At 67.7% G+C, this 57,671-nt stretch carries 48 protein-coding genes and 1 pseudogene (1 of these 49 running past the window's edge); 29 read left to right on the top strand and 20 right to left on the bottom strand.

What is annotated here, in order from left to right; translation table 11 throughout:
* The 3 genes and pseudogenes from DL991_RS41275 to DL991_RS41285 form a co-directional block, all read right to left on the bottom strand.
* Positions 1-226, bottom strand: a pseudogene (locus DL991_RS41275) (HNH endonuclease); the annotation flags it as partial.
* A 178-nt stretch (positions 227-404) separates the two neighbouring features.
* Positions 405-1,154, bottom strand: coding sequence for an SDR family NAD(P)-dependent oxidoreductase (locus DL991_RS41280; RefSeq protein WP_125789788.1), 750 nt, complete (start codon positions 1,152-1,154; stop codon positions 405-407).
* Complete coding sequence (locus DL991_RS41285; protein ID WP_125789789.1) at positions 1,142-2,317, bottom strand: glycosyltransferase 87 family protein; 1,176 nt, start codon at positions 2,315-2,317, stop codon at positions 1,142-1,144. Before DL991_RS41285 ends, DL991_RS41280 begins: the two co-directional genes overlap by 13 nt.
* Before the next feature lie 134 nt (positions 2,318-2,451).
* On the opposite strand from DL991_RS41285, the gene DL991_RS41290 reads away from it, so the two are divergent.
* The 4 genes from DL991_RS41290 to DL991_RS41305 all read left to right on the top strand — a co-directional run bounded on the left by DL991_RS41290 (position 2,452) and on the right by DL991_RS41305 (position 6,906).
* Positions 2,452-3,357, top strand: coding sequence for an AraC family transcriptional regulator (locus DL991_RS41290; RefSeq protein ID WP_125789790.1), 906 nt, complete (start codon positions 2,452-2,454; stop codon positions 3,355-3,357).
* Between the two features lie 78 nt (positions 3,358-3,435).
* Positions 3,436-4,281, top strand: coding sequence for a carbohydrate-binding protein (locus DL991_RS41295; protein WP_125789791.1), 846 nt, complete (start codon positions 3,436-3,438; stop codon positions 4,279-4,281).
* Positions 4,282-4,474: 193 nt separating this feature from the next.
* A complete protein-coding gene (locus DL991_RS41300) occupies positions 4,475-5,815 on the top strand; it encodes an erythromycin esterase family protein (protein ID WP_125789792.1) in 1,341 nt (446 codons plus the stop codon).
* Between the two features lie 119 nt (positions 5,816-5,934).
* On the top strand, positions 5,935-6,906 hold the full coding sequence (locus tag DL991_RS41305) for a sporulation protein (RefSeq protein WP_125789793.1): 972 nt from the start codon (positions 5,935-5,937) through the stop codon (positions 6,904-6,906).
* Between the two features lie 41 nt (positions 6,907-6,947).
* Here DL991_RS41305 and DL991_RS41310 read toward each other — a convergent pair whose 3' ends face one another.
* On the bottom strand, positions 6,948-7,493 hold the full coding sequence (locus DL991_RS41310; RefSeq protein ID WP_199754307.1) for a TetR/AcrR family transcriptional regulator: 546 nt from the start codon (positions 7,491-7,493) through the stop codon (positions 6,948-6,950).
* A 132-nt stretch (positions 7,494-7,625) separates the two neighbouring features.
* On the opposite strand from DL991_RS41310, the gene DL991_RS41315 reads away from it, so the two are divergent.
* Positions 7,626-8,162 (top strand): dihydrofolate reductase family protein, encoded by a 537-nt coding sequence (locus DL991_RS41315; protein ID WP_125789795.1) that lies wholly within the window; start codon positions 7,626-7,628, stop codon positions 8,160-8,162.
* A gap of 16 nt (positions 8,163-8,178) precedes the next feature.
* On the opposite strand, the gene DL991_RS41320 is transcribed toward DL991_RS41315, so the two are convergent.
* On the bottom strand, positions 8,179-9,384 hold the full coding sequence (locus tag DL991_RS41320) for an acyl-CoA dehydrogenase family protein (RefSeq protein ID WP_125789796.1): 1,206 nt from the start codon (positions 9,382-9,384) through the stop codon (positions 8,179-8,181).
* Between the two features lie 197 nt (positions 9,385-9,581).
* Complete coding sequence (locus DL991_RS41325; protein ID WP_125789797.1) at positions 9,582-10,769, bottom strand: GNAT family N-acetyltransferase; 1,188 nt, start codon at positions 10,767-10,769, stop codon at positions 9,582-9,584.
* Positions 10,770-10,998: 229 nt separating this feature from the next.
* Between DL991_RS41325 and DL991_RS41330 the strand changes: the two genes are divergently transcribed.
* The 4 genes from DL991_RS41330 to fxsT all read left to right on the top strand — a co-directional run bounded on the left by DL991_RS41330 (position 10,999) and on the right by fxsT (position 19,134).
* Complete coding sequence (locus DL991_RS41330) at positions 10,999-11,715, top strand: trypsin-like serine protease (protein ID WP_125789798.1); 717 nt, start codon at positions 10,999-11,001, stop codon at positions 11,713-11,715.
* 163 nt (positions 11,716-11,878) lie between these two features.
* A complete protein-coding gene (locus tag DL991_RS41335) occupies positions 11,879-13,645 on the top strand; it encodes a hypothetical protein (protein ID WP_125789799.1) in 1,767 nt (588 codons plus the stop codon).
* A 13-nt stretch (positions 13,646-13,658) separates the two neighbouring features.
* Positions 13,659-14,741: a MoxR family ATPase gene (locus DL991_RS41340; RefSeq protein ID WP_125789800.1), complete on the top strand. Its 1,083-nt coding sequence runs from the start codon at positions 13,659-13,661 to the stop codon at positions 14,739-14,741.
* Between the two features lies 1 nt (position 14,742).
* Complete coding sequence (gene fxsT, locus DL991_RS41345) at positions 14,743-19,134, top strand: FxSxx-COOH system tetratricopeptide repeat protein (RefSeq protein WP_125789801.1); 4,392 nt, start codon at positions 14,743-14,745, stop codon at positions 19,132-19,134.
* Between the two features lies 1 nt (position 19,135).
* Here fxsT and DL991_RS41350 read toward each other — a convergent pair whose 3' ends face one another.
* The 3 genes from DL991_RS41350 to DL991_RS41360 form a co-directional block, all read right to left on the bottom strand.
* Positions 19,136-20,914, bottom strand: coding sequence for an HEXXH motif domain-containing protein (locus tag DL991_RS41350; RefSeq protein ID WP_233599310.1), 1,779 nt, complete (start codon positions 20,912-20,914; stop codon positions 19,136-19,138).
* A 38-nt stretch (positions 20,915-20,952) separates the two neighbouring features.
* Positions 20,953-21,150, bottom strand: coding sequence for a hypothetical protein (locus tag DL991_RS41355; RefSeq protein ID WP_199754309.1), 198 nt, complete (start codon positions 21,148-21,150; stop codon positions 20,953-20,955).
* Positions 21,151-21,227: 77 nt separating this feature from the next.
* Complete coding sequence (locus tag DL991_RS41360) at positions 21,228-21,941, bottom strand: Crp/Fnr family transcriptional regulator (RefSeq protein ID WP_125789804.1); 714 nt, start codon at positions 21,939-21,941, stop codon at positions 21,228-21,230.
* A 200-nt stretch (positions 21,942-22,141) separates the two neighbouring features.
* On the opposite strand from DL991_RS41360, the gene DL991_RS41365 reads away from it, so the two are divergent.
* From DL991_RS41365 to DL991_RS41380, 4 genes are all read left to right on the top strand, one after another.
* A complete protein-coding gene (locus DL991_RS41365) occupies positions 22,142-22,555 on the top strand; it encodes a hypothetical protein (RefSeq protein WP_125789805.1) in 414 nt (137 codons plus the stop codon).
* A gap of 411 nt (positions 22,556-22,966) precedes the next feature.
* Positions 22,967-25,498: a phosphocholine-specific phospholipase C gene (locus DL991_RS41370; protein ID WP_125789806.1), complete on the top strand. Its 2,532-nt coding sequence runs from the start codon at positions 22,967-22,969 to the stop codon at positions 25,496-25,498.
* Between the two features lie 101 nt (positions 25,499-25,599).
* Entirely contained in the window at positions 25,600-26,316 is a 717-nt protein-coding gene (locus DL991_RS41375) for a hypothetical protein (protein WP_125789807.1), read from the top strand.
* A complete protein-coding gene (locus DL991_RS41380) occupies positions 26,307-26,681 on the top strand; it encodes a GntR family transcriptional regulator (protein ID WP_125789808.1) in 375 nt (124 codons plus the stop codon). The genes DL991_RS41375 and DL991_RS41380 overlap by 10 nt, the downstream gene beginning before the upstream one ends.
* Here the strand turns inward: DL991_RS41380 and DL991_RS41385 are convergent.
* Positions 26,670-27,176 (bottom strand): MarR family winged helix-turn-helix transcriptional regulator, encoded by a 507-nt coding sequence (locus DL991_RS41385; RefSeq protein WP_125789809.1) that lies wholly within the window; start codon positions 27,174-27,176, stop codon positions 26,670-26,672. The genes DL991_RS41380 and DL991_RS41385 overlap by 12 nt on opposite strands.
* 94 nt (positions 27,177-27,270) lie before the next feature.
* Between DL991_RS41385 and DL991_RS41390 the strand changes: the two genes are divergently transcribed.
* The gene (locus DL991_RS41390) at positions 27,271-28,161 is read left to right on the top strand and encodes an EamA family transporter (protein ID WP_125789810.1); all 891 of its coding nucleotides are present in this window, start codon (positions 27,271-27,273) and stop codon (positions 28,159-28,161) included.
* Here DL991_RS41390 and DL991_RS41395 read toward each other — a convergent pair.
* Positions 28,145-29,362 (bottom strand): cytochrome P450, encoded by a 1,218-nt coding sequence (locus tag DL991_RS41395; protein ID WP_125789811.1) that lies wholly within the window; start codon positions 29,360-29,362, stop codon positions 28,145-28,147. The genes DL991_RS41390 and DL991_RS41395 overlap by 17 nt on opposite strands.
* 133 nt (positions 29,363-29,495) lie before the next feature.
* Here DL991_RS41395 and DL991_RS41400 point away from each other — a divergent pair, with 133 nt between their 5' ends.
* Both DL991_RS41400 and DL991_RS41405 read left to right on the top strand, forming a co-directional pair.
* Positions 29,496-30,428 carry an ATP-binding cassette domain-containing protein gene (locus DL991_RS41400; RefSeq protein ID WP_125789812.1) on the top strand — a complete coding sequence of 311 codons (933 nt, stop codon included), beginning with the start codon at positions 29,496-29,498 and terminating at the stop codon, positions 30,426-30,428.
* A gap of 17 nt (positions 30,429-30,445) precedes the next feature.
* Positions 30,446-31,168, top strand: coding sequence for an ABC transporter permease (locus DL991_RS41405; protein ID WP_370309522.1), 723 nt, complete (start codon positions 30,446-30,448; stop codon positions 31,166-31,168).
* Here DL991_RS41405 and DL991_RS41410 read toward each other — a convergent pair.
* From DL991_RS41410 to DL991_RS41420, 3 genes are all read right to left on the bottom strand, one after another.
* Positions 31,152-34,277, bottom strand: coding sequence for a BTAD domain-containing putative transcriptional regulator (locus tag DL991_RS41410; protein WP_125789814.1), 3,126 nt, complete (start codon positions 34,275-34,277; stop codon positions 31,152-31,154). The genes DL991_RS41405 and DL991_RS41410 overlap by 17 nt on opposite strands.
* 32 nt (positions 34,278-34,309) lie before the next feature.
* Complete coding sequence (locus DL991_RS41415) at positions 34,310-34,897, bottom strand: YbhB/YbcL family Raf kinase inhibitor-like protein (RefSeq protein ID WP_233599312.1); 588 nt, start codon at positions 34,895-34,897, stop codon at positions 34,310-34,312.
* Positions 34,898-35,304: 407 nt separating this feature from the next.
* Entirely contained in the window at positions 35,305-36,072 is a 768-nt protein-coding gene (locus DL991_RS41420) for an NBR1-Ig-like domain-containing protein (RefSeq protein WP_233599314.1), read from the bottom strand.
* Positions 36,073-36,328: 256 nt separating this feature from the next.
* On the opposite strand from DL991_RS41420, the gene DL991_RS41425 reads away from it, so the two are divergent.
* Positions 36,329-37,147 (top strand): peptidoglycan-binding protein, encoded by an 819-nt coding sequence (locus tag DL991_RS41425; protein ID WP_125789816.1) that lies wholly within the window; start codon positions 36,329-36,331, stop codon positions 37,145-37,147.
* Positions 37,148-37,391: 244 nt separating this feature from the next.
* Here DL991_RS41425 and DL991_RS41435 read toward each other — a convergent pair whose 3' ends face one another.
* Positions 37,392-37,613 (bottom strand): hypothetical protein, encoded by a 222-nt coding sequence (locus tag DL991_RS41435; RefSeq protein ID WP_125789817.1) that lies wholly within the window; start codon positions 37,611-37,613, stop codon positions 37,392-37,394.
* A gap of 62 nt (positions 37,614-37,675) precedes the next feature.
* Positions 37,676-38,293 (bottom strand): TetR/AcrR family transcriptional regulator, encoded by a 618-nt coding sequence (locus tag DL991_RS41440; RefSeq protein WP_125789818.1) that lies wholly within the window; start codon positions 38,291-38,293, stop codon positions 37,676-37,678.
* A gap of 67 nt (positions 38,294-38,360) precedes the next feature.
* Here DL991_RS41440 and DL991_RS41445 point away from each other — a divergent pair, with 67 nt between their 5' ends.
* From DL991_RS41445 to DL991_RS41455, 3 genes are all read left to right on the top strand, one after another.
* Positions 38,361-39,002 carry an MSMEG_1061 family FMN-dependent PPOX-type flavoprotein gene (locus DL991_RS41445; RefSeq protein ID WP_125789819.1) on the top strand — a complete coding sequence of 214 codons (642 nt, stop codon included), beginning with the start codon at positions 38,361-38,363 and terminating at the stop codon, positions 39,000-39,002.
* Between the two features lie 13 nt (positions 39,003-39,015).
* Positions 39,016-39,912, top strand: a complete 897-nt coding sequence (locus tag DL991_RS41450) for a PDR/VanB family oxidoreductase (RefSeq protein WP_125789820.1) — start codon at positions 39,016-39,018, stop codon at positions 39,910-39,912.
* A 98-nt stretch (positions 39,913-40,010) separates the two neighbouring features.
* Positions 40,011-40,307, top strand: a complete 297-nt coding sequence (locus DL991_RS41455) for a DUF1540 domain-containing protein (protein ID WP_037310991.1) — start codon at positions 40,011-40,013, stop codon at positions 40,305-40,307.
* A gap of 75 nt (positions 40,308-40,382) precedes the next feature.
* On the opposite strand, the gene DL991_RS41460 is transcribed toward DL991_RS41455, so the two are convergent.
* The 3 genes from DL991_RS41460 to DL991_RS41470 all read right to left on the bottom strand — a co-directional run bounded on the left by DL991_RS41460 (position 40,383) and on the right by DL991_RS41470 (position 44,446).
* Entirely contained in the window at positions 40,383-41,072 is a 690-nt protein-coding gene (locus DL991_RS41460) for a VCBS repeat-containing protein (protein ID WP_125789821.1), read from the bottom strand.
* Between the two features lie 151 nt (positions 41,073-41,223).
* Complete coding sequence (locus tag DL991_RS41465) at positions 41,224-43,404, bottom strand: RICIN domain-containing protein (protein ID WP_125789822.1); 2,181 nt, start codon at positions 43,402-43,404, stop codon at positions 41,224-41,226.
* A gap of 157 nt (positions 43,405-43,561) precedes the next feature.
* Positions 43,562-44,446, bottom strand: coding sequence for an AraC family transcriptional regulator (locus DL991_RS41470; protein WP_125789823.1), 885 nt, complete (start codon positions 44,444-44,446; stop codon positions 43,562-43,564).
* A 172-nt stretch (positions 44,447-44,618) separates the two neighbouring features.
* Between DL991_RS41470 and DL991_RS41475 the strand changes: the two genes are divergently transcribed.
* Positions 44,619-45,971 carry a hypothetical protein gene (locus tag DL991_RS41475; protein WP_125789824.1) on the top strand — a complete coding sequence of 451 codons (1,353 nt, stop codon included), beginning with the start codon at positions 44,619-44,621 and terminating at the stop codon, positions 45,969-45,971.
* A 389-nt stretch (positions 45,972-46,360) separates the two neighbouring features.
* Here the strand turns inward: DL991_RS41475 and DL991_RS41480 are convergent, their stop codons facing one another.
* Positions 46,361-46,987 (bottom strand): TetR/AcrR family transcriptional regulator, encoded by a 627-nt coding sequence (locus DL991_RS41480; protein ID WP_233599316.1) that lies wholly within the window; start codon positions 46,985-46,987, stop codon positions 46,361-46,363.
* Positions 46,988-47,060: 73 nt separating this feature from the next.
* On the opposite strand from DL991_RS41480, the gene DL991_RS41485 reads away from it, so the two are divergent.
* The 8 genes from DL991_RS41485 to DL991_RS41520 all read left to right on the top strand — a co-directional run.
* Positions 47,061-47,798: an alpha/beta fold hydrolase gene (locus DL991_RS41485; protein ID WP_233599317.1), complete on the top strand. Its 738-nt coding sequence runs from the start codon at positions 47,061-47,063 to the stop codon at positions 47,796-47,798.
* A gap of 121 nt (positions 47,799-47,919) precedes the next feature.
* The gene (gene vanH / locus DL991_RS41490; RefSeq protein WP_125789826.1) at positions 47,920-48,948 is read left to right on the top strand and encodes a VanH-AOV family D-lactate dehydrogenase; all 1,029 of its coding nucleotides are present in this window, start codon (positions 47,920-47,922) and stop codon (positions 48,946-48,948) included.
* A gap of 1 nt (position 48,949) precedes the next feature.
* Positions 48,950-49,990: a D-alanine--(R)-lactate ligase VanA-Ao2 gene (gene vanA-Ao2 / locus DL991_RS41495; protein ID WP_125789827.1), complete on the top strand. Its 1,041-nt coding sequence runs from the start codon at positions 48,950-48,952 to the stop codon at positions 49,988-49,990.
* On the top strand, positions 49,987-50,595 hold the full coding sequence (vanX, locus tag DL991_RS41500) for a D-Ala-D-Ala dipeptidase VanX (protein WP_125789828.1): 609 nt from the start codon (positions 49,987-49,989) through the stop codon (positions 50,593-50,595). The genes vanA-Ao2 and vanX overlap by 4 nt, the downstream gene beginning before the upstream one ends.
* Positions 50,596-51,594: 999 nt before the next feature.
* On the top strand, positions 51,595-52,560 hold the full coding sequence (locus DL991_RS41505) for a ParB/RepB/Spo0J family partition protein (RefSeq protein WP_125789829.1): 966 nt from the start codon (positions 51,595-51,597) through the stop codon (positions 52,558-52,560).
* Positions 52,561-52,742: 182 nt separating this feature from the next.
* On the top strand, positions 52,743-53,585 hold the full coding sequence (locus tag DL991_RS41510) for a prephenate dehydrogenase (RefSeq protein ID WP_125789830.1): 843 nt from the start codon (positions 52,743-52,745) through the stop codon (positions 53,583-53,585).
* 130 nt (positions 53,586-53,715) lie between these two features.
* Complete coding sequence (locus DL991_RS41515) at positions 53,716-55,668, top strand: ABC transporter ATP-binding protein (protein WP_125789831.1); 1,953 nt, start codon at positions 53,716-53,718, stop codon at positions 55,666-55,668.
* A 2-nt stretch (positions 55,669-55,670) separates the two neighbouring features.
* Positions 55,671-57,671: the 5' end (the start) of a non-ribosomal peptide synthetase gene (locus tag DL991_RS41520; protein WP_158634511.1), read on the top strand. 4,227 nt of this gene lie beyond the right edge of the window; 2,001 of the gene's 6,228 nt are visible here — the first part of the coding sequence; the start codon lies at positions 55,671-55,673; its stop codon lies beyond the right edge, outside the window.

Here is a 57,671-nt window from a genome sequence, read left to right on the forward strand (position 1 = left end):
CTTCCTTGTCCGTCACGTGGAAGTCCTCGAAGATCAGCGCCGCCAACGTCGAATGACCGCTGCATCCGCGCACGCCGCGGGAATTGATTTCCGCCAGGATCGCGTTCTGTTCCGCATCCGCCTGTCGTTTGATGATTTCGAGTTCTTGTTTGCGGGCGTGCAGCGTCGCGGTGTCGACGCGCCACCACTCGGTGGGCGTCGTCGGGGTTGCGTCGTTGCTGGCCACGACCCCAACACTACACCTAGTCGAACAGACGTGCGAGCCCTAATGGCCTAGCGTGGAAAGAATCCGAAATGCGCGTGCAGAGAAAGCAGCGAAGCGGCTTAAGAATGCGAAGGCGCTTAAGCGCGCTTCGGAGAGAGTGGGAAGCGGGAATAGCGGCGAGCCGTACTCGGCCCCCGAATCACCACGTCGGCCGAGCCGACACGCCCCCGTCGACAGTCAGGTTGTGCCCCGTGACCCACGCCGCGAGCGGCGAGGCGAGGAACAGGCAGGCGTTCGCGACGTCGTCGGGGGTGCCGAGCCTGGCCAGCGGCGCGGCCTGGTGCCAGCGTCGGACGCCGTCCGGCCAGGCGTCGCCGAGTCCGGGGCGGTCGATCAGGCCGGGGGAGACGGCGTTGACGCGGATGCCTCGCGAGCCGTATTCGAGTGCGGCGGCGCGGGCGTGCATGACCAAGGCGGCCTTCGCGCTGCTGTAGTGCGCGTGTCCCGGCGCGGGCTGGGCCGCTTCGATCGAGGCGATGTGGACGATACTGCCGCCGTTCATCACTTCGGCCGCGGCTTGCGTGCACGAGAACGCGCTGGTGAGGTTCGCGTCCAGAACCGCGCGCCAGCTTTCCGCCGACATTCCGGGCAGGGGTTCGACAGGCTGCACGCCGGCATTGTTGACCAGGGTGTCCAGTTGTCCGGTCCAGGCCGCGGCGGCGGCCACGAGACGGTGGCATTCGCCGTCGTCGGTGAGGTCGGCGGCGAAGGTCTCGGCGGTGCCGCCGGCCTTCTGGATCCGCTCGACGACGGCGAGCGCGGATGCCTCGTCACGGTGGTAGTGCACGGCGACGGCGCTGCCGGCTTCCGCGAAACGCGGGGCGATGCCGCGGCCGATACCGCCGCTGGCCCCGGTGACGAGGGTGGTGGTGCCGCTCAGGTCGAGCATCGAGGTCCTTTCCGCAGCGCGAGCGCGGCCGAGACGACGACGAAGACCAAGCCCGCGAGGACGTAACAGTTTCCGAGCCATTGCTGGGCGGTCGTCCACGTCTGGCCCGGCCGGTCGAACGCGGGGAAGTACCGGAACGGCGCCGCGACGAAGATCGCGGCGACGACCCCGGTGACGACGAGCCAGCTCACCGGACGGCGTCTGAGCACCACATAGGCGGCGGTGGTGAACAGTGCCGGAGCGATCCACACCCAGTGATGCGACCACGACGTCGGCGAGATCAGCAGGGCGAACGTCGCGTTCAGCAGCAGCGCCGGCACGATCGCCGAGCGGTACATGGTCAGTGTCACCAGCGCCAGCAGCACACAGGTGAGCACGATCCACAGCGGCTTGGCGGAGTCGGCACCGAACCGGGCCAGCACGGCCTGCAGGGTCTGGTTGGTGTGGAACGAGGTGCCGCTGATCCCGGACGCCCCGGCGAGCCCGCCGAACCAGTAGCGCGCGGAGGCCTCCGGCGCGACCGCGAAGGCGACGGCCGAGGCGGCCACGAACGTGCCCATCGCGGTCAGTGCGCCGCGGAAGTCCTTGCGTATCAGGAAGAACAACAGGAACGCCATCGGCGTCAGCTTGATGGCGGCGGCGAGACCGACGCCGATGCCGCGGTAGCGGCCCCGCGCCAGCAGGCAGTCGGCCGCGACGAGGCCCATCAGCAGCAGGTTGATCTGGCCGAAGCCGAGCGTCTGGCGGACCGGTTCGAGGAAGAGCGCCGGAGTGATCGCCAGCGACGCGACGAGCATCGCCTTCCGCCGGCCGCCGGACGGCCACAGCGTGCGGGTGATCGCGTAGAAGGTGATCCCCAGCGCCCCCAGGCTGAGCGCGAACAGCAGGAGCACCGCGCCGGTCCACGGCACCAGCGCGAGCGGCGTGAGCACCAGCGCGGCGAACGGCGGATAGATGAACAGCAGCGGGATACCGGCCTCGGAAAGCGGCAAGGCGCCGTAAAGGTCGCCGCCGTTCCACAGGGCGTCGACGCCGAACCGGTAGATCTCGAGGTCGCTGTGGGAATCGCCCGCCGTCGCCAAGGCCACGGCACACGCCAGTGCCAGTGCGGCGAACGCGCCGAGCGACCACCGGGCCCGACCGCGCGACTTGGTGGGAGACATCGCGTGGTGACCCTTCGGACGTGCGTCGATGATCTCGACTGTACCGGTCGGGCGAGAAGCGACTTCCGTCGGCAGCCAGCGCACCACACATTGGTCTAGACTTTTCCTTCCAGTGTGGTGAAAGGGACCGGACCATGCGCGGAACGACGGTGTTGCCCAGGACGCCCTGCCTGAAACCGAAGGCGGGGGAATTGCCGCTGCATCGGCTGGAGGTCCGCGCGCCGGACGCCCTGCCGTTCACGGTCGGCACCTTCGACACGATCGGGCCGATGTCGCGGGCGGCGTTCCCGCATCGGCACACATTCTACGAAATCGTCCACGTCACCGGCGGCACCGGCGACCACGTCATCGATTTCACGCGCTGGGAATTGGGGCCGCCACAACTCGCGGTCATAACACCGGGGCAGGTGCATCATTGGGATGCCCGCGATCTCAGCGGATTCGTCGTGTTGTTCACGGACGATTTTCTGCTCGAACATCCGGCGGATCGCGAAACCCTGCGACGGCTGAGCCAGCAGCCGTGGCGGCTCGACGAACGCGCGGCCGAGGAGACGGCGCGGATGGTCGCGGAATTGGACGAGGAATTCCGTTGTGGCGGGCAGGGGACCGATTCGGTTCTGCGGGCCCTGATGCACGTGCTGATCGTGCGGGCGGGACGGCTTCCGGGGCTGGCGGATCCACGTCCGCCGGCCAGGGCTCAGGCGGTGGGCACGGAATTCGCCCGGCTGCTCGGGCGGCCCGACCTCGGGCTCTGGTCGGTCGGCGCGCTCGCGGAACGCATCGGCGTCACGCCGGGATATCTGACCGACGCGGTGAAAACGTCGACCGGCCGGACGGCGGCACAACTGATGCGCGAGGCGAGGACACGGGAGGCGAAACGGTTCCTGCTCGGCACGGATCTCACCGTCCGGCAGGTCGCGAGCCGGGTCGGATTCGCGGATCCCGCGTATTTCTGCCGGTTCTTCCGGCGTGAAACGGGACTGAGCCCCGGCGATTATCGCCGGACCGGTGACGCGGCCCCGGAGATTCACCACGACTGACCAAGTCAGTCCATCGTCCGCAGCTGATCTTCTCCATACCGTCGAGGGTGATTCCCGAAGCCCCCACGAGGAGCAGGTATGGACGAAGAGAACAAGCTCAGCCGAAAGACTGTGCTGAAGGCGGCACTGGCCGTCGGAGTCGCCGCCCCGGTCGCGTTGATCGGCGGCCCCGCGCTCGCGCGCACCACCGTCGCGAGCGGCCAGGCACCCGAGCTGACCCCGGCCTGCGACGACGGAGACGACCCGACCCCGCCGCAGACCGAAGGTCCTTACTTCAAGCCGAATTCCCCGCAGCGGACGTCGCTCGTCACGCCGAACACGCAAGGGACGAGGCTCACCGTCTCCGGCTACGTCTTCGGTCTCGGGTGCCTGCCGATCGCGCGGGTGCTGCTGGACTTCTGGCAGGCCGACGTCAACGGCGCCTACGACAACGTGGGGTACACCTTCCGCGGTCACCAGTTCACCAACGACCAGGGCGCGTTCTCGCTGAGCACGATCGTGCCCGGCCTGTACCCCGGTCGTACGCGGCACATCCACGTCAAGGTCCAGGCCCCCGGCAGGCCGGTGCTGACCACGCAGCTCTACTTCCCCAACGAGCCGCGCAACAACACCGACTCGATCTTCGACCCGCGGCTGCTGATGACCGTGCGGGACGCGCCTCCCGGCAGGCAGGCCGCGTTCGACTTCGTGCTGAACGTGCCGCAGACGTCGACCACGCGGCCGACCAGTACGACGCAGACGACGCCCACGACGTCGACTTCGACCTCCAACCCGCCCGGCGGGACGACCTGGGCCGCAGGAACCGGCTATTCCGCGGGTACCCGGGTCACCTACAGCGGTCGCGGTTATGTGTGCTTGCAGGCGCACACGGCCCAGCCCGGCTGGGAGCCGCCGTCCACACCCGCGTTGTGGCGCGCGGAGTGACGGGCAGCCGCTGCGGAGGGAGATAAACGCGGGTGGACTCCCGCCGCCGGGACCCACACCCCGGCGGCGGGGTCCACCCGCTTTTCGCGGGGGTGGGGTTTTCCTCACCCCAAATAGGAGCTTTTACTACAGCGCGCCCACCCCGGTCCGCGGACGATGATCGTCCTCGACATCGGAAGAAGGGGCGAACGTCATGAAAGAGCACCGGAAGCGACGGGGGAGACGGGCGTTGCTGGCCGCCGTGGTGGTGGTGGTGACGGGTGCGGTGCTCGCTCCCGTGGCGAGTCCGGCTTTCGCGGCCGAGACGGCTTGGCGAGACCCGGTGCGGTCGCTGCAACAGGCGGCGTATCCGCTGCGCTCGACCGAGCCGGGCCGGAACACGGCCGATCTGCGGGCCCTGGGCGGGATGATCGGTGGCGCGAAGGTGGTCGGCCTCGGCGAGGCCACGCACGGCTCCCACGAGTTCTTCACCATGAAGGAGCGGGTGTTCCGCTATCTCGTCGAGGAGAAAGGCTTCCGGGCCTTCGCGTTGGAGCTGAGCTGGTCCGCCGGCCTGGAGATCGACGAATACGTCCAGACCGGCAAGGGTGACGTCCGGGAGCTCGCGAAGCGGACGCTGGCCGGTTCTCCCTGGGATCGCGAGGAGTTCGTCGACCTGATCCGGTGGATGCGCGACCACAACCGCGCACACCCCGGCCGCACAGTGCACTTCGTCGGGGACGACCTCGGTGCGCCTTCGGTGAACGACGCGTTCTTCGCCAGGATCACCGGCCACGTGCGGCAGCACCATCCCGCGCATTCCTCTGAGCTGGACCGGCTCTACACCGGTCTGCGCCCGATCGACGACGCTTTCGCCTACCTCCGCAAACCCCTCGCCGAACGGCAGCGGCTCGCCACCCAAGCGGAGCAGGCCTACGAGCTGGTCAAAGGCCTGGCCGGCGCGCCCGAGCACGACTGGGCCGAACAGCACGCCCGCTTCGTCGCGCAGACCGCGCGGTTCCTCGCCGTCGACGTCGCGGACCCGGAATCCCTGCCCACCGCGCAGATCCTGCGCGACCGGGCGATGGCGGAGAACGTCGCCTGGTGGCACCGGAAGACCGGGCACAAGATCCTGCTCTCCGCGCACAACGGCCACGTCTCGTACGTCACCGACAACCCGAAGCTGTACCCGAAGACCCAAGGCGCCTTCCTACGCGAAACGCTGGGCCGGGCGTACCTGCCGATCGGGTTCAGCTTCGACCGGGGTTCGTTCCTGTCCAAGGACAAGGCACTCGGGGGTGATTGGAGGCGCTTCTCCGTCCCCGCCGCGCCATCCGGTTCGAACGAGCACACCCTCGACCAGGTCCGGTTCGAGGACTTCTACCTCGACGTGCGCACCGCTCAGCCGCCTGCGCGTGCCTGGCTGGACGTCGCCCGGCCCACCCGCACCATCGGCACCCTGTTCCCCGTCGACCCGGCCGCCATCTCGCTCGGGCGCTCCTACGACGTCGTCATCCACCTGCACGACGTCCGTCAGGCCGATCTGAGAAGGTAGTGACGTCGCGCCCGTTTAGGGGTTTTTAACCCGGTTTTCCTGGCGGGCGACGGCGGATCTCGGTAGTAGTCGAAGTGTTCCGGCACTCCTTTTCCAGTACCCAGCGGAGGAAATCCCTGATGTTCAAACGGATGCTCAGCGCCTTCGGGGTCGGCGGCCCGTCCGTCGACACCGTGCTCGACTCACCGCACGCCGTTCCCGGCGAGGTGATCACCGGCCAGGTCCGCATCCAGGGCGGTTCGAGCGACGCCCAGATCGAGGAGATCCTGCTTTCGCTGGTCACCAGGGTCGAGGTGGAGCGCGGCGACCACGAGCGTGCCGGGACCGCGGAGTTCCTGCGGGTCAGCGCGGGCCGCAAGGTGAAGGTGACGGCAGGGCAACTGACCACCATCCCGTTCCAGCTCGCCTTGCCGTGGGAGACGCCGATCAGCGCCGTCGGCGGACAGGAGCTGCCGGGCATGGTCGTCGGCGTGCGGACCGAGCTCGTCATCGCCGGCGCGCCGGACAAGGGCGACCTCGACCCGGTGCTGGTCGGACCGCTGGAATCGCAGGACCGGGTACTGGAGGCGTTCGGGGAGCTGGGCTTCTCCTTCCGCAGCGCCGACGTCGAAGCCGGGCAGCTGCACGGCGTCCGGCAGGAGCTCGGGTTCTTCCAGGAGATCGAGTTCTTCCCGCCGTCGCGCTACGCCGGCCGCGTCAGCCAGGTGGAGCTGACCTTCGTCGCCGGCCCTGACGACCTCGTCGTGGTGCTGGAAGCCGACCGGCGTGGTGGCATGTTCCGCTCCGGCGGTGACTCCTTCGGACGCTTCCACGTCTCGCACGAGGAGGCCCTGCGCACCGACTGGGCCGCGGCCATCGACGGCTGGCTGGCCAAGGTCGCCGAGTCCGGCGGCGGGCACGCCATGTTCGGCGGGCACCAGGAGCACTACGGCCACGACCATGACCACCACGGACATCACGGTCACCACGGCAGGCGTGGTCCCGGGATGGGCGGCATGGTCGCCGGTGCCGCGGCCGGAGTGGTCGGCGGCATGATCCTCGGCGAGGTGATGGAGGACGCCTTCGACGGCGGCGAGGGCTTCGAGGAGTGATCCGGCCGCTGGGCAACACCGGCAGCGGTGTTGCCCAGGGGTCACTTCGCGGTCAAGGGCGCCAGAGCGGCGTCGACCGCGTCGGTGAGGCGGCGTGGCTCCGCCTCCGCCCTGGCCACCACGTGCAGGCCCTGCATGACGACGAGCAGGAGCCGTGCCTGCGTCCCGCAGTCGACGTCCGCGCGGATCTCGCCGGAGCGCTGTGCGGCTTCGAGCCCTTGCGTGATACCGGCTTCCAGCGCCTCGAATCCACTGTGGACGATCTTTCCGGCGGCTTCGTCGGCCGGTAGCAGTTCGGCGGCGGTGTTGCCGAGCAGGCATCCGCGTCCCGGGGTTTCCCGCGCGGCTTCGAGGACGCTGAGCAGCAGCTCGCGTAGATGTGCGAGAACCGGGCCTTCGGCGAGAGCATCCGCCTGGCTCGCGGCGCCGACCGTGTAGCGTTCCAGTGCTCGAAGGAAGAGCGCGTGCTTGTCGCCATACGCGGCGTACAGACTTCCCGGCAGGATGCCGAGTTCCTCCTTCAGATCCCGCATCGACGTGGCCGAGTAACCCTGCCGCCAGAAGACGTCGAGAGCTCCTCCGATCACCTGTTCATCGTCGAAGGATCGCGGCCTTCCTGTGCGTGACATGGCAGCATCCTACGACTTCGTGACAGTGCGTTCAAGAAGTGTACCTTGACTTCTTGTTCGGGTGTTCAAAAAGTCGTACGAGGAGTTCACATGGGTCGCCTCTTCCTGCACGTCAACGTTTCGCTCGACGGCTACATCGCCGACGCCGCGGGCGATATCGACTGGCGGTTCGCCGACGACGAGTTCCAGGTACACATCGACGAGCTGCTGGAGTCGCTCGACGGCATGGCCTTCGGTCGGAAGGCTTACGAGGAACTCGCCGGCTATTGGCCGACCGCCGGGGACGAGGTCTCGGCCACGCAGCGGCGCCGGATGCACGAACTGCCGAAGTACGTCCTGTCGCGCACGCTCCAGACCACGACCTGGCATAACTCCCACCTGATCGAAGACGCTTCGGCGCTCGCCGGCCTCGAAGGTGACATCGCGCTCTTCGCCGGGGGAGGGGCCGCGACGTCCGCCGCCCGGCTCGGGCTGCTCGACGAAGTGCGGCTCGTGGTGAACCCGGTACTTCTCGGCGGCGGGACGCGGCTGTTCGACGGTGAGTACGCGAAGACGGCGCTCACGCTCGTCGATGAGCGCCGGTTCGCTTCAAGTGCCCTGTTGCTCACCTATGCCGTCGCGCGCTAGCTGACCACGGCGGGATTCAGGTGTACCAAGTGGGTTCCGGGAGTTCGTTCAGTAGCGCGTAAGCACCGACTTCGCGGCGTTTGTAGGCCACCGGGTCGTGGAGCGAATGCGTGCGCAGATTCCGCCAGAACCGGTCCAGGCCGAATTTCGTGGCGCTCGCGCGGGCGCCGGTCAGCTCGAAGACCTTGGTGCCGATTTCCAGTCCGGTGTCGATCGCCCGCTGTTTGGCGGCGGCGATGAGGACCGCGACTTCGCCGCGTGCCTCGGGTGTCAGCTCCTCGCGCGGCGCGTGCAGGACGGCCGAGATCGCCGCTCCGGCCTTGTCCACCAACGCTTCGGCCGCCCACAGCTTCGACTGGAGATCGCCGTAGCCTTCGAGGATGTACCACTCTTCACCGGCGGAAACCTTGTTGTCGCCGCCGTACGGCCACGCGCGGGTGTGCTCGCGTGTGTACGCCAGCGCGGTTTCCAACGCTCCCTGCGCGATACCGAGGTAGAAGTTCGCGAACACCAGCTGGATCGCGGGGACGTTGAGCGTGTTGTAGGTCAGGGGCCGGAACTCCTTGTCGACGTAACCCGCCGCGCCGGCCCACGGGACACGCACCCCGGTGATGGTGATGCTGCCCGATTCGGTGAGCCGCTGGCCGATGTTGTCCCAGTCGTCATGGAAGACGATACCGTCCTGTTCGGACGGAACGATGGCGAAGACGTGGTCTTCGGTGCCCTCGAGAACACCTTCGAGCACCGTCAGATCGGAGACCTTGCTGCCGGTGGAGAACGACTTGTGTCCGTTGTAGACGATCTCGTCGCCGACCTCGCTGATCTTCAGATCGGAATCACGAGGATTGACAGCGCCGCCGAAGAAGAAGTTGTTTCGCGTGTAGAGCTCTTCCACCGCGTCGATCTGGTCGTCGGTCGCCACCAGCCGGGCGGCCCACGCCCAAAGGTAGTGATAGCCGAGCAATTGGCCGATGGAGCCGTCGCCGCGCGCGACCTCGCGGGTCACGCGATAGGCGGTCTCCCAGCTCTGGCCGCCACCGCCGTGCTCGACAGGGCCGAGCAGCGTCACCAGGCCGGAATCCTTCAGCAGCTGGACTTCCGCGTACGGTGTCTCGTTCTTCCGGTCGCGCTCGGCCGCGTTCACCGCGAGTTCGGCGGCGACGTCTTTCGCGGCCGTCAGCCATTCATTGGCCGATCGGATCCGGTTCTCGGTCGTGGTCATACTGGATTCCGTTCTGTGCGAGGGCGAACGGGAATTCCGGGCAGGGCGGAGCGCCCGGAATTCCCGGGTGTTTCTCGGAAAGAGAGCGCGGAAACTGATTCAGGCCGTACAGCGGATGTCGTCCATACGTCCGAGTAGAGCAGTGGTGCTACGGGGTGTCAACGAATGTCCGCGCTCTGAGACCGGGCCCCTCGCGATCAGAACCAGTGCAGGCAGTGCGGGGACCGTTCGGTGCGGAAGAGGGCGTCGGCGAGCGCCGCCGCGTCCGCGCGATGGGCCTTGATGCGCCCGGCCCGCACGAGCGTGCTCGGGACCGTGCCGCCGAGGTAGATCGAGCCCAGGTCGCTCACGTCCAGGGACAGGTCGGGTTCGGCGTCCGTCGGGACGCAGTCCGCCTCTCCGCCTCGGATGGCGAGCAGGTAGCGGCCGTGCTCGCCGAGCGCGGGGTCGTCGACGTCGAGGACGAGTTCACCGTCGGTGGACCAGCCGCGGGCGGTGAGCGCGCGAGGGATGTCCAGCAGCCGGACCCAGAGCCAGTCCGTGTCGCCGCCGACTTCGCCGGCGCGGAAGTCCTCGAGCTGCCACCGCAGTGGATGGTCGGGCGGGCAGTGTTTGAACACGACCTCGGTGATCAGGTCGTGCCCGAGCACGAACCGTGCCAGGGCCGTGGACACGTCGTCGTCGACGGCGATGGTCTCGTCGACGGTCAAGGTGCTGGGTTCGGCGAGGGAATAGGAGGCGTAGCCGTCCGGGACGCCGTCGGCATCGCGGTGCACGGCGATGTACCGCGATGCCCGGGAGATCGGTGACTGCCCGGCCCCAGCGGACCACCAGCGGGGTGGACGGGACAGCGCGCCGGGCAGGGCGCGGCGGTACCGGTCGTAGATCTCTTCCAGCGTCTCGCCGCATTCGGTGCGGCGCAGCACCTCGATCGAGCCGCCGCCCGCATGGGGGACGGCGAAGGCGGCCTGATGGCGTCGCACCGTCAGACGCCGAGTGTAGGTCGCCGGTCCGTAGCCGAACCGGCGGTAGATCAGAGCCTCCGACGCCAGCAGTACGGAGAGGAACTCGCCCCGTTCCCGGAACTCGGCGAGCTGATGTCGCATCATCGCGCTGAGCACGCCTCGCCGCCGGTGGGATGGCAGGACGCCGACGGCGGTCACCCCGGCGGCCGGGACGACGACTTCACCGGGCAGGGTGAGTTCGAAGGAATACGCGGCGGCCGTGCCGACGGGCCGCCCGTCCGCCGTCTCGGCGAGCAGGCCGCGGTCCATCTCGAGAGCGGACCAGGTCTCCGCGGAGGTCTCCGGGAACCGGGCGAACGCGGTGAACATGGTGTCGACGAAGACGGTGCGGTCCTCTTCGGTCGTGGAGCGGATCTTCATGAGAACAGTGCATTGGGGTTCCCTGGCGGCGTCAAGCGATTTGTGGTGACGCGCCGGCTACCTAATGATCTTCGGCGCATACTCAAAGATCGTCCCCGGCCGTCATGGAAATAAATAGGTAGTCCGCGCGAACTTTCGTCGGTTCCTGGCTTCCCTTGGCACGACACAGAATCAGCGCGTTCGTCCCCACTGACGCGGCCGGGATCCGGCCGCAGAAATGAGTCGGAACATGCGACTGCGCTCCCTTGTCCTGCTGGCAGGCACCGCCTTCATGGCGCTGCTCGGCTCGACCGCCCCCGCCGCGACCGCCGCCGAGCCCTCGGGCGTGCAGCCGATGATCATCGGCGGCCAGTACGCGCAGAGCGGACCCTGGGCGGCCCGGCTGTTCGTGAACGGCCAGCAGAACTGCAGCGCGACGATCATCGCGCCGCAGTACATCCTCACCGCCAAGCACTGTGTCGCGAGCAGCGGCAGCTACACCTTCCGGATCGGCAGCCTCGACCAGCAGAGCGGCGGCACCATGGCCACCGCGGCGAGCATCACCCGCCACTCCGGCGCGGACCTCGCCATCGTCCGGCTGACCAGTTCGGTCAACGCCACCTACGCGCCGCTCGGCACCACGAGCAACGTCGCGGTCGGCCAGAACGTCCAGGTCTACGGCTGGGGCGCGACCAGCCAGTGCGGTTCGGAGATCAACTGCCAGTCCCGTTACCTGAAGGTCGCCACCGTCCGGGTGAACTCGGTCAACTGCAGTGACTACAACGGCGGTGTCGCGGTCTGCGCGAACCGCGTCGACGGCATCACCGCCGGCGGAGACTCGGGCGGCCCGATGTTCTCCGGCGGCCGCCAGGTCGGCGTCGCCTCGACCAGCGACCGGTCGAACAACACCGCCTACACCAACATCACCCGGTACCGCAGCTGGATCCAGCAGGTCGCCGGCGTCTGATCGACTCTCGTGAGTGGTGGGGACGGTCGAAGCCGACCGTCCCCACCACTCACACGCCCGCTACCTGCAATTTGTCAATTGACACTCAACTCGGAGCCGCTCGACGCGATAATGTGGCGGTCGGCGCCGGTGGGCTGGCGCCGCGGACCTTGGGAGGGGGCCGATGGCGCGACCGACGCAGGCTCTCGACCACACGATCGTCGTGGTGGACGTCGTGGGATTCACCGCTCCGGACCGGAACCGCCTCGACAAACTCGCCGTGCACCAAGGCATGTACGAAGTGCTGAAGACCGCCTTCGCCGAAAGCAATGTCGATTTCGATTCCTGCGCGCACGAGGATCGCGGCGACGGTGTGCTGGTCCTGCTTCCGCCGACAACGACCAAAGGCCTGGTCCCCGACCTGCTGCCGGATCGCCTCGCGGTCGCCCTCCGCCGGTACAACCACACACGGACACCGCAGGCGCAGATGCGGCTGCGGGTGAGCCTCAACGCCGGTGAGGTGCTGTACGACGGGAACGGGTGGGTCGGCGACGCGGTCGACACCGCGTTCCGCATTCTGGACGCGCCACTGGCGAAGGAAGCGTTCGCGAAATCCGATCGGATGATCGCGTTCATCTCGTCGGAGCGGTTCTTCACCGACGTCATCGAAAAGGACCCGGGCCTGTTGCCCGAGTTGTACCGATCGATACCCGTCTCGGTGAAGACTTTCACCGGAACGGCTTATCTACGGCTGCACGGTGAAGTCGCGGCGGCCGCCGCCGAAGTCAAGGCCGACCTGGACAACGCGGTTCTGGAATTGATCCCCCGCAAGGATTTGGCGGGCCTGCGCCGGCATTTGACCCGGATGGAGGTACCGCATCTGCCGGTCATGATGAGCAGGGCGCTCGGCCCCGCGGTCCCGTTGCCCCGGCTGGAGGGCATCACCGACGCCTGGGCCGCCTTTCACCTGCTCACCGACTACAACGCCGGCCCGGACGGCGTCCCGCCCGCCCTCGCGTTCCTGCGCCTGCTCGCGGAAAACGTGGCGGGCGGACCGGGCGCCGAGATTGCGGGCTGGGTCACCGACCTGGCACGATCGCTGCGGCTCGTTCCCGCGCTCGGACATCAGCGGGCGAGCAAGCCCATTCCGGAACGACCCCCTTTGCATTTGATGATCATGCTCGATCCGGTCACCGCCGATCCGGAGCGGTGCACTCTCGCGTTCTGGAGACAGGACGATCCGGAGATCTGGCCGCCGGCGCTCGGTGGAGTGCGGGAAATCGGAATAGACGAGGTCGAGTTCAGGGTCGATGACGTCATCCTGGAGACTGAGAGTGTCTGGTCGGGGCAGAGCATGTCCGCGTCGGTGGAATTCCTTCTGCCGAGGACGTTGATCAATTTGCCGGTGCAGCGGTGGGCGAAGGAACATGGCACCGGCCATCCGCAGCCGTTGCGCTACGGGTACCGGCTCGGAATACGGTCGTTGGAGAGGATGCGGGCGAAGCATTGGCATCGCGCATGGAACTTTCGCTGGGATTCGATGGTGGAGCACCCCGCGGCCGACCGCTTGCACTATTCCGGCTGCGCGGAGGATCATCCGATCGACGCCATACTGAGCGACGACCACTGGGTCGGCCTGGTATTGGCGAAACCTCCGTCGCCCCAAGCGGAACAGGGTGCGGTGCCGGACGAACTGACGACCGCTCTCCGCAGTGGCCTGCCGGTGGTGCTCTGGCATCCGGACGCGGAACCGGAGAACCTGCGCGAGTTGCTCGACTGGGTATTGGCCGCGGAGAGCGGTTTCAACGAGCTTCCGGATCGCCGCAAACTGGCGAATTCCGGGGCGGCCGTACCGTTCAAGAATTCTCTGGCTCACGATCTGGTGGTAATGTGGGACGACCCGAAACGTGTGATCGTTCTGGACCAGCCGTTGACCCCGACTCGACTGTAAGGGGATGCCGCGGATGAGCGGGAACGATCAGGACGTGGCCGCGGACGGCCGGACGCCGCGGCTCGATGCACCCGATTGGTGGATCTATCGGGGCACCGGAAGGCCCATTCACGACATCGATCTCGCGCAATTGCTGCCCGCGCCGCCGCCGTGGCGGTCGTATCGCGGGGATCCGCCACCGGAGCACGACGTGCCACCGCCGGACGACGGTGAGGCGGAACGCCGGCTCGGCGCCGCGTTCACGCTTTCGGAGCAAGATGTCGACGCGAGTGAACTGAACATGGTGAACGCCGCCCTCTATCTGCGGCGTCCCTTGCTGGTCACGGGGAATCCGGGAACGGGGAAGTCGAGCCTCGCCTATCGGATCGCCAGGGAATTGGGGCTCGGCAGGGTGCTGCGCTGGGCGATCACCAGCCATACCGCGCTGAGTTCCGGGCTGTACGGCTATGACGCGATCGGCCGGGTCCAGGCCGCGGCGACCAGTCAGGCACAGCGCGGCGGTGAGGCCGAAGAGCCGCCGATCGGCGATTTCGTGCGGCTCGGTGCGCTGGGCACCGCCTTCCTTCCCGGCAAACTGCCGCGGGTGCTGCTGATCGACGAGCTGGACAAATCCGAGGCGGATCTGCCCAACGATCTCCTGTCGATCTTCGAGGACGGCGAATTCTCCATCGAGGAATTGGCCCGCGTGCGCAACCGGCATCCCGAGGTCACCGTGCACACCGCGGATCCGCAGCGCACCGCCGTGGTCCGTGACGGCCGGATCGCCTGCCATGCCTTCCCGATCGTCATCATGACCAGCAACGGGGAACGGGAGTTCCCGCCCGCGTTCCTGCGTCGCTGCCTGCAGTTGCGGATCGAGAACCCGGACCACGACCAGTTGGCGGCGATCGTGGCGAGTCATCTGGTCGGCGAGAACGGCGAACACCGGGACAGGCTCATCCGCGAATTCGCCGAACGGAGCAAGGCGGAAGGTGGTCTCCCGACCGACAGGCTGCTCGACGCCGTCTATCTGGCGACGTCGGGTGCGTACCAGCCGGATCAGGAGGCATGGCCGCGGCTGGTGGACGCCCTTTGGCAACGACTGACGGTGCGGTGACATGGACGGGCCGGGCGGTGTGTCCGACTCGCGTTCCGCCTCGGTGGCGGAGCGGCGGAAGGCCGGTCTGCCCGAGGGGGTCAGGCGGGTCGAATTCGAGGACCTGAACTGGACCGACTTCGCGGACATCGTGTGGCTGGCCGCGGCCATCACGCCGCCGCGGAGCGACGACGGATCCGCTCCGCCCGAGGAACCGGAGCCGGAGTCCGAGCGCACGCGGATCCGCAACGCGCCCTCCGAACGCGGGGAGATCCCGGAACTTCCCGAGCACGAGTTGTCGCGGATCACCGACATCCCGGTGCCGGACGAGGAAGTCGCCCCCTTGGTCGAGATCGAGGCCGTAGCAGGTGAACTGCCCGAACCCGCGGTGGACGGCACGGGGCCCGGGGGAGTCGTGGTCCTCGAATCACTCGCGTACTTCCGCGCGCTGAGAACCCTGAAACGGGAGACGGTCTCGCGGCGACACAACAATGTGGTCCTGGACGAAGTGGCGACCGCCGTCCGGGCCGCGGAGACCGGACGGTGGTGGCCTGTCACCCGGTCGCGGAAAGAGCGCTGGCTGGATCTGACCCTCGTCCTCGACAACGGTCCGTCGATGGCCTTGTGGCGACCGCGGGTGTCCGCCTTTGTCGAAGTACTCCGGCAAGTGGGTGCTTTCCGAACCATTCAGGTCCGGCTGTTGGAAACCGCGAAGGACAACGAGGAGGATTTCGTTCTTCGCGGTGGCACGCCGGGCGCACCCGCCAGAGACCCGAACGAGATTCTTGATTCGTCGGGACGGCGCGCGGTATTGCTGCTGACCGACGGTGTCGGGGACGCCTGGCAGAAGAAGGACGCGCTGTACCCGATCTTGGCGCGGTGGGGCCGGACGATGCCGGTGAGCATCGTGCATCTGCTCCCGCAGTGGTTGTGGGGCCGATGCGGGATGAACCCTCGCAAGGCCCGGCTGAGAGTCCCGAACGCGTTGGCACCCAACGGCCGTTGGGTGTGCGATCTCGCGGACGCCTGGCTCGAACCCGGCTCCGAGGTGCCCGATCACCTCGTCCCGGTGCCGGTGCTGGAACTGCGTCCACGGTCGCTGGGCTGGTGGGCCGGACTGATGACCGGCGAAAACGCCGACGCCGTCGAAGGAACGGTCCTGTTCGCCTCGGAACGGATCTCCCAGTCCGATTCCACCGACCGACCGGTAACTTTGTCACCCGCCGAAAGAGTGCACAGATTCCGCAGTGTTGCGTCGCCGCCGGCGCTACGCTTGGCGCAGTTACTCGCGGCGGTACCGGTCCGTCTCGACGTGGCGAAGCTGGTGGGACAGCGGTTCGTGCCGGAAGCGGGATTGGAGCACCTCCTCGAACTTTTACTTTCGGGGATGATGTACGCTCCCGCACTCAGGGAGGGCAAGTCCACTTGGGACACAGACGGGGTCTTCGCTTTTCCCGAGGCAGTCCGGGAATTGCTGCTCAGCGGCGCGCGGCGGTCGGAAACGGCCAAGGTCGTCCGAGTGGCCGCCACTCATTTCGGTGACCGGATAAGGTATCTCGGTCACCTCCGGGACGCCATCGCCGACCCGAACAGCACACCGGACCCAGACCTCACCCGCGAGTCCCCGGCCGATGTGGAACTCGAAAGCGCGCTGATGCGCGCCCTTTCCGGACCCTATCTGTCCCGCGCCGACCGGCTGCAGAACGCGGTACGACACCAAGTCGTCGTCGCACCCCTACCTGGACCAATAAAAAAGACTGTGAGCCCAATAATGCCTGAGACGGTCGAACGTCCACCTGCCTCAACGTCAGTGTCACAGGGACGCTCGTCTTATCTCAGTGAGCCCGAAGCGAACGAGCCGACGACCCGGATGGTGCATCCTTCGGCCGCGGAAACCTCCCGGCAGTTTCCCGACCGTCAGGCCGATGACCCGCCGATGGTCTTCGGGAACGTGCCCCCGCGCAATCCGAACTTCACCGGTCGCGACGAATTGCTGGACCAGCTCACCAAGCGGTTGAGCAGTGGCACCACCGCCGTGCTCCCTTCGGCACTGCACGGTCTCGGTGGTATCGGCAAGACCCAGATGGCCGCCGAGTACATCTATCGGCATCTGCAGGATTACGACCTCGTCTGGTGGATCGACGCCGCACACAGCACCCAGATCCGAGCCGGTCTCACCGAACTCGCGGGGATCCTCGGTCTGCAAGGCGCGTCCGAGGCCAGTGTGGCGGTGCCGGCGGTCATCGAGGCGCTCCGGACCGGACGGCCGTTCCGCCGCTGGCTCCTGGTCTTCGACGCCGCGGAAAGCCCGGATACCGTGCTGCCGTTCTTCCCGCGCAACGGACCCGGCGAAATCCTGATCACGTCACGGAACTCCGATTGGGCGGGTATCGCGCGCCCGCTGGAGCTGGCGGTGTTCAAACGCGAGGAAAGCGTCGAACTGCTCGGCCGCCGCGGTCCGGAGATCGACCCGGCCGACGCCGACGAACTCGCCGAGAAGCTCGGCGATCTTCCCTTGGCCGTCGAGCAGGCGGCGGCTTGGCGCGCGGTGACCGGGATGCCGGTGCAGGAGTATCTGCGCCTGTTCGACGAGTCGGTCGAGGAAATCCTGGACACCGCCTCGGCGCCCGACAACGAGGTTTCCGTCGCCGCGGCGTGGAACGTTTCGTTCGAGGAACTGAAGACCCGCAACCCGGCGGCTCACCAGATCCTCCACATCTGTGCTTTCTTCTCGCCGGAGCCCATTTCGCGTGACCTGCTCACCGGCGTCAACCGGGTGTCGATCTCACCGGAACTCGACGCCGCGCTGCGTGACCCGATCAAACTGGCCCGCGCCATCCGTGACATCAACCGGTACGGCCTCGCGAAGATCGACCACGGCAACAACACCCTCCAGCTGCACCGCCTGGTCCAGCTGGTCCTGCGCAATCGCGTGATGGCCCGTCAGGTCCACGCGCAGATGCAGCACGGTGCCCACCAGTTGCTCGCCGCGCTGGACCCGAACGACCCCGAGTCGAGCAGGCACTGGTCGCGCTACCGGGAATTGCTCCCGCACGCCTACGCGGCGAACATCCTGGGCTGCGACGACGACTGGCCGCGTCAGCTCTACATCAACCTGATGCGCTACCTGTTCGAGTACGGCGATCACGAAGAGGCGGCCCGGCTCGGTCTCGAAGCGCGGGAGCGGTTCACCAAGGTCCTCGGCCCCACCCACCCGCAGACACTCGAGGTCTCGTCGAGGCTGGGGCTCTACTTGTGGGCGATCGGCCGGTACTCCGAAGCCGCGGAGCTCAACCAGCGCACCCTCGCGCTACGCCTTCAGATATCCGGCGAAGAGAACGAGGAGACCTTCGCTCTCCAGCGCAACATCACGATCGATCTCCGGGCGCAGGGGGACTTCGCGGCGGCGACGAAACTGAGCGAAGAGATCTATCACAAGGCCAAGCGGATGTTCGGCGAAGACGACCCGGAGACGCTTTACGCCGCGTACCAGCATGCGATCAGCCTCCGGCTGGGCGGCGCGTACCGGGAGGCCTTGGAACTGGACCAGGACACCCTCCGGCGGCGGATCGAGGTTCTCGGCCGCGATCACGTCCGCACCTTCAGTGTCAACAGTTCGAGGAACGTGGACCTGCGAGAGGCGGGCGAGTACGGCCAGGCCCGGATTCAGCAGGAGCGGCTCACGGAGAGCTTCATCGCCCGCTTCGGCCCGGACCAGCCGGACTCGGCGGGTAACTCGCTCCTGCTTTCGGTGGCCAGGAGGAAGGATGGCGACCACCCGGGGGCACTCAGCTTGTCCACGGAGGTCCTCATGAGGTTCCGGCTCGTTTATGGCGACGACCACGGCCAGACGATGGCCTCCGCGCTGGCTCATTCGATCGATCTCCGTCACTCGGGTGATCTCGCCGCGGCGAGGAAGCTCGGTGAGGAGACCTTCGAGCGGTACCGGAGTGGCCTCGGCGAGCATCATCCGCATACCCTCGCGGCCAATGTCGACCTCGCGGTGACCTTGCGGCTGATGGGTGACCCCGCGGCCGCCCTCGTCCTCGACGAGCGCGCCTTCGAGCAGTTCCGTGCCACCATCGGCCCGGACCATCCCTATGCCGTCGTCGCCACGATCAACCTGGCGAGTGACCTGTCGGCGGTAGGTGAGCTGGACAGGGCGGTCGAACTGGGACGAGACGCGGTCGAGCGTGGCATACAGGTGCTCGGCGAGGACCACCCCACGGTCCTGGCGGCGTCCTTCAACCTCGGGCTGGATCTGGCCGCGCTCGGCCGGGCGGAGGAGGCCGCACCGTTCCGAGACCCGATCCTGGCCCGGTACCGCCGGATCTTGGGGGAGGCTCACCCGGGAACGCAGGCGGCCGGTCGCGGTGGTCGTGCCAACTGTGACATCGACCAGATCCTGATGTGACTCAGTCGGGCACGAGTTGCCCGATCCAGGAGGCGAGCTGCTCCACGGTCGGTGGCCGGGGGCCGGATCGCAGGCGTCGATGGACCGCGCGGACGAGTTCAGGACAGTGCAGCAAGGCGCGGGCGGCGGGATGCGGGCCGCGTGCGGACAGTGCGAGGCCCAGCCCGGCCAACGAGTTCGGCCGGTCCGGGTCCGCGGCGAGTTCCCGTCGATAGCCCTGGACGGCTGACAGGAAATCGCCTGCGGTGTACAAGTAGTCTGCGGCGGTGGCGCCGGGCACCGTCGGTACTCGTCCGTCCGGCGGCAGCGCCGTGCCGCCGACGGCGAGCCGGATCAGGTCCGTTCTGGCGTGTGACCAGCCTCCGTCCGGCACCGGCGTCGGGGGAAGGTCGGTCGCATCGAAGGTGGCGGGCGGCCTGGGTCTTCCGCTGAGCCACCCGGCCGCCAGTTCGGCGACCACGGAGGGGGCCGGACGGAGGTGGCGGGCGCGCCAGCCCGCGAGGTGATCGCGGCGGACGGCGGTCGCGAGCTCACTCGCCTCCGTCGATACGGGCTCGTCCTGCCAGGGCCCGAGGCGTTCGGCGATGTTGTCGAGGAATCGGCGCCCGGCGGCGGTCAGGGACGAGTCCGCGTGCAACGCCTGCAGGGTGAGCCACGTCTGCGCACGCCAGTACGCGAATTCGAATCCGGAGCGCCGCGGGCTCTGCCCGGCGTGGGCCAGCGCGCGCCAAAAGGCCGTGACGCCGAAGAAGGCGTAGACCCCTTGCAGGGCACCGCTCAAGGGGCGCGGATCATCCCGCCAGGCCACGTAGATCCGCTCCCGTGGGTCCGGCTCGTACAACTCGACGAGGTGCAGCAGGCCGCCGAGCACGATGTGCTGGAATTCGTGGATCAGCGTTTCGGCGAGTGACGCACCGTCGGCAGGCAGTCCGAGGACCGCACTGCCGAACGCTTCCCCGGTCGACGCGCTCGGATTCCTGAAGAGCACCTGCGGCTTCGGTACCAAGGACGCCAATCCCACCGGCATGACGCGGGCCAAACCGGGCAGATGGGTGGCGACCAGACGGCAGGCTTCATCGATCAGCCGTTGCCAATCGGCCAAGTCCTTGCCTGGCAGCCGTTCCGGCGGGATCGGTTCGTAGAGCCCGCGATAGGGATCGAGGTCGTCCAGCCACAACGAGAACCGGTGTGCGCCGACCTGGCTCCGTACCCGCCGGATTCCCCACCAACCGGCCGCATCCGCCTCGGGCATGTCCGGCAAATGCACCGTCGCGTCGGCGCTCGACACGGAGAACCGGCCGCTCACACCGCGCACGACGGCCGAAGTGAACGTCCCCTCGCCGGGAAACCTGGCCATACCGAGTGAAGGGAGCATGGCGTCGCCGTGCCAGGCGGGAACGACGGTTTCGAAGTCGAGTTCCGCCCGGATCGCCGCGGCCGCGGCGATCGCGTGTGCGTGCCCCAGGTGCATCCACAAAGGACCGACGCCGTCGATTCCGTTGCGCAGAAGCCGGGTCGTATAGCCTGCCCAGCTGCCGGTGTACGGATTGGTGAGCATCCTGTTCACGGAGCGGGGTGCTCGTGCTTCGGCACGTGCGAGGAGTTCCCATGCGGAATCCAGCGGCGGCAACGGCCCCGAATGACCCGGTATCTTCGTGGCTTCGGTCAGCAACGAGTGGATCAACAGTTTGCGCCGGCTCCGCTCGGCTCGTCGCAGACGGCGAGCCATGTCCTCGTCACCGTCGAGACGTGCGAGCGCGTCGAAGTCTCGCCATGACAACCGGTGGAACGTAGGGCTAGACCCGGCTGATGGCGGCATCAGTCGATCCGTTCACCATTCCCGGCGGTGGTGCTTCTATAGCGTGCGCGGACGAGAGTGGTGCGTTCGACGACATGGCGCGCTGATCGCCGGAAGGCTTCACCGTCCAGCTCTCGTAACGCGGTGAACGAGACCGCGTCGAGATCGATCAACGCCGATTCGATGTCCGGTTCGGTGCTTGCCGAGAAAGAACTCATCGTGCCGATTCCCTCCACCCCGTGAAACGGTTGCGAGAGTTGAACCTCGACAAGGATAGCCGAGATTTCGGGTTCGCTCAGGCCCCATCCGCAGGTGGCGGCCGTCCGGCGGCCAATTCCCGTAGTGCGCGAGGACGGGTGATGGTGACGCGCTGGCGCGCGGTGTGCACCACCCCCAGCCGCCGGAGTTCTTCGAGCCCCCGGATCAGGGTGCTGCGCGAGACTCGCGCGAAGCCAGCCAATTCCCCTTGGTTGAAGCGAAGATCGACCTGCTTCCCGTCCGTCCAGTCGACCGAGTGCTGCAGCGCCAGTTCCAGGAGGACCGCGGCGAGGCGTTGCGGGAAGTCCGGACCGCCGGACTCGAGACGCAGCCTGTCGGACTGCTGCAGCCTGACCGCCGCGTTACGGAACATTTCCTCCGCGATGCGCGGCCGCGCGCGCAGCACGCCGAGGAATTTCTCCCTCGGCACGACGAGCGTGTGCACCTCGTCTATCGCCGACATCGTGGCGGACCGGGGGAGTCCGCTGATCGGGGCCAGTTCGCCCACGATTTCCGCGGGTCCGCGGGCGGCGAGCGGGGCGTCCTCGCCGCGATAGTTGGTGGCGCTGATCTTCACCCAGCCGCGCAGGACGACGAACATACTGGTGGGCGGGCTGCCCTGGAGGGCGAGGATCTGGCCAGGCCGCCACACTTTCAGGTGGCCCGCGCGCCGGAGTGCGGACTGCTCCGCCGGGGTCAGCCGTCGCCAGGTTCCGAGCCCCCCGTGCTCATCCGCGGCGGAACCGGTCATCCTGGCCCTCCGGTTCCCCGGAAGTCGGACTCGCGCCGTTTTCTTTCGCGCTGTGTTCCATTTGACGCATCAGCCGCTCCCCCGATTCGCCAGCATGGTCAGTGGGCAGAAAGACCCGGAAGTTTCGAACCGCAACCGGTAATTGTGCCAGGCAAGAGGTGACTTCACCAGGCCTCGGGCCGGCGACGGGGGAGGGCATCATGCGCAGTGCCGAAAGTGTCATGGGACGGCCGAAGGATCACCGTCACCTGCCGGCCGAGGAGAATCCGCGGACGCCCAAGGCGTTCGGCCGAAGACCGGCGTTCTTCGCGCCGCACCCGCCGCTGATGTCCGGCGGCTGGTATCAGGGCGCCGATCACGAGGTTCTCGGGCCGGGTCGGTATCCGGTTCCCCGTCCGACGGCCAAGTCGGTGAAGGCGGCGTTGTTGTGGGCTCTCTTCCTGGGGCCGTTGGGGTTTTGTTACGTGTCGCCCGTCGGCGGGCTCATCGCGACGGCGGTTTCGGTCACGGCGATCACTTTCGGGGGCGCCCCGTTGGTGGCCGTGATCTGGCCGGTCGTCATGGTGCTTTCGCTGGTGACCTTGTCCCGGCGGTCAGGCGACGACAAGAAATGACGTCCGGCCGGTTCCGGCCGGGTGAACAGGGTGGGGGCCGCTCGAGGGGGGCGGCCCCCACCACGGGTCATTCGCGAATGGGAGGTTTCCGATCCTGCCCGATGCGGGCGCCTTGCGAGGCGACGCGCCAGGTTTGGTCAGCCGGCGGTCGCTCTATTGAGGGATAGGGCAAAGGCGCCGAGTCGGGTGGTGGGTCCGTGAAGGCCTCCTTGCCTACCGTGAGGGTAGGGAGGGGGCCTTCACGGATTGAAGCACCATCCGAAAGTCGCGTCCTGTTGCTCCGATCATGCAGCCCCGGGGCGGAACCCTTGAACCCGTCCGGCACCTATGCTTCTATCTGCTCGATAGTCGCAACAAAGGTGCAGTTTCGAGCACCTTCGAACGGGTTCAACGCAATTCCTGGAGGGCTCCGTGCGCCGTCGTACCCTGCTGAAGGCCGCTGGTGCGGCATCCGCCTTCACGTTGCTCCCGGCGAGTGTTCGGGAGGCGCTCGCCGCCGAAGCGCCGACGGGCGGACTCGACGTCATCGAGCACGTCGTGGTGTTCATGCAGGAGAATCGGTCGTTCGACCACTATCTGGGGACGCTGCGCGGGGTGCGGGGCTTCAATGATCCGGCCGCGATCAAGCTGCCTTCGGGTGCTTCGGTGTTCCAGCAGCCCGACGGCGCGGGGAGCCTGCTCCCGTACGCGATCGACGACCAGTTCATGGCCGACGTCGACCACAGCTGGTCCGGCGGGCATCGGGCGTGGAACAAAGGCAGGCACGACGCGTGGCGCGCGGCCAAGGGCGTTCGCTCGTTGACCTATCACACGCGTTCGGCACTGCGGTTCTATCACGAGCTGGCCGACGCCTTCACCGTCTGCGACGCCTACCACTGCTCGGAAATGGGGCCCACCAACCCGAACCGGATGTACCTGTTCACCGGCAAACTCGGTTACGAGCCGGACGGCACCACCCGCGCCATCGGCAACGACGCCTGGCAGAACCCTGGGCACACCGGCTACACCTGGAAGACCTATGCCGAGCGTCTCCAGGCCGCGGGCCGCAGCTGGCGGGTGTATCAGGAATGGGACAACTACGGCGACAATTCGCTCGACTATTTCAGCAGCTTCCTGGCCGTCGGTACCAAGGCGCTGTCGAAGGTGAAGGATTCCGCCGGTAAAGCCTTCCCGAAGCTGGAGTACTTCTACTACGCACTGGATTCGGCTTCGGCCGCCGAACGGACCCGGCTGCTCGACGGGCTGGCCGCCGGCGTGGCGACCCTGACCGCGGCCGAGCGGGCCCTGTACGACCGCGGGCTGGCCCGGGTCGCGCCGAAGCAGTTGCCCAGTGCTTTCAAAGCCGATGTCGACGCGGGCAGGCTGCCGTCGGTGTCGTGGATCGTCGCGCCGGAATCGCAGACCGAACATCCCGCGTGGGGGCCGAACACCGGGGCCGATCTGGTCAAGTCGATCCTCGACACCATCGCCTCCAAACCCGAAGTGTGGAACAAGACGCTGTTCCTGCTGACCTACGACGAAGACGGCGGCTTCTTCGATCACATGCCGCCGCCCGCGCCGCCCGCCTCCGACGCGGAGGGCAAGAGTTCCGTCGCCACGACCGACGAATTCGTCTCCGGTGAGCCGATCGGGCTGGGCGTGCGGGTGCCGATGTTCGTCATCTCGCCGTGGAGCCGCGGCGGGAAGGTGTGTTCTGAGGTCTTCGACCACACCTCGGTGCTGCGGTTCCTGGAACGGTGGTGTGGCGTCGCCGAACCGAACATCTCGCCGTGGCGGCGCACCGTCTGTGGCGATCTGACGTCGGCGCTGGACACCACGGCGCCGAGCGCGACCTATCCGGCGCTGACCAGACCGGTGCCGACGAGCGGGCCGTGGAACACCCAGCCGCAACCGCCTTCCGTGCAGAAACTCCCCGTGTCGGAGACCGGCGTCCGCCCGGCGAGGCCGTTGCCCTACCAGCTCACGGCTTCGGGGCGAGTGACGGCCGAACGGTTCTGGATCGACTTCGCCAACACCGGAGCGGCGGGTGCGCATTTCTACGTGTACGCCAACGCGCACCGGACCGACGGGCCGTGGCGCTACACCGTCGGCGCGAACGCGACGCTCTCGGACTATTGGCAGGTGGGTTCCCCGGACGGCGCGTACGACCTCACCGCGCACGGCCCCAACGGTTTCGTGCGGCGGTTCGCGGGCAACCGGATCACCGCGACCACCGGCGGGAAACCGAATCCGGAAGTCGTGCTGCGACAGGGTTCCGGCGTCGTGTACCTGAAGATGACGAACGCGGGCGCCGGGTGCGAGCTCACGGTGCGCACCGGCAACCGGGGCGGCGGGCCGTGGACGTACTCGGTCGCTTCCGGCGCGACGGTCGAGGATTGGTTCAGCACCGAAGGCGGCATGAGTGGTTGGTACGACCTGACCGTTCAGGGGCCGGATGGCTTCCTTCGCCGTTTCGCGGGCCATGTCGAGACCGGCGCCGAAACCATCAGCGACCCGGTCATGGGCTCGGGGCCGCTCGCCGTCACCGTCCGCTCGGCCGACAGCCAGGAGACCGTTGGCGAGTCCGGTGCCGCCACGAACGCCGTCGACGGTGATCCCGCCACCCATTGGCACACCAAATGGTCCGGCGGGGAAGACCCGCTGCCGCACGAACTGCACCTTGATCTGGGCGCCACCCGTACCGTCACGGGCCTGGCGTACTTGCCGCGCCAGGACGGTTCGGACCACGGCCGTGTCGGCGGCTACGAGGTCTACCTGAGCACGGACGGTTCGGCGTGGGGAAGTCCTGTCGCCACCGGCACTTTCCCCGACGACGCGGCCCGGAAGTCTCTTCGGTTCTGGCCTGCCCGGGCCCGTTATGTGCGGTTCCGTGCCCTCACCGAAGCAGGCGGTCGCGGGCCGTGGACGTCGGCGGCGGAAGTCACCCCGCTCGGCTGGGCGTGACCCGGAAGGAAAGATGTCGGACGGCCGCCAGGTACGCCGATCCGGCGTGAGGTCTCGCGTTCTTGTATCGTGTGCTTGATACAAGAACGAGGAGGTCGACCGTGCCGTTCGACAACGTGCTGGCCGTGGCCCTGATCATGGGCCTGTTCGGGCTGGTGATCCTGGTTTTGCTGTGGCCGGGTGAAAAGCAGGGTGCGAAGGTGCTGCGGCGGTGGGGTGTCGACGATCCTTCGCCGTCCGACGTCGCCGAAGCCGTGCGCTACCTGCGCCGACGCCGGTTCTGGTATCCGTGGCTGTTCCTCGGGTTGCCGGTGCTGGCCGATCTCGCCGGGATCCGGGGCGACAGCACGTCTCTCTTCCTGGCCACGCTGCTCATCGGCGCGTTGATCGCCGAGGTTCTGGCGCAGCGACCGCAAAAGCGGGCGCGCCGTGAAGCAGGGTTGGAGCGGCGTGCCGTACGCGGGCTCGTTCCTGACTGGGGGCTGGCACTCTATGCGGTGATCGTCGTGGCCGCCGTGGTCTGGCTCGTGGTCCATCAGTGGTGGACGTTGCTCGGGGTGGCCGCGGCCGTTTCCGCGGTGACGTGGCTGATCATCCTGCTCGCCGTGCGCCGACCGTCCACAGGGGACAGTGCGGCGGACGGTGCGCTGCGCGTCCGTAGTGCGCGGGTGGCCGCGGGGCTCGGGCTCGCCGCCACGGTGACGCTGGCGATCCCGGAGGTGACGAACCTGGTTTCGTGGATCCTGGTGGTAGCCGGGCTCGCCGGCTGGTACCACCTCGCCCACCGCTCACGCGCGGAAGCCGTCCGGTGCCGCTGAAGGTCGTCGTCGACACGGACCTCGGCATCGCGCCGTGGCGGCAGGTCCGGGATCAGCTCGTCCATTTGATCACCACCGGCGCGCTGGCCCCGGGTACCCGGTTGCCGCCCATCCGGCAACTCGCCAGGGATCTGGCGCTGGCCTCGGGCACGGTGGCGCGGGCCTACCGGGAGCTGGAAGAGAACGGCTGGGTGTACACCGCGCGCGCCAAGGGCACGATCGTCGCCGAAAGCGCCGACCGGCCGGGTAAAGCGGAGCTCCTCAAGGCGGCGGCGGACGAATACGCCCGCGTCGCGAGGGAGCTCGGCGTCGATCCTGGCGACGCGCTGGACGCCGTTGCCGCCGCGCTCGAATCACTCGAGTGACGTGTCGCCGAAGTGCTCGAGCAGCAGCCGTAGGCCGCCGATCAGTTCGGCCCACTGCGCCGGTTTCAGTTCGGGGAGAAGGCGGGCTTCGTTCTCCAGATGGAGCTCGAAAACCTCGTCCACGACCTGACGTCCCTTGCCGGTCAGCCGGATCTTGACCGAACGGCGGTCTTCGCTGTCGCGCACCCGCTCGACCAGGCCCTTGGTCTCCATGCGGTCGATGCGGTTCGTGATCGCCCCCGAGGTGACCATCGCGGCTTTGAGCAGCGCGCCCGGCGTCAGGCCGTCGGTGTCCCCGGAGCGGCGGAGCGTGGTGAGCACGTCGAACTCCCACGATTCCAGGTCATGCTCGGCGTTGAACTCCTTGAGCTTCCGGTCGAGGATCCGGGAAAGCCGTTGGACACGCCCGATCACCTCGGCGGGCCAGAGCTTGTCTTCGAGGTCCGGCCGCTCGTGTCGCCAAAGCCCGATCACCGCGTCCACCGCGTCGGCCACGATGCGCCTCCAATCATCTCAACATTAAGAGACTTGACATTGACAGAAGTCGCTGTTGTTATCTCAATGTTGAGATTATCAGTGAGGAGACATCATGGCGATCACCGTCGAGCGGCCCAGGACGGCACCCACGAAACCGACGCTCACGGACGTCGGACTGGCCGCGTTGGCACCGGCGAGCTGGGGCACCGTCTACGTCGTCACCGCGACCCTGCTGCCACCGGACCGGCCACTGCTGGCCGCCGCGCTGCGGGCGCTCCCGGCCGGGCTGCTCCTCCTTGCCCTGACCCGGCGGCTCCCGCACGGGCCGTGGTGGTGGAAGACGACGGTGCTCGGGATGCTCAACTTCGGCGCCTTCCTGCCGTTGATCTTCCTCGCCGCGTACCGCCTTCCCGGCGGCGTCGCCGCGACCCTCGGCGCCCTGCAACCACTGCTGGTGGCGTTGCTCGCGCTGCCGATGCTCCGGGTCCGGACACCGGCGCCGATCGTGCTCGCCGCGATCGTCGGCGCCGGTGGTGTCGCCCTGCTGACCCTTTCGGCGGAAGCCCGCCTCGACCCGCTCGGCCTGGCCGCCATGCTCGCCGCCGTCGCGCTCATGGCCGTTTCCTTGCTCCTGACCAAGAAATGGGGCCGACCCGGACATCCGCTGGCGATGACGGGCTGGCAGCTGACCTTGGGCGGCGTCGTCCTCGCCCCGGCGACGCTCCTGTTCGAAGGCCTCCCGGATTCGCTGACGGCCGCGAACCTGCTCGGCTACGGCTACATCGGCATCGTCACCACCGCGGTGGCCTATCCGCTGTGGTTCCGCGGCATCGACCGCCTCGCCCCGACCTCGGTCTCCCTGTTGACGCTGACCAACCCTCTCGTCGCCACGGCCGCCGGCTTCCTGGTGCTCGGCCAGACCCTCACCGGCTGGCAGCTCACCGGATTCGCCGTCGCCCTCACCGCTTTGACGCTCAGCCAGACCCTCAAGACTCCCAGATGACCGGCAGTTCGTGGACACCGTAGATGTTCATATCGGTCTTGAGCTTGATCTCGTCGGCGGGGACGGCGAGCGCGAGGGTCGGGAAGCGGCGCAGCAAGCCTTCGAAACCCGCGCGCATCTCGACCCGCGCCAGCTGCTGGCCGAGACACTGGTGGATGCCGTGCCCGAAGGACAACAGACCGCGGGCGTTGCGGTGCACGTCCAAGGAGTCGGGGTTCTCGAACCGCCGCGGATCACGGTTGGCGGCCAGCAGCGAGATGATGACGGTCGATCCCGCGCGGATCGTTTCGCCGCCGAGCTCCAGGTCTTCAGTGGCGTAGCGGAAGAAGATGTCAGCGACGGACAGGTAGCGAAGCAGCTCCTCGACCGCGCTGGGCAGCAGCTCCGCGTCGGCACGAAGTTCGGCCAGCTGGTCGGGGTGCTCCAGCAGCGCGAAAGTACCCAGCGACAGCATGTTCGCGGTGGTCTCGTGGCCAGCGAGCAGCAGCAGGAAAGCGGCTCCCGCCAGCTCCTCGATGGTGAGGTCTTCGTGGCGGCCGAGATCGGACAGGATGTCGTCGCCGGGCGCTTCGCGTTTGCGGGTGACGAGTTCGGTGAGGAACGTGTTCATCCCGATGAACGCGGCCATCTTCTCCTCCAGCGTCTGGTCCCTGACCATGAGCTGGGCGGAGTTGTCCTGGAAGTTCTCCCGGTCCTCGTACGGGACGCCGAGCAGTTCGCAGATCACCAGTGACGGCACCGGCAGCGCGAACTCCTTGACCAGGTCGACCGGCGGGACCAGCGCGGCCATCGCGTCCAGTTGCCGTTCGGTGATCTCGACGATGTGGTCTTCGAGCTGCTTCATCCGTTTGACGGTGAAAGCGCCGGTGAGCCGCTTGCGCAGCCGGCCGTGGTCCGGCGGGTCCATGGCGATGAACATGCCCGGCATCGGCGGGGAGGGTTCGGTCGGAGTGGGCATCCCCGGGGTCTCGTACGGCGCGTGGAGGATGCCGATGTCCTGGCGCGAGCTGAACCGGGTGTCGGCCATCAGCTGCCGGGCCTCGTCGTAGCCGGTGACAAGCCAGCCCTCGTGGCCGTCGGGGAAGACCATGGGACTCACCGGGCGGGCCTCGCGCAGCCGGGTGATCTCGCTGGGCGGGTCGAAGGGGCCCGCGTCGCGGTCCATCGGGAGGCCCTGCGGGATGGGAACCGTCTGAGTCATCGCTTCGCCTTTCGTGGTGGTTGTGACGACCACTCTCACCGCGCGGCCTGACATCGGGCTGACACGGCGCTGACACCACCCGTGTCAGCGGCGTGGCGGGGGCGTGTCAGCGCGGCCGCCCAAAGTGGTGACCATGAACGACACAGCGATCGCGGTCTCCGGACTGCGGAAGACCTTCGGCGACAAGGTCGTACTCGAAGGTATGGACCTCGAAGTCCCCGCCGGCACCATTTTCTCCCTGCTCGGGCCGAACGGGGCGGGGAAGACGACGACGGTGAACCTGCTGACCACCTTGATGAAGGCCGACGGCGGGACGGCGAAGGTCGACGGCCACGACATCGTCACCGAAGCCAAGGCGGTGCGCGCGGCGATCGGGGTCACCGGCCAGTTCGCTGCGGTGGACGAACTGCTGACGGGCCAGGAGAACCTCCAGCTGATGGTGGACCTGAGCAGGGGCACCGCGGGCAAGCGGGTCGTCACCGACCTGCTGGAACGCTTCGACCTGGTGGAATCGGCGCGGAAACCGGCGTCGACCTACTCCGGCGGCATGCGCCGGAAACTGGATCTGGCGATGACGCTCGTCGGCGATCCGCGGATCATCTTCCTCGACGAGCCCACCACGGGACTGGACCCGCGCAGCCGTCGCACGATGTGGTCGATCATCCGCGAGCTGGTCGCCGGCGGCGTGACCGTCTTCCTCACCACCCAGTACCTCGAGGAAGCCGATCAGCTCGCCGACCGGATCGCGGTCCTCGACCAGGGCCGCCTGGTCGCCGACGGCACGCCCGACGAACTCAAGCGGCAGATGCCCGGCACGCACGTCCGGCTCCGGTTCACCACCGTCGCCGAACTCGACGCGGCGGCGCGGATCTTCCCCGGGGCCACCCGGGACGACGAGACGCTCGCGCTGCGGGTCCCCAGTGACGGCGGGACGAAATCGCTGCGCTCGCTGCTGGACCGGCTCGACGAGTACGCGGTCGGCGCCGAAGAGTTCTCCGTCCACACCCCTGATCTCGATGACGTTTTCCTCGCCCTGACGGGCCACAACACGGAGGCAGTGCAGTGAAATCCCCCTCGACGGTGATGTTGCGCCGTAACTTCAAGCACCTCGTCCGGAATCCGACCTCGGTGTTCAACGCGATCCTGATGCCGGTCGTGATGATGCTGATGTTCGTGTACGTGTTCGGTGACGCGTTCAGCGTCGGCGTCGACTACATCGACTACGCCACACCGGGACTGATGCTGCTGGCCGTTTGCTACGGGCTCGGCGCGACCGCGACGGCGGTGAACTCCGACATGACCAAGGGCATCATCAACCGGTTCAAGGTCATGGACGTGTCCCGGGGCGCCGTGCTGAACGGACATGTCATCGCCAGCGTGCTGACCAACCTGATCGCCATCGCGGCGCTCACCGGCGTGGCCTTCCTGCTGGGCTTCTCGCCGGCGGCGGGGTTCCTCGACTGGCTGGGCGTGGTCGGAATCGTCGTGCTGCTCGGTTTCGCGGCGGCCTGGCTCACCGTCGCGCTGGGCCTGGCGGCGAAATCCCCGGAGACCGCGGGGATGGCCTCGGTGCCGCTGGTCATGCTGCCGTTCTTCAGCAGCGCGATCGTTCCCGCCGAGAAGATGGGCCCCGGACTCCGGGAGTTCGCGGAGTACCAGCCGTTCACGCCGATCATCGAAACCCTGCGCGGCCTTCTCGACGGGGCACCGGCCGCGGGCGACGTGTATCTCGCTCTCGGCTGGTGCGCCGCGATCGCGCTCGCCGGATACCTGTGGGCGTCCTCGACGTTCAAGAAGCGAGCGTGACCTCGACCAGTTGCTTCCAGTCCGCCTTGGTGCCCTCCTGCGCCGCCTCCGCGAAGTTCGCTTCGCCGAGGCGGCGCAGCACTGTCCGCTCGAGCCGGGTCACGTCCGGACGGGACCGATCCGGCATCCCGCGCAGTTCGTCGGCCGCTCCGAGCAACCGCGCGGCCTGTTCGGGATCGTCCTGGCGCAGGGCCAGATCCGCGACGCCGACCATCATGTGGGCGATCAGGGGCACGTGCCGCACCTCGGCCGCCGCCTGCCAGGCCGCTTCCCGGTGGGCACGGGATTTCTCGAGATCGTCCGCGAAGTAGCCCTGAAGGTCGTGGCTGATGGCGCGAACGTGTCCCAGGCCCGCTTCGTCGCCCATCACGGTCGTCGCGAAGGCGAGTTGCTTCGCCGCTTCCTCGGTTTCGCCACGCCAGTGGGAGAGCTCCGCCTGTGAAAGGGCGAACATGCCCAGCGCGCCCGGCCACGTGACCTGTTCCGAGTACCGCTGGGCTTCGGCCACGGCGGCCGCGCATGCCTTCTCGTCGTCCATGAGCCAGTACAGCTGCGCCTGCCGCGACCGCAGCCGGATGAGGTCCTCGACCGAACCGACCTCGGTCACGACCGTGACCGCCTGTTCGTAGTACTCACAAGCGGTGGCGAACTCGCCGCGAGTGGCGATGCGGTCCGCCAATTCGGTCAGGGCGAACGAGATCCCGAACCGTTCGCCGAGCGCGCGGAACTCGCTGAGCGCCTGCTCGAGATATTCGTCCGCCTCCCGGCCGGGATGGCCGAGCGTGATCCGCATCTTGCCGAGATGCAGCCTGCCCAGCGCGCGGACCCACGCGTTTTCGTCCTCCAGCACCGGTTCCCACGCGGCCAGCGTGTCGTCTCCCGCGAGCATGCGTTCCAGCGGGACGACGAGTCCGAGCAGCGGATGCCTCGACTCGCTGCGCATGCCCAGCCGGTACGACTCGTGGATCCACTTCGCCGCCGTGTGTTCGTCGGCGAAACCGGAACTCACGAACAGCGAGACGAGCCCGTACACCACGGCCGCGACGTCGTCGGACACCTCGCCGGGCGTCCTGACGGCCGCGCTGACCAGTTCCATGCCTTCCGCGCGGTGCCCGCTGAGCCACCAGTACCAGCCGCAGGCCGCCGCGAGCCGCATCGCCTCCGGTGCCTCGCCCGCGGTGAGCGCGCCGCGCATCGCGGACGTGATGTTGTCGTGCTCGGCATTGAGTTTGGCGAGCCATTCCAACTGCTCGGCGCGGCGGAGCATCGGCTCGGCGGCCTCGGCGAGCTCGGTGAAACAGGCCAGATGCGCGTGGCGTGCCAGCATCGTTTCGCCTGCCTCGGCGAGCCGTTGCGCGGCGTACTCCTTGATCGTGCCGAGCATCCGGTAGCGCGGCGCTTCGTCGCCCGCGGCGACCAGCAACGACTTTTCGGTCAGTGCGGTGAGCAACTCCAGGACTTCGTACTGCTCGACGGCCTCGCTGACGCAGACCTGTTCGGCCGCCTCCAGGCTCGCCCCGCCCGAGAACACCGAAAGCCGGCACAGGACGGTCCGTTCGGCATCGCTCAGCAGCTCCCAGCTCCAGTCGACCATGGCACGCAACGTCCGGTGCCGGGGCAGCGCGGTCCGGCTGCCGCCGGTCAGCAGGCGGAACCGGTCGTCGAGCCGGTTCGCGAGCTGGTCGACGGACATGGTGCGCAGCCTGGCCGCGGCCAGCTCGATCGCGAGCGGCATCCCGTCCAGCACCCGGCAAACCCGCGCCATCGTGGCCAAAGTGGCTTTGTCGGCCACGAAATCCTTGCGCACGGCGCTCGCCCTGTCCCGCAGCAACCGGATGGCGGGGGAGGATTCGATCTCGCCGGGGCCGGCGTGCCGGTCCGGTACGGCCAGCGGCACGACATGCCACAACGTCTCACCGGTGATGCCGAGCGGCTCCCGGCTCGTCGCCAGTATCCGCAGACGGCGGCATTCCCCGAGCACTCGATGGGCGAAGGCCGCCGCCGCCTCGATCACGTGCTCGCAGTTGTCGAGGATCAGCAGGACTTCGCGCTCGCGGATCGCGGCGATGATCCGTTCGACGGGTTCGGCGCTCGACGAGTCGCCGAGCAGCGCGTCGCGCAGGCCTAGCGCGGCGAGCGTCGCTTGAGCGATATCCCCACCCGGGTCGATGACCGCGAGTTCCACCAGCCATGCCCCGTCCGGCAGGTCGCCGAGCAGGGTACGCGCGGTTTCCGTGGCCAGCCTGGTCTTTCCCGAACCGCCGGGCCCGATCAGCGTGGTGAGCCGGTGCTCGGCGACGAGTTCGCGGACCTTGGCGACATCGGTGTCCTTGCCGACGAAACTGGTCAGCTCGGCGCGCACGTTGGTCTTGCGGTTCTCCTCCCGGCGTCCCAGCTCGCCCCGCAGGAGTGCGACATGCACCGCGGACAGCTCCGGCGAGGGATCGACGCCCAGCGCGTCGGCCAAGGCTTCCCGGGTGCGCTGGTACACGAGCAAAGCCTCGGTGTCGCGGCCCGTCGCCGCGAGAGCCCGCATGAGCGCGGCGACGAGCCGCTCACGCAGCGGATGCGCGGCCACCAGATCCGTCAGCTCGGTGACCAGTTTCGCGCCGTGGCCGAGGTCGAGCTCCGCGTCGAACCGATCCTCCAACGCCGTCAGGCGAAGCCCTTCGAGCCGGGTGACCGCGGCGTCGAAAGCACCGCTTTCCTGCAGGCCGACGTCCTGCATGGCCGCGCCGCGCCACAGGTCGAGTGCCTCGCGCAGCCGCTTCGGCTCTTCGTCGCCGCGGGCGCTCTCGACGAGACGCTCGAACCGCACGGCGTCGACGTCGTCGGGCGTCACCTTCAGCCGATAGCCGTCCGTCTGGCCGTCGACGACCCCTTCCGGCAGCACCTTCCGCAGCCGGGAAACCAAGCGCTGCAAGGCGTTCGTCGCGTCGGCAGGCGGCTGCTCACCCCAGATCCAGTCGACGAGCGCCGCTTTCGAAACCACCCGCCCCGGTTCGAGCGCGAGGGCGATCAGCAACCCGCGCAGCCGGGCGCCCGGTACGTCGGCGAGGCCGCCGTCGTCCGTGCGTACCTCGAAGGGGCCCAGCATCCCGATCCGCATTGGGCCGATTTTGCCACGGGTGACCAGGGGACTTACGACTCGCCGGTGATCCTCGCCGAACCGATCGAGGCCGCGGTGATCGTCCTGGCGGCGGTCTGCGTCGACGAACCGGAGTTCAGGCCGGTGAGCGAAGCCCGATCGAGGGCGTGCACGACGAACTCGTAGGTGTTCACGGTGGAGGGCGAACACGGTCCCTGGTAGCCGTAGAGGCTCGCGCTCCCGCGGTAGTAGACCTGCCTGGAGCCTGCCGGAACCGGTGGGCGGTAGACGTGCTGGACGTTCTGGGGGAGCGAGGCCGTGCTCACCGGGATGTCGTAGATGACCCAGTGGATGAGGTTGGCGTTGTCGAGGTCGCGCATGACGATCGCGTAGCTCTTGGCCGCGGCGGGAGCACCCGGCCAGGCCAACGGCGGCGACTCGTTCTTCTTGGCCGGATCCTGGCCGCCGCCGCTGGTGCACTCGTGGACCTTGGGCATGAGACCGCCGTCGGCGAACGCGGTACTGGTCAGGGTGAACGCGGTCTGTGCCGTCGATGCGGTCGATGCCGACGATGCCGACGGAGAAAGGACGGTGGCGCCGACGGCGAACAAGGCGCAGAACACGATTCTCGTTGCTCTCATCGGAGACTCCCGAGGCGTTGGTGGTTCCCGTGCGCCCGATTCAGCGTAGGCAGCCGGGAAACCGGCGGCTAGCGCACTTTTCCGGCTGATCGAGGTGTTTTCGCCGGGTCCTGTACTCGGGTTTCGCGTGATTGAAGGCGGAACTCACGTGATTGGGGGCGGAACTCGCCTACGAGCGGGTACCGCCGTGTGATGTCCGTCTGATCACGCGTGTCGCATCTCTGATCACGCGTGTTGCGCCTCTGATCACGCGTGTTGCGGCTCTGATCACGTGAGTTCCGGGTCAGGCGGGCTGCCGGTACATGAAGGCCCCCTTCACGTACTCGGGTTTCGCGTGATTGAAGGCGCAACTCGCGTGATTGGGGGCGGAACTCGCGTGATTGGGGGCGGAACTCGCGGGGCCCGGGTCAGGGGCGGACGAGTACGGAGAAGTAGATCGGCTTGTTGGCGGGGAAGAGTTCCCGGTCCTGTTCGTCGACCATCTTCCAGAAGATCTTGCAGTCGACGGGGGCGGTCGGCGGGGTGCTCACGGTGACCGTCACCTGCACGCGCCCCTGCGGGGCGGTGTCGTTGACCGGGATCCGGTCCGGGGTGCGGCAGGTGCCGGGCGCGACCGGGAGGTCGGTGCGGCGCAGGTACCGCTTCCGCCACTCCACCGTGCCGGTGTTCTGGAGCTCCCACACCTTCACGAACTGGGTGCCCGGTTTGACGACGGTGTCGTCGGGGATGGTGACGTCGGCGATGAACTTGCTCGAGTCGCCGGGATGCGGCGGTCCGGCCGCGTCCTGCCCGCCGGGCAGCAGGATGACGACGACGGCGGCGATCGCGGCGACGAGGACGAGGGCGAGGGCGAGCGGCACCAGGACACGTTTGGACCGCCATCGCGAAGCGGGGTCCGGTTCACGGTCGGCGGCGAGCACGAGCTGGACGCCCTGCCATCTGGCGTGCCACTCATCCTCGTCGCCGTCGCAGGCGCGGACGAATTCCCGGACCGTCTCCCACGGCTGAAGCCGTTTGCCGGTGACGGTGAGGTGCAGGGTCGCGTGGGACACCGCGCCGGACTTCGCGGCCATCTTCCGGAACGACGGCTCCCCGGCCAGCGTGCGCAGCTTCCGCAGCTCGGCCATGAACGCTTCCAGCTCCGGTGCCCGTTCGTCTGTTCGCGGTTCCGGCACGCTTCCCCTCGCCATCGTGTCTGATGTGACAACGATTTTCGTCACTCTGCGCGGCCAGGTGACTATATCGCGAAGAGTGTCCGGATCGCCGCGCTGACCAGCGGTATCGGCCTGGCCGCGGCCCTGTCAAACGCTGTCAACCTGCGCTTTTTGACGTCAGACGTTCCGTACAGGCGGTTCCGGCTGACACCGCTCTCGGGCCAGTGTCGATCACAAGCCGCTCACAGGGAGCAGCACGACGAGTGAAGGAGCAGTCATGCGCAAGGTGGCAACCGCCGCGATGTTCGCCGCTCTGTCCGGAGCCGCGCTGGGGATGACGGCGGCACAGCCCGCGGTGGCCGCGCCGTCGGTGAACATGGAGGCCGTGGTCAAGGCGGCCATGTGGGATCCGTACAAGGCCGACCAGTCGATCACGCCGGGTTCCGGTGAGAGCGTCAAGGCGGTCGAGCAGGCGCTGGCCGCGAAGAACCTTCTCGACAAGAAGCAGGTCGACGGTCACTTCGGCACGTCGACGGTGACCGCGTACCAGAAGTACCAGAAGTCGCTGGGGCACAGCGGCCTCGCCGCCAGCGGGCTGCCGGGCAAGGGCTCGCTGACCGAACTGGGCAAGGGCCGCTACACCGTGACCGCGCCGATCAGCGTCGGATCGAAGACCAGCCTCGACGGCAAGACGGTGAACAAGCGCACCGCCGACATGATCGCGGCCGCGGAGAAGAAGGCCGGGGTCAAGTTCACCATCACCCAGGGCTCGTACAACGCCGGTGGCGTCGGTGCCTCGGGTGGCACGCACGACGGCGGGGGCGCCGTCGACATCTCGGTGAACAACATCTCGAACAAGACCGCCGCGGTGAAGGCACTGCGCGAGGTCGGCTTCGCCGCGTGGCACCGCACTCCCAGCCAGGGCGACTGGGTCGAGCACATCCACGGTGTCGCGATCAGCGACACCGACATGTCGCCGCAGGCGCAGGCACAGGCCGGTGACTACTTCAAGGGGCTCAACGGTCTGGCGAGCCACGCCAAGGACGACGGTCCGAAGGTGAAGAAGGTGACCTGGGAGGAATTCAAGCGCGGGTGACCCACCGCGTTCCGGACCGGGCGGGCGGCTTCGGCCGCTCGCCCTGCCGCGTCCGGCACGATCGTCAACGTCTCGTCGATCGGCGGCAAGATCCGTCGTCGTGACGCCATCCGCCGCGCGATCGAGGCAGGCAAGCCGGAAACGCGCTACGCGGTCGGCCACCTCGCCGAGAAACTCCTCGAGCTCAACAGGACCCTGCCGGATCGCGAGTTCGACCAGCTGGCCATGCTGGCGACGAAGTAGCTCAACCGCTCTGCTGCTTCTGGACGACCTTGCGGCGGCGGGTGCGGACGACGCCGATCCACAGCAGCACCGAAACGACGGCGCCCGGCGCCGCCGTCAGGTACACCGGCCATGCGCGGAAACCCGACACCCACAGCATCGTGACCAGGCCCAGGGTGATCAACGTCCAGATCAGGGCGAGGCTGCCCCCTTTCCGCCTCCAACCGGCGGCGAGGCCACGCATACTGCCCCTTACTCGGCTCACACCGGTGGATACCCGCTCTTCGCCTGGTCAACCCCGGAAAATCACGCCCGGAGATAGCCGGTGATCATCGCGACGAGCTCGTTCTCGAGCCGGGTGACGTCGATGGAGCCGGGCGCGGCGATGAGCTGGTGCACGGTCAGTTCCACGGTGGACGCCACGAGCCTGGCCGCCGTGTCCTTGTCCTGTACGCGGACTTCGGGGTGGCCGTCGAGGAGTTCCCGCAGGTCACCGATCATCTCCCACTCGAGCCGGGTGACCCGTTCCAGCAGTTCGCCGGAGCGGGGCGCCTGCTCCAGCATGATCTGCAGCAGCCGCGGATCGTCGAGATGGTTGTCGATCACCGTGCGCACGAACTCCCGGACGATGGTCTCGAGTGGTTCCGGCGACCGCTTGTACCGGCGGAGCGTCTCGGTGGCCCGGTCGCCGTCGAGGTGGCGGGTCAGCAACTCGGCAAGGACCGCGTCCTTGTTCGGGTAGTACTGATACAGCGAGCCGATCGAGATCCGGGCCCGTTCGGCGATCCGGTTCGTGGTCCCCGCGGCGTACCCGTACTCGGCGAAAATGTGAGCAGCGGCGGTGAGGATGCGCTGCCTGGTCAGCTCCGCCCGCACCTGGCGCGGCCGTTTACGTGGCTGGATCCGTCGTTCCTCCGACGTCATGGCACTCCCGGTGAAGCGGCGTGAAAGCGAGTAGCGAGCAGGCTGAGTAATTGCTCATAATTGTGCCATGACCAGCAGTGATCTCGTCAACGAGACGCGTCCGCGCCGGCTTTCGCCCGAGCAGGTGCGCGCCCGGCTCGGCGAACCCGAAGCCATGATCAAGGCCAAGGTCCACGACCGCGTCGACCGGCACGGCCGTCGGTTCATCGCCCATTCCCCATTCGTGGCGATGGCGACGGCCGACGCGACGGGCCTGCCCGACTGCTCACCGCGAGGTGACTACCCGGGTTTCGTCAAGGTGCTCGACGAGCGCACCCTCGCGATCCCCGACCGGCCGGGCAACAAGATCGCCGACTCGTTCCGCAATCTCGCCGAGAACGACGGGATCGGGTTGATGTTCGTGGTCCCCGGCGTGCGGGAGGTGTTCCGGGTCAACGGTCGCGCCTATCCCACCGACGAACCGGACGTCCTCGCCAGGATGCGCACCGAAGGCAAACCGGCGGAACTGGCGATCATCGTCGAGGTCGTGGAGACCTTCTTCCACTGCGGCCGCGCGCTGGTCCGGTCCCGGCTCTGGGATCCCGCGAGCCAGGCACTCGCGGACGAGTTGCCGTCCGCCGGCGAGATGGCCGCCGAGCAGATGGGGCTCGACGTCGATCCGGCGGTACTGGAGAACATGCTCGAAACCGCCTATCGGCAGTTGTACTGAGGTGATCTCGTTGATGCAACGGACCGTTCTCGACCGCGTGGAGCCGGTCGCCGAGGGCACCGTCTCGCTCGTCCTGCGCGGCGCCGAGGGACCGCTGGCGCCCTGGGAGCCGGGCGCGCACGTCGATCTGGCGCTGCCGAACTGGCTGACCCGGCAGTATTCGCTGTGCGGCGACCCTGCCGATCTCGGCGGTTACCGGGTCGCCGTCCGGTACGACCGGCTGAGCCGGGGCGGCTCGGAGTACATCCACCTGTTCCTGCGCGAGGGCCGCACACTCGATGTTTCGTTGCCGCGCAACAACTTCCCGTTGCTGCAAGCGCCGGAACACCTGTTCATCGCAGGTGGGATCGGCGTCACGCCGATGATACCGATGCTGGCGGCGGCGGGTCCTGCGGCCAGGCTGGTGTACGTGGGCAGGTCGGCGGCCACCATGCCGTTCGCCGCCGAACTGAAGGCAACGTACGGCGATCGGGTGAGTCTCCACTTCACCGCCGAGCACGGCAGGCCCGATTTCGCCGCGCCGGCGGCCGGGCTCGGTCCGCGAGCGCTGGTCTACTGCTGTGGCCCCGCCTCGATGCTCGACGCGGCCGAAGCGGAGTTCCCCGCGCAGCGGCTGCACCTCGAGCGTTTCCGGCCGGTGGCCAAGGAATTCGCGCCCGACGAACCGTTCGAGGTGCACTGTGTCCGATCAGGACGGACGGTGCCGGTCGCGGCGGAAGAGTCCATGTTGGACGCTTTGCGCCACGCGGGGTACCCGATCCAGTCCGGATGTCGCGAAGGGGTGTGCGGCAGTTGCGAGCTCGCCGTCGTCGGCGGCGAGCCGGAGCACCGCGACGACATCGGCGCGCCACCGGGACGCATGTACTGCTGTGTCTCCCGCGCGTCTTCGCGGCTCGAGGTCGACCTCTGATCGGACGTGAAGGAATTTTCCCGAATTGCCGGGGGAACGGGGCGGTGTAACCCTGGTCATACCGAACGACACCACCACCACGAAGTACAGGAGTCGTTATGACCACCACCGAAATGCCCGCTGTCCACGAATGCACGGTCAGTGGCTGCTCGTACAACCACGACGGCTGTCACGCTTTCGCCATCACGGTCGGCGGCGGCAATGGATCGGCCGACTGCGGAACGTTCGTCCCGCTCAACACCAAAGGCGGACTCGATCGAGTGACCGCTCAGGTGGGTGCCTGCTCCCGGACCGACTGCCGTCACAATTCCGCGCTGGAATGCACCGCATCGAGTGTCCGGGTGGGGCCTGGCGAGGGTGACCATGCCGCCAATTGCCTGACCTACGCCCCATAGTCGTACTTGCGCGTGAAGGCCCCCTTCCCTCGGCTCAGCAGAGGGAAGGGGGCCTTCACGCGCAGATCTACTCGATCAGCTTCCGGGCTGGGCGCAGCTCGCGGCGTCGGTGCCGAGTACCGGGTCGGTCACCGGGCGGGCAGCGATCGGAATGATCTTCTGGGTGGTCAGCGCGCCGTCGCGAAGGGTGTAAACGGTGCGGGTGCCCGAGTAGGTGAGCGGGTCGGCGCCGACGTCGTCGGCTTCGGCGGCGACGGTCTCGAAGGTGCGGCCGCCGCCGTCGAGCGGGGTGCACTGGTAACCCAGGTGGGCGGCGACGCCGCCGCCTTCGGCGACCGACAGCGGCTTGCTGTCGTTGCCGACGACCTGGCGGAGGTTGCGGCCGTCGTAGTGCAGTGCGGTGAAGAAGGTGGTGTTGGCGCCGACGGACTGGGTGACGATCAGTTCGGCGCGGCCGTCGCCGTTGAGGTCGGTGACGCGCGGGGCTTCGAGCGGGACGGAGCTGTCGGCGCCGAGGTGGATCGAGGTGAAGGTGCCGTGCACGGTGGCGGAGACGACCTGGTCGTTCTCGCCGGTGAGCTGGGCGGTGACGGTCTCGATCTCGCCGTCGCCGTCGAGATCGGCGACCGTGGTGACCGGGTCGGTGGATCGCGCGGCCAGTGGGCTGCTCTGCGGGCCTGCCAGCGCGGGGACGACGGCGGCCAGGCTCAGCGCCGCGGCGACGCCGGTGATGGTGGCGGTGCGGATGATGCCGCTGTGGTTCATGATGCTCTCCCTCCGACGCTTCCGGTGAACTCTTCACCGAAAGTGCTCTCATCAAGGGAGACGGTCGCGGATCATGGACGTGCAGTGGGAGTGTGATGTGCCACACGAACGCAACCCGGCGGCCCGCCCCCGAGGGAGCGGGCCGCTCGAGTCAGCCGATCTTCCACAACTGGAGCGCGGAGCCCGTGTCGGCCCGTTGCGTCACGGCGGCACCGTCCGAAGTGGACGCTGTCGTCAGCAGCAGGCCGGAGCGGACACTCGCGATCTTGTAGCTTCCGTCGGACTGTTTCGCCGCTGTCCAGCGCTGATTGGCCCCGCCGGTGCACGTCCACTGGACGACGCGCGCGCCCGCGGTGGTGGCGCCGCCTTCGACGTCGGCGCACAGGTTCGAATGCGTGTTCGTCAGGGTGTACGAACCGTCGGACTGCCTGGTGAACAGCCATTTCTGGTTGGCGCCCTGGTTCGGCGTCCACGTGACCAGCGGGGTGCCCGCGGTCGTCGAAGAGTCCGGGTCGTCGAGGTTCTTGCCTGCCGCGGCCAGCGTATGGACCCCGCCGAGGGTGCCGGCGCCGGCGTCGGTGAACTTCAGCGTCTGCTCGGCCGCGGTCCGGCCGCCACCGACGGCGTTCCCGGTGGTGTCGGTCCACGAGCGCGGTGGGGTGGTCTCCGCCGGACGTGACGTCTTGCCGGACAGGCCGAGCACGAGCCCGCTGTAGCGGTTCACCAGCCGGAACGTTCCCTTGTCCACAGTGGACGGAATGATGAACCACCGCTGCCCGACCGTCGAGGACGAGGTCACCGTGGGTTTCGCGCCCCACGCCCGGCCCGCTTGCACGGCGTCGACGCCGAGGAGCTGTCCGGTGGCGGCGTTGGTGACGAGGTACGAGCCGTCGCCGTCGGAAGAGAATTGCCACGCTTCACGGTCGGATCCGGTCGTGCTCGCGACCGACGTCGTCGCGGTTCCGGTGCCCTGCGCGAGAACCCGGCCGTCGCCGAGGCCGATGCGGTACTTCCGCGAAGTGTCCACAGGAGACGGTGCAGGTGTGGACGACGTGATCGTCTGAGTGGTGTACTCACCGCCCGCGTTGTTCGAACACGCCACCGCGCAGTACGACCGGAACTGCTTGCCGATGATGGTCGAGTTCGTCTTGTTCGCGGCATCGACGAACCAGCGGTACCAGGACTGGTTGGTGTAGCTCCCGGTGTCGCCGATCAGCCGCCATTTCTGCGTCGTCAGATCATCGGTCACGTAGTAGCGCTGGGGGACGACGCTGTCCACGGCTTCCGGTGCGCCGATGTAGAGACCGAGATGCGCGTTGTAGGCGATGTTCATGATGAACAGATCCGATTTACGCGGCAGCTGTCCCGCGGCGATCTGCTGGCTGACGTTGCCGGTGTTGGCGGGGTCGTAGTCGTCCGCGACAGGTGTGTAGCCGGTGTCGCCGGAGGAGGAGACGGGAACCATGTTGCTCTCGCGGCCGCCGACGCCGGGCTGGGTCCAGCCGCCGTTGAACCACTTCTGCCAGGTGCCGGACGCCATCTTGCCCGAGATCGGCGCGCGGGCGACGTGCGCCAGCCCGGTCATCGGGCCGCCGGCGCCCGCCTTCGGCACGATGCGCGAGCCGTAGTAAACGTAGAAGTAGCCGGAAGCGGTGTCGACGAAAAGGCGTGGATCGCCGTCGCCGTAGTCGAACGTCTGATGCGGGAAGGCCGCCGTGTCCCCGCGTTTCGTGCTGTAGGGCGAGGTGATCGCGTGGTCCTTGATGGCCCAGGTCTTCCCCTGGTCCTTCGACACGGCCATGTCGATCGCGTCGTAATGGGAGAACGAATACGCGCCGAACGGCTCGGGCGTGAACTCGTTGTGGATCAGGCCGTACCAGTCGCCGGTGTCCGGATCGACCCAGGTGCCGACGAGATCGCAGAAGTTGCGCTGCGAATAACCCGATCCGGCGGGCGGATCCGTGGATTCCTTGCCGGTCGGGCTGTTGTTGCAGCGCCAGGTCGTGTCGTCGTTGCGGTCGGCGGGATTGGCCGGGTTCACCGCGCCGCTGATGGGATTCTTGGTGAAGCTGTCGAAATCCCGTCCGCTGTAGAAGTCCCATTCGCGCGGCTGGTCCGCGCCGTAGAGCGCGGCCGCCTGCTGGAAGTAGAACGTGCCGTCCTTGTCGACATAACTACTCGCCGGGGTGTCGGTGGTCGGGCTGAACGACTTCTTGGCGTCGACCGTGATGGTGTACGTCGCGTCCGGCGGTGCGGCGTCGGACGACACCGGTACCACCGTGGTCGCCGCCACGGCCAAGGCCGCGGCGCCGAGAAGAGGCAGGGTCCGCATGACTCTCTCCCAAGGGTGACCCGCACCACAGTTGGCGGGGCGGTCGCCGATGTTATGAACGTTCTTGCGCGTAAGTCAACGAGTTCGCTCAACTTCACGCGTCGGTCATGCACTTATTGCGCGGAAAGTCCAAGCGGCGCCGCGCGGAAGTCCAAGCTCAGTCCGTCGGCACCAGCGGCGGGTCGTCGGGAGGGGGAACGCGTGAACTCCAGCCGCCGGGGACGGCCCGGACACGTGACTCGCGGAAGCGGCCGGGGGAGATCCCGACGCGGCGGGTGAAAACCCTGCTGAAGTAGGCGGCGTCCTCGTAGCCGATCGCTTGGGCCACCTCCTGCACCGGCATCCGCGTGGTGGTCAAGAGTTCCTTCGCGCGATTGAGGCGAAGAGTCAGCAGGTGGTCCTTCAACCCGGTTTCGGTGCTGCGGCGCACGGCCGTGCGCAGTTCGGGCAGCGTCATGCCGCGGCGGGCCGCGATCTCCGCGACGCTGATCGGCAGCAGTGCGTCGTGCGCCAGCGCCTCCAGCAGGGAACCGCCGCTGGGGGTGCCGACGGCGGCGGCCCGGCGCAGCGCGACCAGCAGATGGTGCACCGCCGCGGAGGCGTCGACCTGGGCCAGCGGGCTGCCGCCTCGCGCGCAGCGCACGATCCGGCTCACGATGTCGCGGACGGCCTCGACGTCGCCCAGCGGCACCACCGGGATCTCCGGCGTGACGTAACCGAGTTCCACGTAGGCGTCCACGGCGCTGCCGTCGAAATCGACGAAACACTCTTCCCAGCCGTGCGCGGGATCGGGCGCGTAATGGTGCCCGACGCCGGGAACGAGCCACAGCAGGGCGGGCGCGACGACCTCCTGTCGTTCCCCGCCCGCGACGGCGAACCACCCGCGTCCCTTGGACACCACGACGGCCACGTAATGGTCGAGCACGCGTGGCCCCACGACGGGCAGCGCGCCGTGCTGAAGCCCGACACCGAGGCACACCAAGCCCAGCCGTCGGTGCACGGCGGACGGTGTGAAGTACCGCATCCAGGTCCGGTAACCCATCCCCGCATCCTTGCAGCAAGGTGCCCGCCGAATTCGTAACCCTCGAACGCCATTCTCCCTGATTCCTCAGCCGCCGTGCCGGTGCCCGCGCCGTGGGCGGAAGTTCCGGTATACGTGGAAGGGACAGCACCGTCGGGGAGACGGCATGGTGCTTCACACAAGGGGGAAATAAATGTTCGACGAACGTATTGTCGCCGATCAAGTCAGTCCGGTCGCCAAGCCGAAGATCAGAATCCTGTTCTACACGGACCTGGTCGGATTCACCGGTAACGGCGGCTTCTCATTGGGAATCGTCCGCGATCTGCTCTTGGCGAATCAGCCTTTCTTCGCCGAATTCGAGATCGATTTGATCAATCGGCACCAGGGCGGGCACGCCGCCAGGAAACTCACTTCCGAGGTTCTCGGCGGATACGAGCAGGTGTGGTTCTTCGGCATCCTGCAGTCCACTATGCCGGGGGAGCCGGAAAACGAACTCGTGGACGCCGAGGTCGCGGCGCTGCGGGCTTGGATGGACGCCGGTGGTGGCGTGCTCATCTCCGGTGACCACTCGAATCCGCGCCCGCCGGGAGCGGATCCGTCACTGCCCGACTACCTGAACCTGGGGCGAGCGCTGGGGCACCGGGTCCCGCGCGCGGGTGAGCTGCGGGTGTGGAACGACCGGCCGGACGCGAGTATCGAATTCAGCCACAACACCCACCAGCCGGATCCGTGGGGCAGCGACATCGACAACCCGATCCCGAACGATCTCGACCCGTACCCGCAGGAACTGATCCTGCGGAAGCGGTTCGGCAGACCGCATCCGTTGTTCCAGGGCAGACGGGGACCGATCACCGTCTTCCCCGACCACATGCACGAGGGGCAGCTGCTCATTCCCGGGCAATTCCCGTCGGACGTGTGGCCGTCGGGGCCCGTCGGCCAGCCGAAGCCCGAGATCGTCGCGCACGGCACCGACAAACGCAACGGGCAGGTCTACGGCGTGTCCAGTGTGTACGACGGTGCGGCCGCCGGGGTCGGGCGAATCGTCGCCGACGCCACTTGGCATCACTATTTCGACCTCAACCTGTGGGGTTTCGAGAAAGGCGGCGAGGTGCTCGACCGCCTCACCGAGTTCTACGTGAATCTCACGCTGTGGTTGACGCCGAAGCCGGTCAAGGTGGAGGTGAACGCGCAGCTGCTGCACTGGCTTTCCCGCAACCTGAGCGTTCGCGCGGTGTTGCCGGAAGGGTTCCGGGTGCCGGGGATCACCGCGGCGGGCCTGGTCCGCGAGGTCGGCGGGCAGGCTGTGCTCGACGATCTCGTCTGGCCGCTGGAAGGAACGCCGGTGGTGCCGCCGGAGCTGTTGCTGGGGGCCGTCGTCAAGGAATCCGTCGCCGCGTTGAGCGGTGGGGACTTCGAGGCGTTCGACACCGTGGGCGTCCTCGAACGGGGTCTGCGCGCCGGGGCCGAAGAGTACGCCGCCGAGCTGCGAGCAGCGCTCGGCGACGTCGAAGGTCTTGGCGAGCTGATTTCGCAGGGGCTCCGCTGACTTAGCGGATCGTTGGAGTACATGAAGGACCCCTTCATTGCGCTTAGCGCCGTGAAGGGGTCCTTCATGTACTCGGGCGACGCGTGATCCCGCACGTCACATACGTGATTGGAGGCGGAACTCGCGTGATCAGAGGCGGAACTCGCGTGATTGGGGGCGGAACTCGCGTGATTGGGGGCGGAACTCGGCTGTGAGCGGGTATTGCCGTGTGATGTCCGTCTGGACACGCGTGTCGCGCCTCTGATCACGCGAGTTCCGGGTCAGGCGGGCTGCCGGTAGTACGTGAAGGGGTCCGTCACGCCCTTTGGGTGTGAAACTTGAGGCGCATGTGGCGACCTGGCGGTCCGTGAAGGCCTCCTTGAGGGACCCAGAGTCCCTCAAGGAGGCCTTCACGGACCGGCCATCACGCCCGCCTGGTCATCGGGCTCGAGCCCGAGCGCGAGGTGGAGCTGGCGTGCCCACCAGCGCACCTGGGCGGCCGAATCGTCCGCCGCGGCTCCGGCGATTCCGGCGCTGCGCCGGAAATCGCTTCCGTACAGGGCCTCCGTGGCCATCGCCTGGTGCAGGGCGGCGACGGCGAGGCGGGTGTTGTCGAGCGGGCTGCCGGGCGGCCGAAGCCGGTGGAGGGCATCGACGACCGGGTCGAGCATTCCGCTGCCTGGGTCGCGCCAGCCCGCCGAATGCAGCGCCACCGCGAGCTCGCCGTAGCCGTTCCGGTACAGCGCGTGGAGGGCTTCGACGAATTCGAGCAGGTCGGCGTCGTGGTCCAGCCAGCTCGCGAGGAGATCGCGAAGTGCGTCGCGAAGGCGGCGGCCGCCGTGGCGGAGGAGTTCGGCGAGCAGCTTTTCGCGGTTGCCGAAGTGGTGGGCGACGCCGGCGTCGGTCATGCCGACCCGTGCGGCCACGGCGCGCATCTGGACGGCGGCGACGCCGGACTCGCTGAGCAGCGAAGCCGCGGCGTCGAGGATCAACCGCCGGGCCTCCTCGGGTGACCGTCGTGCTCGGGGTGTCGTCACGATCGGCATCGTACCTTGATATGCCAAGGTAGCTGCGTTACCTTGAGAGGCCAAGGTAACTGGGGAGGCTGCCATGACTCGGTTCGTGACCACTGAAATCCGTCTTGACCTGGGCGAAGTGACCCTGCGGGGCACGGTGACCGGCACCGGCCCGACGGTCCTGCTGCTCCACGCGGGCGGCGAACGTCGTGCGGTCTGGGTGCCGGTCGCCGCGGTGCTGGCCCGGCGCGGCTTCCGGTCGGTGGCCTTCGACCTGCGAGGTCACGGGGACAGTTCCGGCCAGGCGACCACGCTCCGGGCACTGGCCGGCGACGTGGCCGAGATGGTCCGGAGCCAGCCCGCGCCGATCGTCCTCGTGGGCGCCTCGGTCGGTGGACTGGCCGCCATCGCCGCCCTCGCGGACCCCGCCGTCGCGAAGCGAGCGGGCGGACTCGTGCTCGTGGATGTAGTGCCCGACCTCGAACCGGCCAGGGCGCGTTCGTGGCTCGATTTCCACGGACTCGCCGACCGCTACACCCGAATCGTGGAGGACGTCCTCGGATCGGGGGCCGCCCTGCTCGCCACGGCCGGGGCCCTGGACATGCCAATCCTGGTGGTGCGCGGCGGGCAGGGATCGCCCCTTGGCGAAGCCGATGTGCGCCGTCTTCGCGCGGCCAACCGGCGGGTCACCGTCGTCCGCGTTCCGGCGGCGGGTCACCTCGTCGCCAGGGACGCTCCGGAGGAGCTCGCGGACCTCGTCTCGGAGTGGCTCTGTGGCATCCGTCACGGGATGGTTTCGGCACCTGTGCCGGGCGGGCAAGATCTGGGATAGAGCGGTCGCGGCGCAGGTGAACGACAAGTCGTGCACTCGGCGCTACCAGTTGGTAACTTATTGTCGGGCCATCGAAAACCCCATAAGAGACCGCCTCATCGCGCTGCCTACAATGTCGGGCATGACCTACAGCGAACCAGCGCGATCAGCTGCCCCCCGCACCGGATCGCTGGCGTCCGCCTCCTCGGCCGTGTTGGCGAGGGGAATCACCATTTATGGATGCGGACAGGACGAGGCCGCCTTGTTCCGGGAGATGGCTCCTCGTTTCGGCATAATGCCGACCATTGTCGAGGAACCGGTATCCGAGGCCAATATCGGGCTGGTCTCCGGAAACAGGTGCATCAGCATCGGTCACAAGACCAAGGTCACGAATTCCATTCTTCTCGCGCTCGGCGAAGCGGGCGTGAAATACATCTCCACGCGGAGCATCGGCTTCAACCACATCGATGTGGAATACGCGGCGAGCGTCGGTATCACCGTCGGCAACGTCGCCTACTCGCCCGACAGCGTCGCCGACTTCACGCTGATGCTGATGCTGATGGCCGTGCGGAACGCCAAGTCCATCGTCCTCCGCACCGAGGTCCACGACTACCGGCTGGACGAGGTGCGCGGGAAAGAGCTGCGCGATCTGACCGTCGGGGTGGTCGGAACCGGGCGGATCGGTGTCGCGGTCCTCGACCGGCTGCGTGGTTTCGGCTGCCGGGTGCTGGCCTACGACACGGTCCTCACCGCGTCGGCCGATTACGTCCCGCTCGACGAATTGCTGGAGCAGAGCGATATCGTGACGCTCCATGTGCCGCTCAACACGGATACCTATCATCTTCTCGACCGGAAGAACATCGGTCGGATGAAGGACGGCGCGTACATCATCAACACCGGACGTGGTCCGCTCATCGAAACCGAAGCCCTCATTTCGGCATTGGAAAGCGGCAAACTGGGCGGCGCGGCGCTGGATGTCCTCGAAGGCGAGGAAGGGATCTTCTACGCCGACTGCCGGAACAAGCCCATAGAGAGCAAGACGTTGCTGCGGTTGGAAAAACTGTCGAACGTGCTCATCAGCCCGCATACCGCCTATTACACGGACCACGCGCTGAGCGACACCATCGAAAACTCCATCATCAATTGTCTCCAATTCGAAAGCGGGAAGTAGCATGGATAGGTTGAAAATCGGAATTCTGTTCGGCGGTCTTTCCGAAGAACATCCTATCTCCATCAAATCTGCGCGCGAGGTCCAGAAGCACCTCGACCTCGAGAAGTACGAGCCGTTCTACATCGGGATCACCCAGAGCGGTGCCTGGATGCTGTGCGACGGCCCCGCCGAGGATTGGGAGAGCGGGAACGTCCGTCCCGCCGTGCTGTCGCCGGACCGCGGTATGCACGGGCTGCTCGTCCTGGACGAGGGCAAGTACGAGACGATCGCCCTCGACGTGGTGCTGCCGGTCCTGCACGGCAAGTTCGGCGAAGACGGTGCGATGCAGGGCCTGCTGGAGATCTCCGGCATCCCCTACGTCGGCTGCGACCTCCCGAGCTCGGTCATGTGCATCGACAAGGCCCTCACCTATTCCGTCGTCCGCGGCGCGGGGATCGCGACGCCGAACTTCTACATCGTCACGCCGGACAACGACGTCGACGCGGATGAGCTGAACTACCCGGTCTTCGTGAAGCCCGCCCGCTCCGGCTCGTCGTTCGGCGTCAGCAAGGTCTCCGCGAAGGAAGAGCTGCCCGCCGCGCTGGCGGAGGCGCGCCAGTACGACGCGAAGGTCCTGATCGAAGAGGCCGTCGTCGGCAGCGAGATCGGCTGCTCGATCCTCGGCAACGACGAGGACCTCTTCGCGGGCGAGGTCGACCGGGTCGCGCTGACCCACGGCTTCTTCAAGATCCACCAGGAGAAGAGCCCCGAGACCGGCTCCGAGAACTCCAGCTTCATCGTTCCCGCGGACATCCCGGACGAGTCGCGTGACCTTGTCCAGGAGACCGCGAAGGTCATCTACCGCGCACTGGGCTGCCGCGGCCTCGCGCGGGTCGACCTGTTCCTCAAGGAGGACGGGAGCGTGGTGCTCAACGAGGTCAACACCCTGCCCGGCCTGACCTCCTACAGCCGCTACCCGCGCATGATGAACGCCGCCGGCCTCTCGCTCGGCGACGTGATCGACCGGCTGGTGAACCTGACGCTGGCGGGCCGTGACGAATGAAGGATGATTTCGTCTTCGTCGACGAGGTCGTCTCCGGGATCCGCTGGGACGCCAAGTACGCCACGTGGGACAACTTCACCGGCAAGCCGGTGGACGGCTACCTGGTGAACCGGATCGCCGGCACGCGGGCGTTCTGCGCGGCGCTGGAGAAGGCGCGGGACAGGGCCGAGGGGCTCGGCTTCGGTCTGCTCCTTTGGGACGGCTACCGTCCGCAGCGCGCCGTGGACCGGTTCATGCGCTGGGCGGAAGAGCCCGAAGACGGCCGGAAGAAGTCCAGGCACTACCCGAACATCGAGCGGCCCCAGATGTTCGAACAGGGTTACGTGGCCACCAAGTCCGGCCACAGCCGGGGCAGCACGGTGGATCTGACGCTGTACCACCTGGACACCGGTGAGCTCGCCGAGATGGGTGGCGACCACGACCTGATGGACGTCGTCTCGCATCACGGGGCAGCGGGGGTCACGGAAGAAGCGACGAAGAACCGTGAACACCTCCGCGCTGTCATGGAGGGTTCGGGCTTCAACGCGTACGAGTGCGAGTGGTGGCACTACAGCCTGAAGGACGAGCCTTACCCGGACACGTATTTCGATTTTCCCATCGAGTAGCCGGATTCGCGCCGACCGAGGTCATCGACGTGGACAGCGCCCCGGAGGGGGCACGCTGACCGCCCTCCGTCGGCGCGAGCCGGACGATCGCGATGCCGCGGGTGCCCTATGGCGCCCGCGGCATTCTTCTTTCCGCCAGTTCCCTCGCGACTCGGGATCGGCTTCATTCCAGCCCGTATCGGCGTGTGCGTCCGGCACATTCTCGCTCACGTAGCGTGTCTTCCTCGCGAGTGCGCGGCGGCGATCATGCGGGAAGCCAGGCTCCGCCATTCGTGTGAACAAGTGACAAAGAACGGGACGCCGCCGACGCGCGCTGTGATCATCCTACGAATAGCGGTGGTCCCGCGAATGGCGTAGCAATTTCCGCGAACAGCCCAGCTATCGGCCCCTTGGCCGGTATGAGCCAGAGTGCCGTAGCCGTGGCAGGTGACCGAGTCAATACCGAGTGCGGACTTCGAATATTGATCTTGCGCGGTGCTCGCACTGCGGAAATCACACTATTCGTCAATTGCACGCCAAGGATTGACCGTGCCATGCTGATCTCGTGCGGACTCACTGGGGCTGGCAGGGTTCGCACTACTGGGGATCGAGGGGGGCGATGTTGACTCGCGACCAAGAGGCTGTCATGGGTTCCGGTCGGTGACCGCTGATCTAAGCTGGAGCCGAGAACGCTAGATCGGAAATACGTCCCGAGACCTCGCGCTGCGGCAGGTATCGGCTTTGTCGGGCTGCCCGGGTGCGGCCTCGCCGATCGATGTCGTCGAGCGGATGTCTTGTGGACAGTGCACTGCCACCGGCCATCGGGGAGGCCGTGGCGGCCCGCGTATCCGGGTCCGCCGGTGGTGTTCGAGGGATCCTCACCGTCGAGGGGACCCGCCGTGTCACCGAAGTTGACGCTGGACGGGATCGCGATGTCCAACCATCGATGCTGAGCGGTTGGACGGTGAGGCTCCGTGTCATGTCTGAAAGTTGACGAATAAGAGATTCAATGGGGGCTAGGTGGATCCGACGAGAGTTGACCTATCCGCTCTCCCGGTCGTCGAAATCGAGCTGTCGAGACTGTCTTCCGTGTACTCGCCGAGAACTTCGGGCGAGGATCCGGAGCATGTCGAGATGCTCTTGTCGGCAGAGTGGGAGCTTCCGCCTATTCTTGTTCACCGTTCAACGATGCAGGTGGTCGATGGCCTGCACCGATTGACGGCGGCACGAGTTCGCGGTGATACGAAAATTCTGGCAAAGTTCATCGAGGGGACCGAATCCGACGCCTTCGTCTTGGCCGTGGAAGCGAATATCCGGCATGGTCTGCCGCTTTCGCTCGCGGACCGCAAACGGGCGGCTGTCCGGATCATCGGGACTCATCCGCAATGGTCCGACCGGCGGGTCGCCTCGGTGACCGGCATCTCCGCCGGCACGGTGGCGGACCTGCGCAAACGTGGCGGCGAGGGGGGAAACGACGCCAGGATCGGGCGGGACGGACGTATCCGCCCCGTCGACAGTTCGGAGCGGCGAAGACTCGCGGCCGACCTCATTCGCAATGACCCCGGCCTTTCGCTCAGGCAGGTCGCCAAACAGGTCGGCATCTCCCCGGAGACGGTTCGCGACGTGCGGGGCCGGTTGGAGCGCGGTGAGAGCCCGACCCCGGACGGGAGCAGGAAATTGCGGACCAAACCGCATTCACTGAGCCTGACCGAATCCGATCTGGGGCAGTCCCTTGATCGAGAGCGAATCGTCGTGCTGGAGCGGCTCAAGGCCGATCCCGCCCTGCGGCTGAGCGAAGTCGGCCGGATCCTGTTGCGCATGCTCGCCATGCATTCCATCGACGGGCAGGAATGGGAAAGAATCCTGCGCGGTGTCCCGCCGCATCTGTATGGAGTGGTCGCCGGGTTCGCCAGGGACCACGCTCGGGTCTGGGCGGGTTTCGCGGATCACCTGGAGAGCCGGGCGACCGATCTGGCCGCCAGGTGATCGTTCGACGGTGAGCGACTTGCGGTGGGGGCTTTCTCCGTGCGTCAGGCGGAGAAAGTCCCCTTTCGCGACCTTCGGCGAGGCGGGGCGGACCCGGCAAGTCCATAGTGGATAGTCGTCCGCTCGGGCGGTGCCAAGGCCGGTCGCTCGACAGCGCTCGTCGTGCGGCTTAAGAAGTAGTGGTGACCATCGAGAAGGCGCTCGTAGTCGGTACCGGGTTGATCGGCACCTCGGTCGCACTGGCCCTGCGTGACAAGGGCGTGGCGGTTCGCCTCACCGACGTCGACGTGCTCGCCCTCCGGCTGGCTGTGGAGCTCGGAGCCGGTGAGGAGTGGACCGGCGAGAAAGTGGACCTCGCGGTGATCGCCGTGCCGCCGCAGCTCGTGGGGGAGCGGCTGGCGGACCTCCAGAAGCAGCAGGTCGCGCGGGCGTACACCGACGTGGCCAGTGTCAAGGCGGGCCCGATCGCCGACGCGGTGCGGCTCGGCTGCGACCAGACTTCCTATGTGCCGGGACATCCGCTCGCCGGCCGGGAGCGATCCGGCCCGGCCGCGGCCCGTGCCGACCTTTTCTCGGGCCGTCCTTGGGCGCTCTGTCCCGGCGGCGAGACGGAAACGGACGCGGTGCGGCTCGTCCGTGACCTGGTGTCGATATGCGGGGCGAAGGCGGTGACCGTGGGCGCGGGCGAACACGACACGGCGGTGGCGCTGGTGTCGCACGCGCCGCACGTGGTGGCCTCGGCGGTGGCGGCGAGCCTGTCCGCCGGTGACGACGTCACGCTGGGCCTGGCGGGGCAGGGGCTGCGCGACGTGACTCGTATCGCCGCCGGGAATCCCCTGCTGTGGCGGATGATCCTCGCCGGGAACGCGGTGCCGGTGGCAGACGTGCTCGAACGGATCGCGGCGGAACTCGTCACGGCGGCTTCGGCGTTGCGGTCCGGTGATCTCGAAGAGCTGACGGAGCTGCTGCGGCGCGGGGTGTGCGGCCACGCCAGGATTCCCGGAACACCGGTTTCCCCGGGGTAGTCCCTTGTGGACGGTGCGGGAACGAACGGTGATCCCGGTGCCGCGGATGTTCGCCCGCGCCCACTCGTGGACAACGACACGATTCAGCACGATTGAGATCGCCGACTTCGCGTGTGAGAGGGGTGCCTGTATGGACGTAGTGATGCGCTTCGGGGGGGTGAAGAAGAGCGATGACGACCCCGATCCTTGGCAGACCAGGATCCGGCCGGGGACCCTGCGCAGGGTGCTCTCGTACTTCCGGCCGCATATCGGAAAGGTGGCGCTCTTCTTCCTCGTCGCCGCACTGGAGTCGTTGATCATCGTCGCGACCCCCTTGCTGCTGAAGGAACTGGTCGACGGCGGCATTCTCGAGAACGACCTCGGGACCGTGGTCTCGATGGCCGCGCTGGCCGCCGGACTCGCCGTGGTGGGCGCGCTGCTGGCACTGGTGTCGGGCTACATTTCCGGGCGGATCGGGCAGGGGGTCACCTACGACCTCCGGGTTCAGGCGATCGACCATGTCCGGCGCTTGCCGATCGCGTTCTTCACCCGTACCCAGACCGGCGTGCTGGTCGGCAGGCTGCACACGGAACTGGTCATGGCGCAGCAGGCGTTCAGTTCCGTGCTGATGGCGGCGACCAGCGCGGTCACGATCGTGCTGGTGCTGGCCTCGATGTTCTACCTTTCGTGGCTCGTCGCCCTCGTCTCGCTGGTGCTGATCCCGGTCTTCCTCGTGCCCTGGGTCTACGGGGGCAGGCTGATCCAGCGGCACACCCGGCGGCTGATGGAGGCGAACTCCTCTCTGGGCGGGCTTCTTCAGGAGCGGTTCAACGTTCAGGGGGCGATGCTCTCCAAGCTCTTCGGCCGTCCGGCGGAGGAGAAGGCCGATTACGAAGCCCGCGCCGGACGGATCCGCGGGATCGGTGTCCGCCTGTCGGTGTACGGCCGGATGGCTTTCGTCATCATGGCGCTGATGGCCTCGCTCGCCACGGCGCTCGTCTACGGGGTCGGCGGTGGGCTCGTGATCGCCGGGGTATTCCAGCTCGGCACGCTGGTCGCCATCGCGACCCTGCTGGGACGGCTGTTCGGGCCGATCACCCAGCTGTCCGGGATGCAGGAGTCCGCGCTGACCGTGGTGGTGGCCTTTTCCCGGGTCTTCGAGCTGCTCGACCTGAAGCCGCTGATCAAGGAAAGCCCCGACGCGGTCGCGCTCGCCAGGAACAGGACACCGGACGTCCGATTCGACGACGTGTCGTTCCGCTATCCCACCGCGGACGAGGTTTCCCTGCCGTCGCTGGAGCACGTGCGGGCCGAACGGGAAAGCGGGCAAAGGACGGCGAAGGTCCTGCGCGGCGTCAGCTTCCACGTGCCGGCGGGGACCCTCACCGCGCTCGTCGGCCCTTCCGGGGCGGGGAAGAGCACCCTCACCCACTTGGTGTCCCGGCTGTACGACCCGACTTCCGGGGTCGTGCGCGTCGGTGACCACGACCTGCGGGATCTCACCTTCGATTCGCTCCGTGAAACCGTCGGGGTGGTCAGCCAGGACACTTATCTCTTCCACGACTCCATCCGGGAGAACCTGCTTTACGCTCGCCCCACCGCGACCGAGGACGAGTTGATCGAGGCGTGTGAAGGTGCCCAGATCTGGGACTTGATCAAATCCCTCCCCGGCGGGTTGGACACCATCACCGGCGATCACGGCTATCGCTTGTCGGGTGGGGAGAAGCAACGACTGGCCATCGCCCGCTTGCTGCTGAAGGCGCCCGCGATCGTCGTGCTCGACGAAGCGACCGCTCATCTGGACTCCGAGTCGGAGGCCGCTGTCCAACGGGCACTGAAGACCGCTCTGCGCGACCGTACCTCGCTGGTGATCGCCCACCGGCTCTCCACGATCCGTGAGGCAGATCAGATCCTGGTGATCGACGGCGGGCTGGTCCGGGAGCGCGGGACACACGAGGAATTGCTGGCCGAGGGCGGTCTTTACGCGGAGCTGTATCACACGCAGTTCGCCAGGCCGGACCGGAACGGAGCCCGGCCGGAAAGTGACGGGGCCGGGTTCGACGACGAGCCCGAGCCGGTGCGGCACGCGGTTCGTGGGGGATGACGATGAGTTCCGCAGCGCAGGCCGCACTGACCGTGCCGGCTCTCTTCGCCAGGCAGGTGGACCGGGCACCCGGCGCGGTGGCCGTTGTCGACGGGGAGCGGATCCTCACCTACCGGGAACTCGACGACCTCGCGAGCAGGCTGGCCGCGCGGTTGACCGGCCGGGGCGCCGGCCTCGGCGGCCGGGTCGCGGTGATGCTGGACCGCTCGGCGGATCTGCTGGTGGCGCTGCTCGCCGTCTGGAAGGCGGGTGCGGCGTACGTCCCGGTGGACGCTTCGTATCCCGCGCCGCGCGTGGCGTTCATGGTGGCGGATTCGGGCGCGTCGCTGATGCTGTGCTCGGCCGCGACGCGCGATCGCGTTCCGGAAGGGGCTGAATCGCTCGTCGTCACGGATGAAGCGGACAGCACAGTCGGCGCCCCGGTCATCCCGGCGCGCCCGGTAGACCTGGCGTACGTGATGTACACGTCCGGTTCGACGGGCACTCCGAAGGGTGTCGCGGTCCCGCATTCCAGCGTCGCGGAACTGGTGGGGAACCCCGGCTGGGGGATGGAACCCGACGACGCGGTGCTCATGCACGCGCCGCATTCCTTCGACGCGTCCCTGTGCGAGATCTGGGTGCCGCTGGTGTCCGGTGCCCGGGTGGTGATCGCCGAGCCGGGACCCGTGGACGCGCGACGGCTGCGGGAGGCGGTCGCGGGCGGGGTGACGCGGGCGCATCTGACCGCGGGCAGTTTCCGTGCGGTGGCGGAGGAAGCACCCGAGTCGTTCGCGGGTCTGCGTGAGATCCTGACCGGCGGGGACCTGGTGCCCGCGCACGCGGTGGAGCGCGTCCGGATGGCCGCGCCCGGTGCCCGGATCCGGCATCTGTACGGGCCGACGGAAACGACGTTGTGCGCCACGTGGCACGTGCTCGAACCGCACGACGAGCCGGTTTCGGTGCTGCCGATCGGCCGTCCGCTGCCCGGCCGCGAGGCCTGGGTGCTCGACGGAACGCTGCGGCCGGTGGCGCCGGACGTGGTCGGCGACCTCTACCTTTCCGGTGCCGGTCTGGCCGACGGTTACCTCGACCGGCCGGGGCTGACGGCGGAGCGATTCGTGGCGGATCCGTTCGCGCAGGGCAAGAGGATGTATCGGACCGGCGACCTGGCGAAGTGGACACCGGACGGTGAGCTGCTCTTCGCGGGCCGCGTCGACGACCAGGTGAAGATCCGCGGGTTCCGCATCGAACCCGGCGAGGTCGAAGCGGCGATGACCGCGCAGCCGGACGTCCACGAGGCCGTCGTGGTGCCGATCGACGGCCGCCTGATCGGTTACGTGGTGGCGGACGTGGAACCGGCTCTCGTTCGCGAACGGCTCGCGGCGGTGCTGCCGGAATACCTGGTCCCGGCCGTGGTGATGACGGTCGACGCGCTGCCGCTGACCGGCAACGGCAAGGTGGACCGGGCGGCGTTGCCCGCACCAGGCTTCACCGCGAAGGCCGACGGGCGCGAGCCCGCCACCGAGGCGGAGCGTGTCCTTTGTGGACTGTTCGCCGAGGTGCTCGGCACCGAGCGGGCCGGGGTCGACGACGGCTTCTTCGAGCTGGGCGGGGACTCGATCCTCGCGGTGCGCGTGGCGGCCCGTGCGGCCAAAGCCGGCCTGCTGGTGACGCCGGCTCAGATCTTCGGGGAGCAGACCCCCGCGCGGCTGGCCGCCGTGGCGAGCACCGTCCAAACCGGGAAACCCGCGGACGGCCCCCTGATCGAGCTGACCCCGGAAGACGAGGCGGAACTGGCTGCCGCGGTCCCGGACGCGGTGGAGGTCTGGCCGCTGGCGCCGCTCCAGGCGGGACTGCTCTTCCAGACGACCCTCGACGACCAGGGTCCCGACATCTATCAGACCCAGTGGATCGTGGAGCTGACCGGTCCGCTGGACGTGGCCAGGTTGCGATCGGTGTGGGAGGCGGTCTTCGCCCGGCACGCCGAGCTTCGGCTCACCTTCCACCGGCTCGCGTCGGGCAAG

It is taken from the genome of Amycolatopsis sp. WAC 01375 (genome assembly GCF_003947325.1).
GTDB lineage: Bacteria > Actinomycetota > Actinomycetes > Mycobacteriales > Pseudonocardiaceae > Amycolatopsis.

Bases quoted from the DNA above. Each gene is read 5' to 3' on its own strand.
- DL991_RS41280 (WP_125789788.1), bottom strand. From the start codon at position 1,154: ATGCTCGACCTGAGCGGCACCACCACCCTCGTCACCGGGGCCAGCGGC.
- DL991_RS41285 (WP_125789789.1), bottom strand. From the start codon at position 2,317: ATGTCTCCCACCAAGTCGCGCGGTCGGGCCCGGTGGTCGCTCGGCGCG.
- DL991_RS41290 (WP_125789790.1), top strand. From the start codon at position 2,452: ATGCGCGGAACGACGGTGTTGCCCAGGACGCCCTGCCTGAAACCGAAG.
- DL991_RS41295 (WP_125789791.1), top strand. From the start codon at position 3,436: ATGGACGAAGAGAACAAGCTCAGCCGAAAGACTGTGCTGAAGGCGGCA.
- DL991_RS41300 (WP_125789792.1), top strand. From the start codon at position 4,475: ATGAAAGAGCACCGGAAGCGACGGGGGAGACGGGCGTTGCTGGCCGCC.
- DL991_RS41305 (WP_125789793.1), top strand. From the start codon at position 5,935: ATGTTCAAACGGATGCTCAGCGCCTTCGGGGTCGGCGGCCCGTCCGTC.
- DL991_RS41315 (WP_125789795.1), top strand. From the start codon at position 7,626: ATGGGTCGCCTCTTCCTGCACGTCAACGTTTCGCTCGACGGCTACATC.
- DL991_RS41320 (WP_125789796.1), bottom strand. From the start codon at position 9,384: ATGACCACGACCGAGAACCGGATCCGATCGGCCAATGAATGGCTGACG.
- DL991_RS41325 (WP_125789797.1), bottom strand. From the start codon at position 10,769: ATGAAGATCCGCTCCACGACCGAAGAGGACCGCACCGTCTTCGTCGAC.
- DL991_RS41330 (WP_125789798.1), top strand. From the start codon at position 10,999: ATGCGACTGCGCTCCCTTGTCCTGCTGGCAGGCACCGCCTTCATGGCG.
- DL991_RS41335 (WP_125789799.1), top strand. From the start codon at position 11,879: ATGGCGCGACCGACGCAGGCTCTCGACCACACGATCGTCGTGGTGGAC.
- DL991_RS41340 (WP_125789800.1), top strand. From the start codon at position 13,659: ATGAGCGGGAACGATCAGGACGTGGCCGCGGACGGCCGGACGCCGCGG.
- fxsT (WP_125789801.1), top strand. From the start codon at position 14,743: ATGGACGGGCCGGGCGGTGTGTCCGACTCGCGTTCCGCCTCGGTGGCG.
- DL991_RS41355 (WP_199754309.1), bottom strand. From the start codon at position 21,150: ATGAGTTCTTTCTCGGCAAGCACCGAACCGGACATCGAATCGGCGTTG.
- DL991_RS41360 (WP_125789804.1), bottom strand. From the start codon at position 21,941: ATGACCGGTTCCGCCGCGGATGAGCACGGGGGGCTCGGAACCTGGCGA.
- DL991_RS41365 (WP_125789805.1), top strand. From the start codon at position 22,142: ATGCGCAGTGCCGAAAGTGTCATGGGACGGCCGAAGGATCACCGTCAC.
- DL991_RS41390 (WP_125789810.1), top strand. From the start codon at position 27,271: ATGGCGATCACCGTCGAGCGGCCCAGGACGGCACCCACGAAACCGACG.
- DL991_RS41395 (WP_125789811.1), bottom strand. From the start codon at position 29,362: ATGACTCAGACGGTTCCCATCCCGCAGGGCCTCCCGATGGACCGCGAC.
- DL991_RS41400 (WP_125789812.1), top strand. From the start codon at position 29,496: ATGAACGACACAGCGATCGCGGTCTCCGGACTGCGGAAGACCTTCGGC.
- DL991_RS41405 (WP_370309522.1), top strand. From the start codon at position 30,446: ATGTTGCGCCGTAACTTCAAGCACCTCGTCCGGAATCCGACCTCGGTG.
- DL991_RS41410 (WP_125789814.1), bottom strand. From the start codon at position 34,277: ATGCGGATCGGGATGCTGGGCCCCTTCGAGGTACGCACGGACGACGGC.
- DL991_RS41415 (WP_233599312.1), bottom strand. From the start codon at position 34,897: ATGAGAGCAACGAGAATCGTGTTCTGCGCCTTGTTCGCCGTCGGCGCC.
- DL991_RS41425 (WP_125789816.1), top strand. From the start codon at position 36,329: ATGCGCAAGGTGGCAACCGCCGCGATGTTCGCCGCTCTGTCCGGAGCC.
- DL991_RS41435 (WP_125789817.1), bottom strand. From the start codon at position 37,613: ATGCGTGGCCTCGCCGCCGGTTGGAGGCGGAAAGGGGGCAGCCTCGCC.
- DL991_RS41440 (WP_125789818.1), bottom strand. From the start codon at position 38,293: ATGACGTCGGAGGAACGACGGATCCAGCCACGTAAACGGCCGCGCCAG.
- DL991_RS41445 (WP_125789819.1), top strand. From the start codon at position 38,361: ATGACCAGCAGTGATCTCGTCAACGAGACGCGTCCGCGCCGGCTTTCG.
- DL991_RS41450 (WP_125789820.1), top strand. From the start codon at position 39,016: ATGCAACGGACCGTTCTCGACCGCGTGGAGCCGGTCGCCGAGGGCACC.
- DL991_RS41455 (WP_037310991.1), top strand. From the start codon at position 40,011: ATGACCACCACCGAAATGCCCGCTGTCCACGAATGCACGGTCAGTGGC.
- DL991_RS41460 (WP_125789821.1), bottom strand. From the start codon at position 41,072: ATGAACCACAGCGGCATCATCCGCACCGCCACCATCACCGGCGTCGCC.
- DL991_RS41465 (WP_125789822.1), bottom strand. From the start codon at position 43,404: ATGCGGACCCTGCCTCTTCTCGGCGCCGCGGCCTTGGCCGTGGCGGCG.
- DL991_RS41470 (WP_125789823.1), bottom strand. From the start codon at position 44,446: ATGGGTTACCGGACCTGGATGCGGTACTTCACACCGTCCGCCGTGCAC.
- DL991_RS41475 (WP_125789824.1), top strand. From the start codon at position 44,619: ATGTTCGACGAACGTATTGTCGCCGATCAAGTCAGTCCGGTCGCCAAG.
- DL991_RS41485 (WP_233599317.1), top strand. From the start codon at position 47,061: ATGACTCGGTTCGTGACCACTGAAATCCGTCTTGACCTGGGCGAAGTG.
- vanH (WP_125789826.1), top strand. From the start codon at position 47,920: ATGACCTACAGCGAACCAGCGCGATCAGCTGCCCCCCGCACCGGATCG.
- vanA-Ao2 (WP_125789827.1), top strand. From the start codon at position 48,950: ATGGATAGGTTGAAAATCGGAATTCTGTTCGGCGGTCTTTCCGAAGAA.
- vanX (WP_125789828.1), top strand. From the start codon at position 49,987: ATGAAGGATGATTTCGTCTTCGTCGACGAGGTCGTCTCCGGGATCCGC.
- DL991_RS41515 (WP_125789831.1), top strand. From the start codon at position 53,716: ATGGACGTAGTGATGCGCTTCGGGGGGGTGAAGAAGAGCGATGACGAC.